Raw genomic sequence first — 56,842 nt, forward strand, 5'->3', positions numbered from 1 at the left:
CCCTACGCCCGCCGCGAAGATGGCGACCGCAAACCCTACGCCCCGCGCGATGGCGAGAAAAAGCCCTACGCCCGCCGCGAAGACGGTGACCGCAAGCCCTACGCCCCGCGCGATGGCGAGAAAAAGCCCTATGCGCGCCGCGAAGATGGCGACCGCAAGCCCTACGCCCCGCGCGATGGCGAGAAGAAACCCTACGCCCGTCGTGACGATGGTGACCGCAAACCCTACGCCCCGCGCGACGGCGAGAAAAAGCCCTACGCCCGCCGCGAAGATGGGGACCGCAAGCCCTACGCCCCGCGCGATGGCGAGAAAAAGCCCTATGCGCGCCGCGAAGACGGCGACCGCAAGCCCTACGCCCCGCGCGATGGCGAGGGGGCCAAATCCTTCGGCCCGCGCGGCGGCAAGCCCGGATTCAAATCCGAAGGCTTCAAGAGCCACGGCGGCAAACCGGGCGGCAAACCGCGCTCGGAAGGGTTCAAGAGCCACGCGGGCGGCGACAAGCGGCCCTTCGGCGGCAAGCCCGGCCCGAAACGCGGCTGATCCCGCGCGGCAAGCCCCTTCAAACCCGGCCCGGTTGCGCCTACCTTGAGCGCAACCGACCACCCGCGGAGGGCCCATGTCGCACAAGACCATGCAAACCATCGCTTTCGGACTGCTTCTGGCGCTGATCTTCTCGGTCGCGCTGAAAGGCACGGTCTGAAATGGCCCGGCGTTTCGGCGGCAAATACTCGCCCCGGCCCGGGGTGCCCGACCAGGGCTTTCCGGGCATAGCCCCCGACCGGCTGCCCGAGACCGCGCCGCGCCACCCGCTGGCAGGCCGCCCGGCTTGGCTGGTCTTCGCCGCTTTCCCTTTTCTTCTCAATGCCTTCGGCGATGGACCCCTGGCGCTGGCGCGCAGTCTCGGCGCCTTTGCCACGATCGGTCTGGCCGCCTTCCTGATGCGCGAAGGGCTGAAGGCCGAAGCCGCCTTTGCGGCGCGCAAGACCGCCCGCCGCCCGGCCCTGCCGCGCAAGGCTCTGGGGTCGATCCTCCTTGGTGCGGGGCTGGCCGCGGGGGCGCAGGCGCCGGAACTTGGCCTGATCGGCGCGGGGGTCGTGGCCGCCGTCGGCGCGGCGCTGGGGCTGATCGCCTTTGGCCTTGATCCGATGCGCGACAAGGGGATGGAGGGGATCGACCCGTTTCAGCAAGACCGCGTCGCCAAGGTGGTGGCCGAGGGCGAAAAGCACCTGACCGCCCTGCGCGCGGCGATCGCGCGGATCGACGACGCCCGCCTGACCGCCCGGACCGAGGCCTTTGCCGCCTCGGCGCGCGGGCTGTTTCGCGCTGTCGAGGACGACCCGGGCGATCTGACCGCGGCGCGGCGCTACATGACCGTCTATCTGCAGGGCGCCCGCGACGCCGGGGTGAAATTCGCCGATCTCTGGACCAGCACGCAGGACGCCCGCGCGCGCGCGGAGTTCGAATCGCTTCTGGACGATCTGGAGGCGAATTTCACCGCCCGCACCCGGACGCTTCTGGACAGCGGCCGCGAGGGGCTGGAGATCGAAATCGAGGTTCTGCGCGACCGGCTGGCCCGCGACGGCGTGATCAGCCCCCCCGACAAGACCTTTTGAGCGGACAGCGTTTCCCGCCCGGAAACACGCCGTTCTTTTCAAACTGCCCATTTTCCCGGCAGTTTCCGCAGCTTGGCCACAAATCGGCCGCACCGGACGGCGAGTCTGACCGCATCGTGTCAAAGGTGTCCCATGGTCCAGACCGCCGTTCCGCTTCCCGTTCTTGCCGCCGCCCTCGGGCTGGGGGCGCTGCAGGCGCAGGCCGCCACCGGCGCCGCGTCGCAGGCGCTTGCCCCCCTGACCGAGACGCCCTGGGGCGGGTTTGGCGGGCTGGCCGCGCTTTGCGTCACGCCGCTTGCCCTTGCGGCGGTGCTGTGTCACCGCAGGCTGATCGGCCATCTGCATGCCGCCACGGTGCAGCTGTCGATCCGCGCCTCGGGGCTGCGCCGGTCGCCCGGGCCGCGGCAGCCTCTGGCGCCCGCGAAGCAGCTGGCCGAAGGCGGCGATCTGGCCGAGGCGGTGAAGCTGCGCATGACCGAGGTGCACCGGCAACTGCGCCGCCTTGCGCCGGAACTGCTGCCGGTTTTCGCCGATTGCCGCGCCGCGCAGCTGCGGCTGTTGCATGATCTGCGCCCCCGCCCCGCCGAGGCCCGGCACGAGGCCGAAACCGCGCTGATCGGCGCGCTTGTGCAGATCGAGGCCGCGACGCGCAAACTTTCGGTTGTCCTTCCCGAGACGACGAAGGAATATGCCCTTGGCAGCTATGCCGACACGCTCGAAAAAGTCACGGGCGAGACGCTGGATTGCCTGATTGCGCTGCGTGCCCGGGCGACGGGCGCTCCGCGTGGGGTGCAGATCGGGGGCGAGGTCGATCCGGCCTGACACCGCCCCAAGGGGGGTGAGCATGACCGAGACCGTCCGCGCCGAAGCCGCGAAGGCGCTTGCAGAAATTGAAACCGTGACCGCGACGGCTTTGGCCGCGCCCGCCCCGCCGCCGGCGCCGCTGGCCGAAGCGCCGCCCGCGGTGGCCGAGGCGATCCGGGCGCGGATGGCGGAAATCGACCTGCGCGACAGCGGCTCGATCACCCAGTTCGGCACCCGGGCGCAGGTCGAATTGCAGGCGATCTCGCAGGAGATGCTGGCCGATGTCCGCGCCAAGGATCTGGGCGCGGCGGGCGACAGCCTCTCGGCGCTGGTGACGACGATCCGCGGTTTCTCCGAGGAGGAACTGGATGTCCGCCGCGAACGCTCGCTCTGGGACCGGCTGACCGGCCGGGCCGCGCCCTTTGCGAAATTCGTCGCCCGCTACGAAGAGGTGCAGGGCCAGATCGACAGCATCACCGATGCGCTTTTGGGCCACGAACAGCGGCTTCTGGTCGATATCAAGGCGCTCGATCAGCTTTACGAAAAGACCCTGAACTTCTACGACGAACTGGCGCTTTACATCGCCGCGGGCGAGGCGAAGATCGCCGAGACCGACCGCGCCGACATCCCCGCCAAGGAAGCCGCGCTGGCCGCCGCCCCCGAGGCCGACAAGATGCTGCGCGCCCAGGAGCTGCGCGATCTGCGCGCCGCGCGCGATGATCTGGAACGGCGCGTGCATGATCTGAAGCTGACGCGACAAGTGACGATGCAGTCGCTGCCCTCGATCCGGCTGGTGCAGGAAAACGACAAGAGCCTGATCACCAAGATCAATTCGACGCTCGTCAACACCGTGCCGCTGTGGGAAACGCAGCTGGCGCAGGCGGTGACGATCCAGCGCTCGGCCGATGCGGCGAAGGCGGTGAAACAGGCGGCCGATCTGACGAACGAGCTGCTGGCGGCGAATGCGAAAACCCTGCGCGAGGCCAATGCGACGGTGCGTACCGAAATGGAGCGCGGCGTCTTCGACATTGCGGCGATCCGCGGCGCCAATGCCGAGCTGATCGCGACGATCGAGGACAGTCTGCGCATCGCCGACGAGGGCAAGCGGCATCGCGCCGAGGCCGAGGCGGAACTGGTCACTTTGGAAGCCACCCTGCGCGAGACCCTGTCTTCGGCCCGGGCCAAGCCGGTGCAGGGCAAGGAATGAAGCAAGGTCAAAGGCTTGCGGGTATTTTAACGCTCTGCACGGCGCTGTCGGGCTGTTTCGATCCGGACCCGGGGGGCGGTCTCGACCGATCCCCGCGCCCTGCGCCCGCGCCGCCCGCGCCGGTCTCGGTCAGCCCGCGCAGCCCCGAAAGTCTGGCCGCCGAAGCCTATTACCGTCAGGTCGCGGCGACGCTGCGCAGCCGCGGGCTGATGCGCGTCGATGTCGCCCCGCGCGATGCGCCCTTTGCCACGCATCAGCTGATCGACAACTTCATTCATGTCGCGCTTTACGACGAATATTCGGCCTTCGGCGGCACCTATATCGCGCAGACCCGCGCCTCGCGGCTGCGCCGCTGGGAGATGCCGGTACGGATTTCGGTCGATTTCGGCGACTCGGTGCCGCTGCCGCAGCGCGCCGAAGACCGGGCGATGATCTCCGCCTATGCCGGGCAACTGGCCGGCGCCACCCGGCACCCGGTTTCGGTGGTGACGGAGGGGGCGAATTTCGACGTGCTGGTGGTGAACGAGGACGAACGCCGCGCGCTGGCGCCGCGGCTGATGCAGCTGGTGCCGGGGATCGACGCCGCCTCGGTCACCGCGATCACCAGCCTTGCGCCCTCGACCTTCTGCGTCGTCTTCGCCTTCTCGGCGGGCGACGCGCCCGCCTACAACCATGCCGTCGCGGTGATCCGCGCCGAACACCCCGACCTGATGCGGCGCTCCTGCGTGCATGAGGAACTGGCGCAAGGTCTTGGACTTGCGAATGATTATCCGCATGCCCGGCCCTCGGTCTTCAACGATGACGAGGAATTCGCGCTGCTGACGCGGCATGACGAGCTGCTGCTGCGGATGCTTTACGACCCGCGCCTGCGCCCCGGCATGACCGAGGCCGAAGCGCGCCCGATCATCACCGACATCGCCACCGAGCTCACCGGCGGCAGCTAGGAGACCCCATGGGCATTCTTGATTTCCTGACGGGCGAATTCATCGACGTGATCCATTGGGTCGATGACACGCGCGATACGATGGTCTGGCGGTTCGAACGCGAGGGGCATGCGATCAAATACGGCGCGAAACTGACCGTGCGCGAGGGGCAGGCGGCGGTTTTCGTGCATGAGGGCCAGCTGGCCGATGTCTTCGGGCCCGGGCTTTATCAGCTTGAAACCAACAACATGCCGATCCTGACGACGCTGCAGCATTGGGACCACGGCTTCCGCTCGCCCTTCAAATCCGAGATCTATTTCCTCAACACCACCCGCTTCACCGATCTGAAATGGGGCACGAAGAATCCGGTGACCTGCCGCGACCCGGAATTCGGCCCGGTGCGGCTGCGCGCCTTTGGCACCTATGCGATGCGCGTGGTCGATCCGGCTGTTTTCATGCGGGAAATCGTCGGCACCGATGGCGAATTCACCGCCGACGAGATCAGCTTCCAGATCCGCAACGTGATCGTGCAGGAATTTTCGCGGGTTGTCGCAGCGGCGAAGATCCCGGTGCTCGACATGGCGGCGAACACGGCCGACCTGGGCAAGCTGGTGGCCGGGGCGATCGATCCGGTGGTCGCGGCCTATGGCCTCTCGATCCCGGAATTCTATATCGAAAACATCAGCTTGCCCGAGGAAGTCGAAAAGGTTCTGGATCAGCGCACCTCGATGGGGATCGTCGGCGATCTGAACCGCTACATGCAGTTCAACGCCGCGCAGGCGGTGGCGCAGCCGGGCAACCCGATGGGCACCGCCATGGGCATGGGGATGGGCGCCGGGATGGGGATGGGGATGGCCGCCGGGCCGTGGGGGGCCGCGCCCGCCGCCGCCGCAGCGCCGCCCCCTCCGCCGCCGCCGCCCGTCGAACCCGTCTGGCATGTGGCGGCGAACGGCCAGACCACCGGCCCCTTTGGCCGCGCGCAGCTGGCGGCGATGATCACCGCGGGCGGCTTCAGCCGCGCCAGCCTCGTCTGGGCGCCGGGTCAGGAGGGCTGGAAAGCCGCCGCCGAGGTGCCGGATCTGGCCGCGCTCTTCGCCACCACCCCGCCGCCGCCGCCGCCCGGGGTGTAAGCCATGGCGCTGCCCAAGGTCTCTCGCGACAAGACCGAACATCACACGCCTTGCGAAGCCTGCGGCGCCGATCTGCGCTTTGCCCCCGGTCGGGAAAAGCTGGTCTGCGATCATTGCGGCCATGAACAGGCGATCCCGCGTGCCCTTGGCCGGGGCCGTTCGGGGCTGGTGGAACTGCCGCTGGCCGCCGGTCTGGCGGCACGTCTGCCCGCCGAGGCGATGCAGGAAAGCCGGACGCTGACATGTTCGAATTGTGCAGCGCTGATCGAGATCACCGGCGCGAATCATGCGGTGCAATGTCCGTTTTGTGCAACTCCGGTGGTGATCGACACAGGCCTTTCACGGCAGATCAAGCCGCAGGGCGTGGTGCCTTTCGCCCTGACCGAAGCGCAGGCGCATGCGGCGCTGAGCACCTGGCTGTCCGGGCTCTGGTTCGCGCCCTCGGGGCTGAGGCAATATGCCCGCAAGGGGCGCAAGATGACCGGCGTCTATGCGCCGTTCTGGACCTTCGACGCCGAGACCCGCTCGCATTACAGCGGCGCGCGGGGCGATGCCTATTACGAGACCGAGCAGGTTCGGGTCGAGGTGAACGGGAAGATGGAAACCCGCAGCCAGCAGGTGCGGCATGTGCGCTGGACCCCGGTCGCGGGCCGCGTCGCGCGCGATTTCGACGATGTGGTGATCTATGCCTCGCGTGCGCTGCCGCCCGCCTACATGGCGGCGCTGCAGCCCTGGGATCTGTCGGCGCTGACGCCCTATCACCCTGATTACCTTTCCGGATTCGAGGCCGAGGGCTATACGGTCGATCTCTCCGACGGGCATGATCAGGCGCGCACCGAAATGGCGCGGGTGATCGACATGGATGTGCGGCGCGACATCGGCGGCGACGAGCAGCGCGTGGCCTCGATCGACACCGATTTTTCGGCCGAGACCTTCAAGCACATCCTGTTGCCGATCTGGACCGCCGCCTACAAGTATCGCGACCGCCCCTATCGCTTCGTCATCAACGCGCAGACCGGGCAGGTGCGCGGGGATCGGCCCTGGTCGGCCTGGAAGATCGCCTTTGCGGTGCTTCTGGCGGCGATTGCGGTGGGGGTTGGGGTCTGGCTCTACAATATTCAACAACGCTGATTTATTGCGCCCCGCGCCGCCAGGCGCTATGTCTCGCCAAACGGGGAGGGAACGATGATCCTGAGTTGCGGCGAAGCGCTGATCGACATGTTGCCGCGGCAAAGCCCGGCGGGCGAGGCGGCTTTTGCCCCCCATGCGGGCGGCTCGGTGTTCAACACGGCGATCGCGCTGGGCCGACTGGGCGCGCGCGCCGGGTTTCTGTCGGGGATCTCGACCGATCTGTTCGGCGCGATGCTGATCGAGACGCTGGCGGCCTCCGGCGTCGATGCCGGGCTCTCGATCCGGTCGGACCGGCCGACGACCCTGGCCTTTGTCAAGCTTGTGGATGGTCACGCAAGCTACGCATTTTACGACGAAAATACCGCTGGACGGATGATCAGCCCGGAGGATCTGCCTGCCCTTCCGGCCGAGGTGACGGCGCTTTTCTTCGGTGGCATCTCGTTGCCGGTCGAGCCCTGTGGCAACACCTATGAAGCGCTGATGACGCGCGCGGCCGCGACCCGGATCACCATGCTCGACCCGAACATCCGCCCGGGCTTCATCCGCGACGCGGCCGCCTATCGCGCCCGGCTGGCCCGGATGATCGCGCTGGCCGATATCGTGAAACTCTCGGACGAAGACCTGCGCTGGCTGGAAGGTCCGGGCGAGATCGCAGCGCTGGCGCGCGGCCTTCTGGCACGCGGACCGAAGCTGATCTTCGTCACCGAGGGAAGCAACGGAGCCCATGCCTTCAACGCCGAACTTTCCCTTTTCGAACCCGCGCACCGGGTGCATGTGGTCGATACCGTGGGCGCGGGCGACACGTTCAACGCCGGTGTTCTGGCGGCGCTCGACCGGGCGGGGAGGCTGACGAAAGCCGGTATCGCCACCGCCGATGCGGCGCTGATGTCTGCCTGTCTCAAGCTTGGCAATGCCGCGGCCGCGATCACCGTCAGCCGTGCGGGCGCCAACCCACCCTGGGCGGAAGAGCTGAAATGAGAGCCCTGATCCAGCGCGTCAGCCGCGCAAAAGTTGAAGTGGATGAGCGGGTTACGGGCGAGATCGGACCGGGCCTCCTGATCCTCGTCTGCGCCATGCAGGGCGATACCGAAACCGAGGCGGAGAAACTCGCCGCCCGGATTGCGAAGCTGCGCATCTTCAAGGACGAGGCGGGCAAGATGAACCGCTCGGTCACCGATATCGGCGGCGCCTGTCTGGTCGTGAGCCAGTTCACCCTGGCCGCCGACACGTCGCGCGGCAACCGCCCGGGCTTTTCAAGCGCCGCCCCGCCGGAAGAGGGCAATCGGCTTTATGTGCAGTTTTCGAACAATCTGCGCGACCTCGGCCTTCCGGTGGCGAATGGCGAGTTCGGGGCGGACATGGCGGTCAGTCTGGTCAATGACGGGCCGGTGACGATCTGGATGGACAGTGCCGATCGCGCCTGATCGATCGGCAGAAATGCGGAAGATTGCGCGGATTGCCTTGACATGCGGGGCCATCGCGCCCATCTGCTAGGCATCCCGCCCTCGCTGCCGCGTGAGCAGCCGCTTTCATTGCGAAAGCACGACCGGGACAATTGGCCTCACATTCACGCGGGGGGCCGGGTGCAACGCCTTGCACCGCCCGCCCGCCGCCGCCCCCGACCGGGGGCATGGACCTTTGCGCGCCTATGCGCCACGAAAGACGAACCCTTTGGAAACCTTTGAAAACCTCGGCCTTGCGCCGATGCTGCTGAAAAACCTGGCCGGGCTTGGCCTGACCAAACCGACGCCGATCCAGGCGAAAGCCATCCCGCAGATCGTGCGCGGCCGTGACATCCTTGGCCTTGCTCAGACCGGGACCGGCAAGACCGCCGCCTTCGGCCTGCCGATGCTGACCCGAATCCTCGCCTATGGCAAACGCCCGGCGCCGAAAACCGTGCGCGCCCTGGTGCTGGCGCCGACGCGGGAACTTGCGACGCAGATCCACGACAACCTTGCCGCCTATGCCGAGGGCGCCCCGGTGCGGATCCAGCGCGTCGTCGGCGGCGCCTCGCTGAACGTGCAGGCGGAAAAACTGTCCAAGGGCTGCGACGTGCTGATCGCCACGCCGGGCCGCCTGATCGACCTGATCGAGCGCCGCGCGCTGGTGCTGAGCGAGACGAAATATCTGGTGCTCGACGAGGCCGACCAGATGCTCGACATCGGCTTCATCCACGCGCTGCGCCGCATCGCCAAGCTGATCCCGGCGGAACGGCAGACGCTGCTGTTCTCGGCGACGATGCCGAAGCTGATGGAGGAACTGGCGGCCAGCTACCTGTCCGACCCGATCCGGGTCGAGGTCGCCACCCCCGGCAAGGCCGCCGAAAAGATCGATCAGGGCGTGCATTTCACCACCCAGGGCGAAAAGGCAGCACTTCTGGCCGAATATATCTCGCGCCATCCGGGCGAGCTGGCGGTGGTCTTCAACCGCACCAAGCATGGCTCGGACAAGCTGACGAAGCTTCTGGAAAAATGGGGCTTTTCGGTCACCGCCATCCATGGCAACAAAAGCCAGGGGCAGCGGGAACGGGCGCTGTCCGCATTCCGCGCCAGCGAGGTGCAGGTGCTGGTGGCGACCGACGTGGCGGCGCGCGGCCTTGATATTCCGCAGGTGGCGCATGTCTACAACTACGACCTGCCGAACGTGCCGGAGAACTACGTGCACCGCATCGGCCGCACCGCGCGGGCCGGGCGCGATGGCCGCGCCGTGGCCTTCTGCGGACCGCTCGAAATGAGCGATCTGCGCGCGATCGAGGCCGCGATGGGGGCGAAGATCCCGGTCATCGGCGGCGAGCCCCATGCCGAAGGCGGCAGTCGTCCCGCCCCCGGGCGCAACAGCCAGCCGAAAAAGCAGCACCGCGGTCAGGGGCCGAAACCCGCCCGCGAGGGCGAGGCGAAACCGGCCCGCAAGCCCGATGCGAAACCGGCGGCGAAACGGGGCGGCCGCGCGGAAGGACATGCCCCGACGGGCGGTCAGGCCGCGCCCAAGCGTCCGGCGCGGGCGCAACGCGGTCACTGAGACCCGGCGCGGGGGCCCTGCCCCCGCCTGCCCTCTTGCGCGGCCGACCCGGCTGACGCAGAAGGCGGCATGGCCAAGCTTTACTTCCATTACTCGACGATGAATGCCGGCAAGAGCACCGCGCTCTTGCAGGCATCCTACAACTACATCGAACGCGGCATGCAGACCTTGCTGGTCACGGCGCGTCTGGATGACCGCGCCGGTCCCGGAAAGATCGGCAGCCGCATCGGCATCTCGGCCGCGGCGACGTGCTTCTCCCCCCAGACCGACATGTTCGATTTGTGCAAGAATCGGCTCGACTCAGGCCCCTGCGCCTGTGTTTTTATCGATGAAGCGCAATTTCTGACCGAGGCGCAGGTCTGGCAGCTGGCCCGGGTCGTGGACGATCTGGGGCTGCCGGTGATGTGTTACGGGCTGCGCGTCGATTTCCGCGGCCAGCTGTTCCCGGGCTCTGCGGCGCTGCTCGCGCTGGCCGATGAAATGCGCGAGGTCCGCACCATCTGCCATTGCGGCAAGAAGGCGACGATGGTGGTGCGGATGGGCCCCGATGGCCTGGCCCTGCACGAAGGCGCGCAGGTGCAGATCGGCGGCAACGAGACCTATGTCTCGCTGTGTCGCCGCCACTGGCGCGACGCGATGGGCGACGGCCCGCAGGCGTGACCCCGCAACCTTGAATCCGCCGTCTTGAAATCGGCCGTCGGCGCCAAATATATTCCACAACGCGCATATGATGGAGATCGAGATGGCGGAAGCGCTGCGACTGACCTGCCTTGCCTGTGGGCAGGCGAACAAGGTGCCCTCGGACCGGCTGGCGGCGGGGCCGAAATGCGGCATCTGCGGCGCGGCGCTGATCACCGGCAAGGTGGCCGAGATCGATCCGGCGACGCTGGCCCAGGCCGAGCGCGACGACCTGCCGCTGCTCGTCGATTTCTGGGCGCCCTGGTGCGGCCCGTGCCGCCAGATGGCGCCGCAATTTCAATCCGCCGCGGCGACGCTGACGGGTCAGGTGCGGCTGGCGAAGATCGACACCGAGGCCCATCCGGCGGCCGCGCAGCGTCACCGCATCCAGGGCATCCCCGCCTTCATCCTGTTTCGCAAGGGCCGCGAGCTGGCGCGGGCCGCCGGTGCCCGGCCCGCAAGCGAGCTGGTGGGCTTCGTCCGCGGCAAGCTGGGGGCGCGCGCCTGAGAAGATGAAAAAATTTGTGCGGGGAGGGGTTTGAGGCGCTTGACATTACCCGCGCCTTGGGCGAAATACCCCCCCACGGCGAGGGGCTGTAGCTCAGTTGGGAGAGCGCATCGTTCGCAATGATGAGGTCAGGGGTTCGATCCCCCTCAGCTCCACCAAGCCGTTCCATTGAAAGTTGACCCGAGGCAAAGTTTCTGCCTCAAGGGAATTCCGGACAGCCGACCCGGTTTCCGGGCGCGGTGTCTTCATTGACCTTGACCCGGCGCCAGATCCGGCGCGACGCCCTCATTTCGGGAGAGAACGGCCATGGCTTCCCGCCTCGACCTGCTTTTGAAACATGTGACCCCGACCGCCTGCGGGATCGAGATTGCCCCCTATTTCAACCCCGCCCTGCCGAAACGCGCGGGCTGCAACGTGCGGATCTTCGACGTCTTCGACACCGAAACCCTGCGGGCCCGGGCGCGCGAGAACAGCTTCATCCCCGACAGCCGCATCGCCGAGATCGAAGCGGTCGATTTCGTCGGCGATGCCTGCCGGATCGGTGCGGTGCTGGACCGGGAGGGCCTGCTGGGCAGTTTCGATCACATCGTCTCGTCGCATAATTTCGAACATCTCGCCAATCCGATCCTGTTCCTGCAGGGCGCGGCGCAGGCGCTGAAACCGGGCGGCGTGCTGAGCATGGCGATTCCCGATGGCCGCGCCTGTTTCGACCATTTCCGCTTCCCGACCCGGCTGGGCGACTGGCTGCTGGCCTTCCATGAGGACCGCAGCAAACCCGATCCGGTCACGCTGTTCGACGCCTACGGCTATCGCGCACTTTACCTGCGCGGCACGGAAACAAGCGAGGCCAGCGGCTTTTTGACCGAGGATCCGGCCCAGTTTCGCCCCGACGAGACCCTGCAGGCGCAATATGACGCCTTCGTGGCCCGGCTTGCCGCGCCCTATGACTATACCGACGCCCATTGCAGCGTGCTCTTTCCCGAGCTGTTCGAACTGCATCTGCGCGAGCTGCACCATCTGGGCCTTGTCGACTTCGAGATCCTCGAAATCGCGCCGACGCAGGGGCATGAATTCTTCGTGCATCTGCGCAAGCCCGTGGCCCCTGCCCCGCGCGACACGGCCGATTTCACCCGCCGCCGCGCCGCGCTGCTGCGCGCCGTGGCGCTGCGGCTGGGCGAAACCCCGTTCCTGAGCACGCCGCGCTGGGAGATCGCCGAACGCGACGCCGGACATCCGCTGCGCGCGCTGCTACTGAACCCGCGGCAGATGCTGGCGCGGCTGCGGATCTGGAACCGGCAGCGCCGCCAGCGGCGGCGGGCCCGGCGCGCGGCGCGCTAAAGCTTGCTGCCCGCGGGCGGCAGCATCGCGAAGGGACGGGCGGGGCCGAATCGGAAGCCCTGCCCTTCCAGACAGCCCAGCCCGCGCAGATAGACCGCGGCCTTTTCGGTCTCCACGCCTTCGGCGACGGTTTCCAGGCCAAGCACCGCCGCCAGATCCAGAATCGCGCGCAAGATCGGGGCGTTGCGGTGATCGGCCGCCAGCCCCATCACGAAGGATTTGTCGAGCTTGATGCGGTCGATCGGCAGATCGCGCAGATGCGACAGCGAGGCGAAGCCGGTGCCGAAATCATCCAGCGCAATCCGCATCCCCTGCGCGCGCAGCCGCGTGAAGCCCTGCGCCAGCACCCCCGCGCGCTGCCCCAGCAGCACGGTTTCGACCACTTCCAGCTCGATCAGGGCGGGCGAAAGCCCGCGCGTCGCGATCAGCGCCAGAATCTGTTCGGCGAAATCCATGCCCCGCAGCGAGGCTTCGGAGAAATTGACCCCCACCCGCATCAGCCGCGCCGCATCGCGCGTCAGATCGGCCAGAACCGCATCGAGCACATTGCCATCAACCAGCCGCGCGCAATCGACATCGTCCAGCGCCGCGCCCCAGAATTCGGGACCGCTGATCGTGCCATCGGCGCCGCGGATCCGCGCCAGCGCCTCGTAGCCGACGATGCGGCGGCTGTCGAGCCGCACCTTGGGCTGATACCAGGCCAGAATCCGGCCCTCGCGCGCGGCCTCCTGCACGAAGGCGATGGCGGCGCGGCGGGCCTCGACCCGGTCGCGCAGCGGCCCGCGCAGGAAAGCGGCCGAGCCCGGCCGGACCGTTTTCACCTCGGCCAGGGCCTGACGGGCGCAGCGCAGCAGCCCCTCGGCATCGGTGGCATCGGCGGGAAAGCTGGCCAGGCCGATGCAGGCCGTCAGCACCGTCGCGGCGACGTCGAAAGGCTGCGCCAGCGCCGCCAGCGCCGCCTGCGCCAGCCGTTCGGCCGCCGCATCGGCATCGGCCGCGGGCAAAAGCAGGGCGAATTCGTCGCCGCCCAGCCGCGCCGCCAGCCCGGCCGCGCCGACAAGCCCCGAAAGCCGCACCGCCACCTCGCGCAACAGCGCATCCGCCGCATCGGCGCCCAGAAGATCGTTCACCCCGTTGAAATCATCGAGATCGAGCAGCACCAGCGCAAAGCCCCCCCCCTCCAGCGCGCCCTGCAGATGGCGGTGGAACAGGCGGCGATTGGCAAGGCCGGTCAGCTCGTCGATATTGGCCGCCTGCCAGAGCCGCTGCTGATCCTCGTGCATCCGGGTGATGTCGTGCAGCACCCCGGCGATGCGCGTCATCTGCCCGCCCAGCCATTCCCCCTCGGCCTGCAGCTGCACACGGCGCAGCGCGCCCGCGGGGGTCGACAGCACCGCCTCGTGCTCGAGCGGCGTCTGGCTGCGCGCAAGCTGCGCCAGATCGTCCCGGATCGCCACGCGCACCTTGTCCGAGACGAACCGCGCCAGCAGCTGCTCCAGCGTCAGCCCCGCCGCCGCGGGCAGGCCCAGCATCTCGAACACCCGGTCCGAGGCCTCGATCTCGCCGGTTTCGGGATCCAGCGCAAAGGCGCCGACCCCGGCCATGCGTTCGATCTGCGCCAGCCAGCGCATGCGCAGCTGCGCCAGCACGCCCGCGCGCGCCTGATCCTGATCGCGCTGATGCGCCCGCGCCGCATCGAACAGCACGAAGCCGATGCGGCCCCCGTCTTGCGACAGCTGCGCGCTGAGCAGGCAGTGGCGCAGCCCGCCGCCCGCATCGGGAAAGGGCAGCGTCACCTCGTCCAGATGGCCCTGCGCGCAGAGCTTCGGCCACAGATCCGTCTTCCAGTAGACCTGCCCCGGCATCGCCAGCAGATGCGCAAAGCCGCGCTGCCCGATCAGCGCCGATGCGGGCTGCCCGAGCCAGCGCAGCAGCGTCGCATTGACGGCGCGGATGCGCCCCTCCGGATCGGTCAGCAACAGCCCGCAGGGCAGCAGGTCGGCCTCCGGTCCGAAACCATCGCAAGCAAGGGGCGGAAAATCCATCACCGCGCCGCCCCCGCGCCGCGGCGGCCGCAAGACCCGGCCCCGCCCGGCCGGGGCCGGGGCAGGTCGCCCGAATCGACAGCAAGCGATTTCAGCATGCGAGAATTCGGCATGCGACAGTCCTCCGCGCGGGGCGCGCGCATCCCGCCCCGTCCTCCCTGAATATACCCGAGTTGCCACCAAAACCTTGATGCAGCCCCAGATTGTGCAGGACAAGGCCGATCTTGCCGGGCCCTGCGCCTGCCCTGCCCCCTGTCTTTCCGCAGTTCGTTAAATAATCCTTGCCGCAACCGGGGTCGGGGCGCAGAATTTTCACCGTTGCACCCGACGCCCCCGGTCCGGCGGGCCCCGCGGTGCGGCAGCGCGGACCGGCGCCGCGCGGGAGGGCGGATGGCGCGAGAAATCGACCTTTCGGCCCTGACATCGGATCAGGGCTTTGTCCTGCACGACAGCGTGACAGGCGCGGGATTCGGCGTCTGCGTCGCCTCGGCGGGCGACCTCAACGGCGACGGGCACGACGATCTGATGATCGGGGCGATCGGCGACAGCCGGGGCGGGGCGGATACCGGCGCGGTCTGGGTGATTTTCGGCAGTGCCGGGGGCCCGACGGGGCCGATCGATCTGGACGCGCTCACCCCGGCGCAGGGGCTGATGATCCGCGGCCCCGAGACGGGCGCAAGGTTCGGCGCCAGCCTGGCCGCGGCGGGCGACGTGAACGGCGACGGCCTCGACGATATCGTGATCGGCGCGCCGCGCAGCGATGCCGGGGCCACGGATGGCGGCGCGGCCTGGGTGGTCTTCGGCGCCCCCGATATCGGCGCCGGGGGGCCCCTTGATCTGACCGACAGCCCGGCCGACCGGGCGCTGCGGATCAGCGGCGGCGCCGAGGCCGATCTGGCGGGCAGCAGCGTCGCGGCGGCGGGGGATCTCGACGGCGACGGTCTGGCCGATCTGCTGATCGGCGTACCGCGCGCCGACGCGGGCGGCACCGATACCGGCGCGGTCTGGCTGATCCGCGGCGGGGCCGACCTGTCGCGGCTGGGGCAGATCGCGCTGACGGCACTGCCCGCGGGGCTGGGTCAGGCGATCACCGGCCCTTCCGACTGGGATCTGCTCGGGCTTTCGGTGTCGCAGGCGGGGGATCTGAACGGCGACGGGCTGATGGATCTGATCCTTGCCGCGCCGGGCCGCGATGTTGCGGGCGCGGGGGCGACGGGCGAGGATGCCGGCACGGCCTGGGTGATCTTCGGCAGCGCCGATCCCGACCGCGGCCCGATCGACCTTGCCGCGCTGACGCCCGGGACCGGCTTTGCCCTGACCGGCCCCGGCGACGGCGCGGCGGCGGGCTGGTCGGTGGCGGCGCTCGGCGACATCAACGGCGACGGCATCGACGACCTCGCGATCGGCGCCCCCTATGCGCAGGGCACCGCCCCCTGGAGCGGCGGCGCCTGGGTGATCTTCGGGCGCGACACCGGCGCCGGGGGCCCGCCCTTCGGCGCGCTCGATCTGGCGACGCTGGACCCGAGCGAGGGCTTTGCGATCACCGGCGCGGGATCGAATGACGCCCTGGGCTGGGCGGTCTCGGCGGCGGGCGACGTGAACGGCGACGGGCTGGGCGATCTGGTTCTGGGCGCCCCCGGGCGCGACGGCGGGACCGGCGCCGCCTGGGTGATCTTCGGGCGCAATGTGGCGGCGGGGGCGACGCCCTTCGGCACGCTCGACCTCGCTGATCTGGACGGGCTTGACGGGCTGGCGCTGATCGGCTGGGCGGGCGCCTCGGCCGGGGTCTCGGTCGCGGCGGCGGGCGATCTGAACGGCGACGGGCTCGGCGATCTGCTGCTCGGCGCCCCGGGCGCGCAGGGCGATCCGACGGCGGCGGGGGCGGCGGTGGTGCTGTATGGCGGCAGTTTCGCCAGTAGGCTCTCGGGCAGCATCGGCAATGACACGCTCTCGGGCAGCACCGGCGACGATGCGGTGCTGGGCTTTGCGGGCAACGACCTGCTTTACGGCGCGGCGGGGCTGGACGCCCTGCTGGGCGCGGCGGGCAATGACACGCTGGACGGCGGCGCGGGGGCGGACACGCTGCGCGGCGGCGCGGGCGATGATACCTATGTCGTCGACAGCGAGACCGACACGGTCTGCGAATTCTGCACCCCCGAGGGCGCCGAGGATGCGGGCGGCGCCGATACGGTTCTGGCCCGGATCTCTTATGATCTTACGCTTTGCGCGGGCGCCTGCTACGTCGAGACGCTGATCCTGATCGGCACCGGGGCGCTTTCGGCCACCGGCAATGCGCTCGGCAACCGTCTGACCGGCAACGACAATGCCAATCTTTTGCGCGGTCTGGACGGAGCCGACACGCTGGACGGCGGCGGCGGCGATGACCGGCTGGAAGGCGGCGACGGCAACGACCGGCTGCAGGGCGGCGCCGGGGCGGATGTGATGCTGGGCGGCGCGGGCAACGATGTCTACACGGTCGACAGCGACGCCGATCAGGTGCTTGAGACCCTCTCCGAGACCGACCTGCGCGATGCGGGCGGCATCGACACGGTGCTGACCTCGGTCAGCTACAGTCTGGCGGCGGCGGGCCGCGGCTTTGTCGAGCGGCTGGTGCTGACCGGCACCGCGGCGCTCAATGCCACCGGCAATGCGCTGGACAACACGCTGACCGGCAACGGCGGGGCGAACCGGCTCAGCGGCGGCGCGGGGGCGGATGTGATGATCGGCGGCGCGGGCAACGACATCTATTTCGTCGAGCGCGCCAGCGACCGCGTCGTCGAGACGATTTCCGAATCCGATCTGCGCGACGCGGGCGGCATCGACACGGTGATGACCTCGGTCAGCTACGCTCTGACGGGGGCAACGCGCGCCTTTGTCGAGCGGCTGGTGCTGACCGGCACCGCGGCGATCAATGCCACCGGCAATGCGCTGGACAACTGGCTGACCGGCAATGGCGGGGCGAACCGGCTTGATGGCGGCGCGGGGAAGGATCTGCTGCTGGGGGGCGCGGGCAACGACACCTACATCGTCGAGAATGCCGCCGACCGCGTCGTCGAGACGATCTCCGAGACCGACCTGCGCGATGCGGGCGGCATCGACACGGTGCTGGCCTCGGTCAGCTACAGCCTGACGGGGGCGGCCCGCAGCTTTGTCGAGCGGCTGGTGCTGACCGGCACCGCGGCGATCAGTGGCACCGGCAATGCGGGGGCGAACCAGATCTCGGGCAATGCGGGGGCGAACCGGCTCTCGGGCGGGCTTGGCCTGGACACGCTCGGCGGCGGCGCCGGGGCGGACAGCTTCGTCTTCGACACCGCGCCCGCGCCGGACAATCTGGATCGCATCCTGGATTTCAACCCGCTGGAGGACACGCTGCGGTTCGAGGACGCGGTCTTCGCGGCGCTGGTCCCGGGGCGGGTGGCGAGCGGCGCCTTCGTGATCAACACGACGGGTCTGGCGCAAGAGGCCGACGACCGGCTGATCTATGAAAGCGACACCGGGCGGCTCTTCTATGATCCGAACGGCACGGCCGCGGGCGGGCGGGTTCTGGTGGCGATCCTGGCCCCGGATCTGGCTCTGACAAGCGCCGATATCCTGATCTATTGATCGGAAAAGGGCGCCCGCGGGCGCCCTTTCCGCTTTGTACCGCTTATTTCAGCGCTTCGTTGGTGATCTCGAGCGTATAGGCCCCCTCGGGCGCCTTGGTGATCACCGGATCCGAACCGCCGCCCATCAGCGTCGCCACGGTGCGCTCGTAATCCGCCACATCCAGCGCCCCGTTCGAACCCGCCGTCAGCTTTGCCACTTCGCTCATCATGCGCTTCTGATGCGTCTCGGTCTGCGCCCCGGTCTCGTCGTTTTCCAGAACGATCATCGCGGCTTCGTCCGGGTTCGCCTCGGCATATTTCCAGCCCTTCATCGCGGCGCGGACGAATTTGACCATCGTCGCCTTGAAGGCGGGATCGGCCAGCTTGTCCTCCATCACGTAAAGACCGTCTTCCAGCGTCGCGACGCCCTCGTCCTCATATTTGAAGGTCACCAGATCCTCGGGCTTGATCCCCGCATCGATCACCTGCCAATATTCGTTGTAGGTCATCGTCGAGATGCAGGCCGCCTGCTTTTGCAACAGCGGATCGACGTTGAACCCCTGTTTCAGCACCTCGACCCCATCCGCCCCGCCGGTGGTCGGAATGCCCAGCTTCGACATCCAGTTCAGGAACGGATATTCATTGCCGAAGAACCAGACGCCCAGCGTCTTGCCCTTGAAATCGGCGGTGGTGGCGACGCCCGATTCCTTCAGACAGGTCAGCATCATGCCCGAATGCTTGAAGGGCTGCGCGATATTGACCAGCTTGAGCCCCTTTTCGCGCGCGGCCAAAGCGGGCGGCATCCAGTCGACGATCACATCGGCGCCCCCGCCCGCGATCACCTGCTCGGGCGCGATATCGGGGCCACCGGGCAGGATCGTGACATCAAGCCCCTCTTCCTCGAAATAGCCCTTTTCGGCGGCGACGTAATAGCCCGCGAATTGCGCCTGCGTCACCCATTTCAGCTGCAGCTTGACCTCTTCGGCCGAGGCGGCGCCCGCCATCAGCGCCAGTGCCGCCGCCCCCAGCATCACCTTTTTCATCATCGTCTCTCCTGTTGCGTCCGGGACTTGCGCCCGGTTGGTTGAACTCATCTTCCCCGTTGCGACGGGTGCCAGAAGGTCGCCGCCTTCTCGATCATCGCGATCAGCCCGAACAGGCCCGATCCCGCCAGCGCCGCCACCGCAATCTCGGCCCAGACCAGCGCCAGATCAAGCTGCCCGACCGAGGTGGAGATGCGAAACCCCATGCCGCGGGTGGGCGAGCCGAAAAACTCGGCAACGATCGCGCCGATCAGCGCCAGCGTGGTGGCGATCTTCAAACCGTTGAACAGAAAGGGCAAGGCCGCGGGCAAGCGCATCTTGATCAGGCTTTGGCCATAGCTTGCCGACCAGGTCGCCATCAGATCGCGGCTTAACGCATCCGTGGCGGCCAGCCCCGCGACCATGTTCACCAGCACCGGAAAGAACACCATCACGACGACGACGGCGGCCTTTGAGTGCCAGTCGAAGCCGAACCACATCACCAGAATCGGCGCGATGCCGACGATGGGCAGGGCGGCGACGAAATTGCCGACCGGCAAAAGCCCGCGCTGCAGGAAGGGCGAGCGGTCAACCGCAATCGCCACCAAAATCGCCGCGCCGCAGCCGATCAGATAGCCCGCCAGCGCCCCCTTGAGGATCGTCTGCACGAAATCCCCCCACAAAAGGGGCAGGTTGGCGGCAATCGCGGCGGCGATGTCGCTCGGCGCGGGCAGGATCACGGGGCTGACATCGAGCCCCCGCACCAGCCCCTGCCACAGCACCAGAAGCGTGACGCCGAACAGCGTCGCCACCAGAGCGCGCACCGGACGCGCATTCGGAAACCGCTCCGCCAGAAGGAAGTTGAGCCCCATCGCGACGCCCCAGAACAGGATCGCTCCCCAGCCGATCGCGCTCATCGCACCATCCCCATGCGTTTGAGAACCCGGCCCTCGATCAGCCCGACGATCAGCACCAGCCCCGCGGCCAGGATCGCGGCCGCAAACAGCGCCGACCAGATCTGGATCGTCTGGCCGTAATAGCTGCCCGACAGAAGCCGCGCGCCCAGGCCCTGCGACGCCCCCGCAGGCAGTTCGGCGACGATCGTGCCCACAAGCGCGGCGGCGACGCCCACTTTCAGCGAGGCGAAAAGATAGGGCATCGAGGACGGCAGCCGCAGCTTCCAGAACGTCTCAGACCCGCTGGCATTATAGGTGCGCAACAGGTCAAGCTGCATCGCATCGGGCGCGCGCAGCCCCTTGACCATGCCCACCAGCACCGGGAAGAAGCTCAGATAAGCCGCGATGATCGCCTTTGGAATCAAGCCCTTGATCCCCAAGGATGCCAAGACGACAATGACCATCGGCGCAATCGCCAGGATCGGGATCGTCTGGCTGGCAATCGCCCAGGGCATCACGCTCATGTCCATGGCGCGCGAATGCACGATGCCCACCGCCAGCAAGATCCCCGCCGCCGTGCCAAGCGCAAAGCCCGCCATCGTCGCCGAAAAGGTGATCCAGGAATGCAGCACCAGACTTTTCTTCGAGGTGATCTTCTGCCCTGCGAACCCGTCCCACAGCCCCTTCGCCACCTGATGCGGCGCGGGCAGGACGGGGCGTTCCTGCATCATCGTATCGGCCAGCATCTGCGCCGTGGTCACCGTCCCCCCGGCGCGCGCGGCCTGATCATAGGTCCATTGCTTGTTCAGCATCACCGCCGCACCATACCACAGCGCGACAATGGCACTCAGAACCGTCAGGATCGGAAGGATCGATCTCATGCCCGGCCCCCCCTTTTATCTTGCCTCAAATATCCTCGGGGGGCGCGGGGGGCAGACAGCCCCCCGTCCGACAGAAGTCCCGATGCGCGGCGCTCAGTCATAGGCATGCCCCGCACGCAGCCCCTCGCGGACGCGATGGGCGATCTTCAGGAATTCCGCGCTGTCGCGAATATCCAGCGGCCGGTCCTTCGGCAGGGTGCTTTCGATCACATCGGTGATCCGGCCCGGACGGGGCGACATCACGACGATCTTCGTCGAGAGATACACCGCCTCGGGAATCGAATGGGTGACAAAACCGATGGTCTTGCCGGTCCGCGCCCAAAGCTTCAGCAACTCCTCGTTCAGCCGGTCGCGCACGATTTCATCGAGCGCGCCGAAGGGCTCGTCCATCAGCAGGATATCCGCATCGAAGGCCAAGGCCCGCGCGATGCTGGCGCGCTGCTGCATCCCCCCCGAAAGCTGCCAGGGGAACTTCTTCGCAAACCCCTGCAGATCGACAAGCGAGAGCACTTTTTCAACACGGGCGTCCTGTTCGGCCTTGGTATAGCCCATGATTTCCAGCGGAAGTTTCACATTTCCCGCAATCGTGCGCCACGGGTAAAGCCCCGCCGCCTGAAACACATAGCCATAGCTGCGGGCTTTGCGCGCCTCCTCGGGCGGGATCGAATTCACCGTCAGCGTGCCGCTGGTCGGGTGTTCCAGCGCCGCGATGCAGCGCAGGAAGGTGGTCTTGCCGCAGCCCGAAGGACCGATGAAGCTGACGAAATCGCCCCGCTCGATCGACAGGTTCACGTCTTTCAGCGCCTGAACCGGCCCGTCATTCGTCTGAAAGACAAGGTTCAGATCCTTGGCAAATATCACGGGGGCTTTCACGTCTTCGGTCATCCTTGCTTACACGCCACTGGCCGGAATGCCCGCCCGAACCACCGGACGCGGCGCGGTCAATTCCTTCCAGGTGCTCAGCGCCTTGCTCACCGACCCGTTCGGGTCACGCGCCACGAACTGCCCGTGGCCCTCGCGGCTTTGCACCTTTCCGTCAGCAACCGCAACCATCCCGCGGCTCAGCGTGTAGCGCGGCAGGCCCTTCACCTCCTTGCCCTCGAAGACGTTGTAATCAATCGCAGATTGCTGGCTGGTCGCGGAAATCGTCTTGCGCGCTTCGGGGTCCCAGACTACCAGATCGGCATCGGCACCAACCAGCACCGCGCCCTTCTTCGGATACATCCCCATGATCTTGGCGATATTGGTCGAGGTCACGGCGACGAATTCGTTCATCGTGATCCGCCCCGTGTTCACCCCCGCCGACCAGAGCATCGGCAACCGGTCCTCAAGGCCCCCGGTCCCGTTCGGGATCCTGGTGAAATTGCCGACCCCGAAGCGCTTCTGCTCGGTGGTGAAGGCGCAATGGTCGGTGGCAACGCAAGAGAGCGTCCCCGCCGCCAGCCCCGCCCAAAGGCTGTCCTGATGGTGCTTCGCCCGGAACGGAGGCGACATCACCCGCCGCGCCGCATGGTCCCAGTCGGGGTGGAAATATTCGCTTTCATCCAGCGTCAGATGCTGAATGAGCGGCTCGCCCCAGACCCGCTTGCCCTGCATCCGCGCCCGCCGGATCGCCTCATGCGCCTCCTCGCACGAGGTATGCACGACATAAAGCGGCACGCCCGCCATGTCGGCGATCATGATGGCGCGGTTCGTCGCCTCGCCCTCGACCTGGCTCGGCCGGGAATAGGCATGCGCCTCGGGGCCCGTATTGCCCTCGGCCAGCAGTTTCGCCGACATTTCCGCAACGATATCGCCGTTTTCCGCATGCACCATCGGGATCGCCCCGATCTCGGCGCAGCGCTTGAAACTGGCGAAGAGCTCGTCGTCATTCACCATCAAGGCGCCCTTGTAAGCCAGGAAATGCTTGAACGAGGTGATGCCGCGCTCGACCACTTTCGGCATCTCGTCAAAGACTTGCTGCCCCCACCAGGTCACCGCCATGTGGAAGGAATAGTCGCAATGCGCGCGCTTGGACTTGTTGTCCCATTGCTGCAGCGCATCCATCAGCCCCTGCCCCGGATTGGGCAGCGCGAAGTCGATCACCATCGTCGTGCCGCCCGCCAGCGCCGCGCGGGTGCCAGAGTCGAAATCATCGCTCGAATAGGTGCCCATGAAAGGCATTTCCAGATGCGTATGCGGGTCGATCCCGCCCGGCATCACATAGCAGCCGGTGGCATCGAGCACGGTCTCGCCCGTCAGCCCCTGCCCGATCGCGATGATCTGCCCGCCCTCGATCGCCACATCGGCCCTGTAGGTCAGATCGGCGGTGACGATGGTTCCGTTCTTGATGACTGTGGTCATGTCCAACTCCTTGAAAGCGCCTGCTTTCACCTTGGCTCAAATATCCTGCGGGGGTCCGGGGGCGCAAAGCCCCCGGCGCGCGGTCAGTCTACGACGACGGCGGTTTCCAGAACCGCATGCAATAGCACATCCGCCCCCGCCGCGGCCCATTCGGGCGAAATCTCCTCGGCCTCGTTATGCGAGAGCCCATCGACACAGGGGCACATCACCATCGTCGTCGGCGCGACTTTCGCGGTCCAGCAGGCGTCATGCCCGGCGCCCGAGATGATGTCGCGATGCGGATAGCCCAGCTTCTCGGCCGCGGCGCGGACGCGCCCCACCAGTTCGGGCGTGAAGGTGACCGGGTCGAAATGGCCCACCGCCTCAACCGCGCAGCCCACTTTCAGATCGTCGCAGATCGCCGCCGCGCGGCGCTCGATCTCGGCCCGCATGCCATCGAGCTTCGCCTGATCGGGGCTGCGGATATCCACTGTGAAAATCACCGTCCCGGGCAGGACGTTGCGCGAATTCGGGCTGAAGTTCACCTGACCGACGCCGCCCACGGCATCGGGCTGGGCGGCCATCGCGACCTCCTGCACCATCTCGATGATCCGCGCCATCGCAAGGCCCGCATTGACCCGCATCCCCATGGGCGTCGATCCCGTATGCGCCTCTTTCCCGGTCAGGGTGAATTCGAGCCACCACAGCCCCTGGCAATGCGTCACCACGCCGATCGTCTTGGCCTCGGCCTCGAGGATCGGGCCCTGTTCGATATGCAGCTCGAAATAGGCCTGCATCTTGCGCGCGCCCACCTCTTCGTCGCCGACCCAGCCGATCCGCGCCAGTTCTTCGCCGAAGCTCTTGCCCTCCGGATCCTTGCGCGCATAGGCATAGTCTAGGCTGTGCACGCCCGCAAAGACGCCCGAGGCCAGCATGGCCGGCGCAAACCGCGCCCCTTCCTCGTTCGTCCAGTTCGTCACCACGATCGGGTGTTTCGTGCGGAGGCCGCGGTCGTTCAGCGTGCGGATGACCTCAAGCCCGCCCAGAACCCCCAGAACGCCATCGTATTTGCCGCCCGTCGGCTGCGTATCCAGATGCGAGCCGATGTAAACGGGCAGCGCCTGCGCATCGGTGCCTTCGCGGCACATGAACATGTTGCCCATCCGGTCAAGGCCCATCGTCAGCCCCGCCGCATCGCACCAGCTCTTGAACAGCGCGCGGCCCTCGGCATCGGCATCGGTCACGGTCTGGCGGTTGTTCCCGCCCGCGATCCCCGGCCCGACCTGCGCCATCTGCATGAGGCTGTCCCACAGGCGCGCGGAATTGATACGGAGGTTTTCTCCGGGTGATGGCATCTGGCTGTCTCCCTGTCGTCTGCGGGGCTTTGCCCTCTTGCGACTCATTTTCTGACCGATTGGTCAGAGGAAAGAGGCCACGCTTCCCCGCCCCGGTCAATGGGGAATGGGGGGCGGATGCGGCGCCGGGCGCGCAAGACACAAGCCATTGCCCGAATTTTGGGCGCGGGCAAGCGGCGGCTTGATCGACGGGCGCGATGCGGCTAGCCTTTGGTCACCCAAGAAGGCGCCAAAGGCCCCGGGGTGCGGCTGACAGGGGAAATCCCGCGGCCACAACGAGAGCAGTCAAGGACGAGGCAGGCATGGAAGAGATGGAGAGCGACCTCTGGCAGGCGCTTGAACGCAGCGCGGCCTTTTTCGAAGGCAGCGCGGCCTTTGAACCGATCCCGCAGGAGCGCATCAACCCGGTCGACTTGCGGCGCAAGATGGGGCTGACCCAGGCGCAGATGGCGCCGATGATGGGCATGAGCCTGTCGGGCTATCGCAAATGGGAACAGGGCCAGCGCGCGATCAGCGGCCCGGCCGCCGTGCTGTTGCGGGTGATCGAAACCGCCCCCGAAGCGGTGAAACAGGCGCTGGCGTCGTAAGAAAATTCCCCGCAAGGGTCGGGCGGAACAGGAAAAGCACCGCTTTTCCCCGCCCGCTGGCGCGCCCGCAGTCACCCGACCGTTTCCCCAAGCGGGACAGAGGGCAGCGCCCGGCCCGGCGGGCGAGAAGCGCCCGCCATGGGCGGGGCGGGCGCTGCCCGAGTGCCTTGGGGCACTCGGGGGTCACGGGGCTGATGTGTCGCCAGACCTCGGCGATGGCCTCGGTCAATCTGGGTGGGCTTCCCGGGCTTCGACCGGAAAGCCCCTTGCCTCACTTCCCGCCGGTGCTCGCCATCGGGTTGTTCGGATGGCCGGTCCAGTTCAGATAGTCGCCGACCGGCTTGGCCGTGCGCTGATCCAGCTCGCCCTCGGCCAACTCGCGCATGGTGATGCAATTCGTCGGGCAGACCTCGACACACAGGTTGCAGGCCACACATTCCTCCTCTTTCACCGTCACCGTGCGATCCGCCGCCATCGCGATCGCCTGATGCGAGGTGTCCTCGCAGACGATGTGGCAGCGGCCGCATTTGATGCAATCCTCCTGCGCGATGCTGGCCTTGGTGGTGTAGTTCAGGTTCAGATACTGCCAATCCGTCACCTTCGGCACGGCGCGGCCGACGATTTCCCGCGTCTCGGTCAGGCCCTTGCGGTCCATGTAGTCGGACAGGCCCGAGATCATCTCCTCGACGATCTTGAAGCCATAGGTCATCACCGCGGTGCAGACCTGCACGTTATGCGCGCCCAAGGCCATGAACTCGGCCGCATCGCGCCAGGTGGTGACGCCGCCGATGCCGGAAATCGGCAGACCATGCGTGGCGGGGTTGCGGGCGATCTCGGCCACCATGTTCAGCGCGATCGGTTTCACCGCCGGGCCGCAATAGCCGCCATGGGTGCCGAACCCGTCAATCGTCGGCTGCGGCGCAAACAGATCCAGATCGACCGAGGTGATCGAATTGATCGTGTTGATCAGCGAGACCGCATCCGCGCCGCCGCGTTTCGCCGCTTCGGCCGGTTTGCGGATGTCCGAGATGTTGGGCGTCAGCTTGACGATGCAGGGCATGCGCGAATGTTGCTTCACCCAGCGCGTCACCATTTCCACATATTCGGGCACCTGCCCCACCGCCGCGCCCATGCCGCGTTCGGCCATGCCATGCGGACAGCCGAAGTTCAGCTCGACCCCGTCGGCCTCGGTCTCCTCGACCCGGGCCAGGATCGCTTTCCAGCTGTCCTCGTCGCAGGGCACCATCAGCGACACGACGAGCGCCCGATCCGGGTAATCGCGCTTGACCGATTTGATCTCGCGCAGGTTCACCTCCAAGGGCCGGTCGGTGATCAGCTCGATGTTGTTGAGCCCCAGAAGCGTGCCATCGGGCCCGTGAATCGCGCCATAGCGCGGCCCGGACACGTTCACCACCGGCGGGCCATCAAGGCCAAGCGTCTTCCAGACGACGCCGCCCCAACCGGCCTCGAAGGCGCGGCGGACGTTCACTTCCTTGTCGGTCGGCGGCGCCGAGGCGAGCCAGAACGGATTGGGCGATTTGATGCCGAGAAAGGTCGAGGAAAGGTTCGCCATCTCAGGCCCCCATCAGAAAAGCGTGGATGTCTTCGGCCGCATCGCGACCCTGCGCGACGGCGGTCACCGTCAGATCTTCGCCGCCACTGGCGCAATCGCCGCCCGCCCAGACATGGGAAAGCCCGGTGCGCCCCCGCGCGTCGATCTCGATCTTGCCGCCCGAAATCGTCAGGCCTTCAGGCACCGGCCCCAAAGTCTGGCCGATCGCGGTGAAGATCTGATCCGCCTTGATGCGAAGCGTGTCCTCAAGCTGCACCAGCTTGCCGTCGCGCGTCTCGGTGCGGGCGAATTCGACCTCATAGCCCTGATCATCCTTGCGGATCGCCACGGGCGCGGCATTCGGCACGATCCGCACGCCGTTCTTTTGCGCATGTTCCTGTTCGTGCGCCGAGGCGGGCATCTCGGCCTGCGACCGGCGATAGACGATACTCGCGGTTTCCGCGCCCAGCAGTTTCGCCTGCACCGCCGCATCGACCGCGGTCATGCCGCCGCCGATCACCACGACGCGGCGACCGACCGGAACCAGTGCCAGATCCTCGGCCTGACGCAGATGCGCGATGAAGTCTGTCGCGGGCGTGGCAAATTCCGCCCCGGGGATCGTCAGCGCATTCACCCCGGCAAGCCCCATGCCCAGAAACACCGCGTCATGGTCCGCCAGCAGATCCGCCACCGACCCGTTGCGGCCCAGTTTCCAGTTCTCCAGCACCGCGATGCCGCCGATCTGCAACAGCCAGGCCACTTCTTTGGCCGCGAACCCGCCCGGCGCCTTGTAGGCGGCGATGCCATATTCGTTCAGCCCGCCCGGTTTCAACCGCGCGTCATAGACGGTGACCTCGTGGCCCAGCATCGCCAGCCGATGCGCGCAGGCCAGACCCGCAGGCCCCGCCCCCACGACGGCCACGTTTTTCCCGGTGCGCGGCGCGCGCGCAAAGGGATGCACGCCCGAAGCCTGCAGCCGGTCGGTGGCGAACCGCTGCAAGGCGCCGATCTCGACCGGCTTGCCCTCGGCCGCCTCGCGCACGCAGGCGCCCTCGCACAGGGTTTCGGTCGGACAGACCCGGGCGCACATGCCGCCCAGGATGTTTTGCGACAGGATCGTCTGCGCTGCGGCCTCGGGCGTGCCGGTCAGGATCTGCCGGATGAACAGCGGCACGTCGATATCGGACGGACAGGCCGTGGTGCAGGGCGCCTCGGCGCAGAAATAGCAGCGCGCGGCCGCCACCTGCGCCTGATGCGCCGTCAAAGGTGGCGCGACATCGGCAAAGGCCGTGCAATATTCCTCGGGCGGAAGACGCCCCGGGTGCACCCCGGGTCGAAACTGGCTTGTGGTCACGGTGACCTCCCTGGCTTTGTTATTGCCTTCGAGGCTGCCATGATCCGAAATTTTATCAATAGGTAAAATACTGGCGGACAGGCATTGGCGCATCGCAGCCGGGCATCTGCCCAAGGAATGGGCTGATGCGGGGAAAATTGCGGTCAGAGATTCGGGAAGACGGCGCAAATCGGCGGCGACGACCACGGATTCGGCATGGAGTCGGCGCAGCTTCGGCCCAGAATCACGCCCGAGCCTGCGACATTCATGTCAATCACGCGACTTGGGAAGCCGTCAGAACGGTTTCAAGCCCTCGCGGCGGAGAAATTCGGCGCGACAATTCGACCTGAAAATTCCGGTTGCCTGCGACAGGCCGTCCGGGCCCGGTCGCCGGGGCAACCGGCCGATCTGCGACAGGCTAACGCAGTTTATTGTACATCCGCGACGACAGGTTGACCCGAAGGCCGGTTTCGCACCCCCCGCAAGGCGCCCGAAAGGCGGCCGCCGCGCGGCGGTCGCGAGGCGCAAACCCCCTTTACAACATGGCTCTTGCGCCCTGTCGCACCCCCCTGCCGCAGGCCCCGCGCGGGCCCGCGGACCGGCCCTGGAATCAGCCAAAGATACCTCTGGAACACCTGTTTTCACTGGGGTTTTGCGTCCCCGGGGGGTGGCCGAATTTGCCGCAGTGTCAGCCCGACTTTACACTTGATCGCCGACACTCGGGCTCCCATAGTGCGTCTCACGAGGTCGGATCACAGACGGTCCGGCAGCGGGGGGGCGCTGAGACGGGGCTCGAACTTAACCGAGAGAGCTTCATCAACGTCCTCAATGATCCCAGTTTTGGAGGATTCGGGACAATGACTGACGATAAAGCTGGGCCGAGCGGCCTGTCGCTGAAAGAAGCTGAAGAAATCCACAGCTACCTGATCGATGGCACCCGTGTGTTCGGGGCGATGGCGCTTGTTGCGCACATCCTCTCGGCCATCGCCACGCCGTGGCTCGGGTAATCGGGTAGAGGAGAAATACAATGAACAACGCCAAAATCTGGACCGTCGTCAAGCCCTCGACCGGTATCCCGCTGATCCTCGGCGCCGTTGCGGTCGCCGCTCTGATCGTGCACGCCGGCCTGCTGACCAACACGACCTGGTTCGCGAACTACTGGAACGGCAACCCGATGGCGACCGTCGTCGCTGTTGCGCCGGCTCAGTAATCTGCTGACCTTTGGGCCCACCGGCACCTGTCGGTGGGCCCATTCCCTCCGGGGCTGAGCCCCTCGCACTTTCTCTCTCCGACGGGCGGCTGGACTATGGGCTACCGTGCTTTTGCTCTGAAGAACCTGGCGCGGCACGCTCCGAAGTACCTGCCATTCGCCGACGTGGCCAGTGAAGAGGTTCCGCTCTCGCGGTTGCTGCGACTGTCGCTCTTTCAGATCACCGTCGGGATGACCTTGACGCTGCTCGCGGGCACCCTCAACCGGGTGATGATCGTCGAGCTGGCGGTTCCGGCCTCGCTCGTCTCCGTGATGCTGGCGATGCCGATGCTGTTCGCGCCCTTCCGCACGCTGATCGGCTTCAAGTCCGACACGCACAAGTCGGCTCTCGGGCTGCGTCGCGCGCCCTGGATCTGGAAGGGAACGATTTATCAATTCGGCGGCTTCGCCATCATGCCCTTCGCGCTTCTGGTGCTGTCGGGGTTCGGTGAATCCGTGGATGCGCCGCGTTGGATCGGCATGAGCGCGGCTGCCCTTGCCTTCCTCCTCGTGGGGGCCGGTGTGCATATCGTCCAGACCGCGGGTCTGGCCCTGGCCACCGACCTCGTCGAGGAGGAAGACCAACCGAAGGTTGTCGGCCTCATGTATGTGATGCTGCTCTTCGGCATGGTGATCAGCGCGCTCGTCTACGGGGCGTTGCTGGCGGATTACACGCCCGGCCGCCTGATCCAGGTGATCCAGGGCACTGCGTTGATGAGTGTCGTGTTGAACATGGCCGCGATGTGGAAGCAGGAGGCCGTCAGCCGGGACCGTGCCCGGCAGATGGAAACCGCCGTGCACCCGACCTTCAAGGAGGCCTTCGGCCTGCTGATGGGCCGTCCGGGGATGCTGGCGCTGCTGACCGTGATTGCGCTGGGGACCTTCGGCTTCGGTATGGCCGATGTGCTTTTGGAACCCTACGGCGGACAGGCGCTGCACCTGACCGTCGGGGAGACGACGAAACTGACCGCGCTCTTTGCGCTGGGGACGCTTGCCGGTTTCGGCACTGCGTCCCGTGTGCTGGGGAACGGGGCAAGGCCGATGCCGCTGGCGGTGCTGGGTGCACTGATCGGGGTTCCCGGGTTTGCTGCCATCATTCTGTCCTCGCTGATCAGCCAAGACGGTATCTGGCTGTTCCTTGTGGGCACCTTCGCTGTCGGGCTCGGCATCGGTCTTTTTGGCCATGCCACGCTGACGGCGACCATGCGGACCGCGCCCGCCGATCGGATCGGGCTGGCGCTGGGCGCGTGGGGGGCGGTGCAGGCGACGGCCGCCGGTCTGGGGGTCGCGCTTGCGGGGGTGGTTCGGGACGGTTTGGTTGCCCTGCCGGGGACTTTCGGGTCCGGTGTGGCCGGGCCTTATAATACGGTGTTCGCCATCGAGGCGCTGATCTTGATCGTGGCCATCGCCTTCGCGGTTCCGCTTGTGCGGCGGGGAGGCCGATGACGCGAGGCCCGGCGGGACACCTGGACGTGACTGAAGAATGCCCTTGAACCCGAGGAGGACGCATGACGACGGTGATCACACGGCTTTATGCCGATGAAGAAACGGCTTGCGACATCGCAAGACAACTGAAAAGCGAAGGTATTCCGAAACGCGCTCTGAAGGTCGTCGTCGCCGACGGCAAGAAGGGCGCTGCCTTGGCCGAAGCCCTCAAGTCCGCCGGCGTGCATCCCAGCGCGGCTGCGGGCTATGCCGAACGTGTCGCCGGCGGCGCTGCCGCGCTCGTGGCGAAAGTCAACTACAAGCCGCTCGGCGCGGCGAAACTCGTGCGCGCCATCACTGCTCGCGCAGCGGTGGTCGCGGTCGAGAACGCAACCGAAGAGTTCACCTGTGAGGACGCATCTGAAATGACTGACAACATCATGAAAGACCACCGGCACATCTTCCTGCCGCAACCCGTCAAGGCCGACGAAAAGCCCGGCGCCTTCTCGGAGCGCTTTGGCTGGAAACTTCTGCTCGACACCCCGCGCAAGAAGAACGTCTACGAAGGCACCAAGTTCATGTCGCAAGACTTCTGGCCGACGCCGCTGGTGAAAACCACCGCGCCGAAGGTCAAGCTGCTGCCGGCTGACGCCCCGCCGCAATCGGCGAAGTTCTGGAAAGCCCCGCTGCTGAAAGACACGCCGCGTCAATCGAACGTGATCCCGGGCGACTTCCTGCCCTTCTCGAACACCTTCGGCCTGGCGACCATTCAGCGTCGCTGATCCCTGACAAGGGGCGGCATTGACCGCCCCTGCACTCCTCGGGTTTGCGCCCGTCTGTCCGCCCTTCCCCGGAAGGTCCGAACAGGCGGGCGCCTTTTATTTGGCCCCCCCTGCCCTGCCCGCGGGTCTTGGCCGCCGGTCTTGGCCCTCCGAACGGCGCGTCGGGCGAAGAGGAAAACGCATCGCGTTTTCCCGCCCGTTGCGGGCCGGTCGGCACAGGACCGCAGTCCCAGGCGTGACAGAGGGCGGCGCCCGTCCCGGCGGGCGAGAAGCGCCCGCCGGGGGCGGGGCGGGCGCTGCCCGAGGGCCTTTGGGCCCTCGGGGGGCATCGGACCAATGATCCGCAAGGCCAAGGCGATGGCCTTGGCCAGACGGAGGTCAAGCCGTGATGAAATCGCGCACGAAACTGCTGGCCGGGCGGGCGCGGATGTCGTTCGGGCGGCCGATCTGCTCGATCCGGCCCATCGACATCACCACCACCATGTCGGCCAGCTCCATCGCCTCTTCCTGATCATGGGTCACGAAGACCGTGGTCAGGCCGGTCGCGTCGTGAATGTCGCGCAGCCCCTGGCGCAGTTCCTTGCGGACCTTGGCATCCAGCGCGCCGAAGGGCTCGTCCAGAAGCAGCATCCGCGGCTCGATCGCCAGAGCCCGGGCGAGCGCCACGCGCTGCCGTTGCCCGCCCGACAGCTGGCTCGGATAGCGCGATCCGATGTCGGGCAGCTGGATCAGCTCCAGAAGCCGCGCCACCCGGCGGGCGATCTCCAGCTTCGGCGGCCGCTCTGCCCGCGGCCGGGCGCGCAGCCCATAGGCGATGTTTTCAAACACCGTCATGTGCCGGAACAAAGCATAGCTTTGGAACACGAAGCCCGCGCGGCGATCCTGCACCCGGATGTCGGTGGCGTCCTGGCCGTCGAACAGCACCCGCCCCGAGGTCGGGAATTCCAGCCCCCCCAGGATCCGCAACAGCGTCGTCTTGCCCGAGCCCGAGGGGCCGAGCAGCGCCACCAGCGCCCCCGAGGGGATCGCCAGCGACACCGGATGCAGCGCCGCCGTGGTGCCGAACAGCTTCGAGATCTCTTGAATGTCGATATCCATCATGTCCCTCAATGGCGGTGGGTGGCGGCGATTTCGTCGGCGTGGCGCAGCTCCAGCACGGTCTTGAGAAGCAGCGTGACCAGCGCGAGCGCGGTGAGCAACCCGGCCAGCGAAAACGCCGCGACCGAGAGATATTCGTTGTAAAGCATCTCGATGGTGATCGGCATCGTCGCGGTCTGGCCGCGGATCTTGCCCGAGACGACGGCGACGGCGCCGAATTCCCCCATCGCGCGGGCGTTGCACAAAAGCACGCCATAAAGCAGCGCCCAGCGGATCTTCGGCAGCGTCACCGTGGTGAAGACCCGCCAGCCCGAGGCGCCCAGCGTCAGCGCCGCCTCTTCCTCCTGGCAGCCCTGCTCGATCATCACCGGAATGAGCTCGCGCGCGACAAAGGGGAAGGTGACGAACATCGTCGCCAGCACGATCCCGGGCAGGGCGAAGACGATCGGGTAGCCCTGCGCGACAAGCCAGCCGCCGACCGCGGAATTCGCCCCGAACATCAAGACGATGCACAGCCCCGCCACGACCGGCGAGACGGAAAACGGCAGGTCGATCAGGGTGATCAGGAAGGCCTTGCCCCGAAACTCGAAGCGGGTGATGAACCAGGCCGCCGCAATCCCGAAGACGGCGTTGAGCGGCACCGACAGGGCGGCGATCGTCAGCGTCAACCGGATCGCCGAAAGCGCATCGGGGTTGCCCAGGCTTTTCAGCGCGGCAAACCAGCCCTTCGCCAGCGCCTCGACAAAGACGGTCAGCAGCGGCGCCGCGACCAGAAGCGCCATCCCGGCCACGGCGGCCAGGATCAGAAGGCCCCGCACCAGCGGCGTCTCATCGGTGGCGGATCGCCAGTTGCGTTCGGCTGCGTCAGACATCGCCAATCCTCCGGCGGCTCCAGATCTGGATGAGGTTGATCGACAGCAGCATCGCGAAGCTGATCGCCAGCATGGCGATGCCGATCGCGGCGGCGCCGTCGTAGTTGAATTCTTCCAGCTGGATCACGATCAAGAGCGGCGCGATCTCGGTTTTCAGCGGGATGTTTCCGGCGATGAAGATCACCGAACCGTATTCGCCCACCGCCCGCGCCAGGGACAGCGCAAAGCCGGTCAGCGCGGCGGGCAGCAGCATCGGCGCGATGATCCGGCGCAAGGTGGTGAAGCGCGTCGCCCCCAGCGTCGCCGAGGCCTCCTCGACCTCGCGGTCGATTTCCTCGATCACCGGCTGCACGGTGCGGGTGACGAAGGGCAGGCCGACGAAGATCAGCGCCAGAAAGATCCCCCATTGCGTATAGGCGATCTTCAGCCCGATATCCTTGGCCAGCGCGCCAAAGACCCCGTTCGGCGCGTAAAGCGTGGTCAGCGCGATACCCGCGACGGCGGTGGGCAGGGCGAAGGGCAGATCGACGGCGGCATCGACCAGACGGCGGCCGGGAAAGTCGTAGCGCACCAGCACCCAGGCCAGAACGACGCCGAAGACCAGATTGAACAGCGCCGCGAAGAACGAGAGCCGGAACGACAGTTCCAGCGCCGCCCAGACCCTTTCGCGGTTCACCGTGGCCCAGATGCCGTCAAGCCCGTAGCTGGCACCCTGCGCCAGAAGCGCGCCGATCGGGCCCAGCACCACCAGCGACAGCATCGTCAGCGTGATCCCCATCGAAAGCCCCAGCCCCGGCATCGGCGAGCGGTTGATCAGCGGGCGCGGCATGGCGGACCCCTTCCTTGCAGTGAGCATCGTCATTTTCAGAAATATCCACTGTGTCAGTCGAGATTGAAAGGGATAAATCTCGCCATTGTTGGTCGTGAATATAGAATTTTATTCTCTGCCCTTCCGCGCGAGTCGGCAGATGAAAAGGCCCCGCCGGGGCGGGGCCTTTGAAACCAGCGGCAAGGCGGATCAGGCCGGGGCGCCGGTGCCGTCGAAGACGCCCTCGAACAGCACCGAGGACAGGTAGCGTTCCCCGGAGTCGGGCAGGACCAGCACGATGGTCTTGCCCGCGTTTTCCGGCCGCGCCGCCAGCCGCAGCGCCACCGCCGTGGCCGCGCCGCAGGAAATCCCCGCCAGAATCCCTTCCTCGCGGGCCAGCCGCAGCGCCACCGCCACCGCCTCTTCGTTCGAGACCTGCTCGATCGCGTCGACCAGGCTCAGGTCCAGCACCTCGGGCACGAAGCCGGCGCCGATGCCCTGGATCTTGTGCGGTCCGGGTTTCACCGCCTCGCCCGCCCGGGTCTGGCTGAGCACCGGGCTCGCCGCGGGCTCGACCGCGACCGAGGTGATCTGCTTGCCAAGCGTCTTCTTGAAATAGCGGCTGACGCCGGTGATCGTGCCGCCGGTGCCGACGCCCGCGACGAAAATGTCGATCTTGCCGCCGGTCGCCGCCTCGATCTCGGGGCCGGTGGTGCGTTCGTGAATCGCCGGGTTGGCCGGGTTCTTGAACTGCTGCAGCAGCACGTATTTCGGGTCCGAGGCGGCGATTTCCTCGGCCTTGGCGATGGCGCCCGCCATGCCCTTCGCGCCTTCGGTCAGCACCAGTTTCGCGCCGTAAGCGAGAAGCAGCTTGCGCCGTTCCAGGCTCATCGTCTCGGGCATGGTGAGCGTGATCGGAATGCCGCGCGCCGCGGCGACGAAGGCCAGCGCGATGCCGGTATTGCCCGAGGTCGGCTCGACGATTTCCTTGCCCGGCGTCAGGAGGCCGCGTTCTTCCGCGTCCCAGATCAGCGCCGCGCCGATCCGGCATTTGACCGAGCCCGCCGGATTGCGCGCCTCGATCTTCGCCAGAACGGTGGCGCCCAGCCCCTGCCCCAGCCGCCCCAGTTTCACCAGCGGCGTGCCGCCGATCGACAGCGAATTGTCCTCGAAAACCGTCGTCATCTGCCTCTCCCCGATTGGTTCTGCCCCTTTCGAGCATGCCCGGCCGCGCTTGAAAAGGGGCTAAAACCCGCCTTCCGGAAAGCGGCCGAACTTTGGGAGAATGGTGTTTTCGGCATGGCCCGAAAAAGCACAAAATTCTGTTCCGTGCCCGACCGGCGCGGGAAATCCGGGCCGAACACCGGCACGCCCCCCCGGTTCAGAGAATAAAATCCGCAAACTTGCCCCGGGCGAAAGCCCGGGATTCGCCCCGCCCGGGGCGCGCCGCGCGCCGGGATCAGGCCCCGGCGCGCGCCTGCCTCACAGATCGGTGCCGAAGCCGTAAGTCTGGGTGACGTAATCGATGTCCTTGTCGCCCCGGCCCGACAGGTTGATCAGGATCGACTTGCCGGGATGGGCCGCCGCCTCGCGCATCGCGAAGGCCACGGCATGCGCGCTTTCAAGCGCGGGAATGATCCCCTCGTGCCGCGACAGCGCGAAAAAGGCCTTCAGCGCCTCCTTGTCATCGGCGGTGGTGTAATGCACCCGGCCGATCTTGTGCAGATGCGCGTGCTCCGGGCCGACGCCGGGATAATCCAGCCCCGAGGCGACGGTGTGCACCGGCGCGGGCTCGCCGTTCGCATCCTTGAGCACAAGGGTGCGGAAGCCGTGAATGTCGCCATCCTCGCCAAAGGAAATCGTCGCCGCGTGATCGCCCAGATTCGAGGAGGTGCCGAGCGGCTCGACGCCGTAAAGACCGACCGAGGCATCGTCGATGAAGCCCGAGAAAATCCCCATCGCATTCGAGCCGCCACCGACGCAGGCCGCCACCATGTCGGGCAATTCCCCGGTCATTTCAAGGAACTGGTCCCGCGCTTCCACGCCGATGACATGCTGGAAGTCACGCACCATCCGCGGGAACGGATGCGGCCCGACGACCGAGCCGATGGCGAACAGCGCGGTGTCGGCCTGGGCGATGTAGCTCTGGAAGCAGCTGTCCACCGCCTCTTTCAGCGAGCGCCCGCCAAACGAGACCGGCACCACCGTCGCGCCGAGCAACTTCATCCGGGTGACGTTCGGCGCTTCCTTGGCGATGTCGATCTCGCCCATGTGGATTTCGCACTCCATCCCGAAATAGGCCGCCGCCGTGGCCAGCGCGACCCCGTGCTGCCCCGCCCCGGTTTCCGCCATGAGCTTGGTCTTGCCCATGAATTTCGCCAGCAAGCCCTCGGCCATGCAATGGTTGAGCTTATGCGCGCCGGTATGGTTGAGATCCTCGCGCTTGGCATAGATCTGTGCGCCGCCGCACAGCGCCGAGAGGTTCTTCAGATAGGAAACGGGCGTGGGCCGGCCCTGGAAATGCTTGCGGATCTGGCGCAGCTCGGCAATGAAATCGGCCGATTTCGAGATCTTCGCATAAGCCTCGCGGATCTCCTTGAAATGCGGCTCGAGCGGCGGCGGCAGCATCGCCCCGCCGTAAGTGCCAAACCACCCGTCCTTGTCCGGTGTCGTCTTGAGATAGGATGTCATCCTCGGTCCTTCCACGGTCGTTCCGGCCGGGATTTGACGCCGAACGACGCGGCACGGCAAGGCGCGAAAGCGCCACAGTCCCGACCGGGGCCGGTTTTTTCGCGCGTCGCCGCGCGGCGGCCGGGGTCAGCCGCTGCGGCGGGCGTTCCAGACCAGGAACCGGGCGAAGTCGGCCGCATCCATCGGGCTCGACCACAGGAAGCCCTGCCCGACATCGATGCCCAGATCGACCAGCACCGCCCGTTGCGCCTCGTCCTCCACCCCCTCGGCGACCGATCGGATGCCCATGCCGCGGGCGATTTCGGCGATCGCGGCGACGATGGCGCGATCCTCGCGGCGAAAGCACAGACCGGCGATGAAACTGCGGTCGATCTTCAATTCCGCCACCGGCACCTTTTTCAGATCGCCCAGCGACGCATGGCCGGTGCCGAAATCGTCCAGCGACAGCTCGTAGCCGCGGTCGGCCAGCGAATCGAGCAGGCTGATCGCCATGTCGGTGCCGCGCCCGACAAAGCAGCCCTCGGTGATTTCGAGCAGCAGATCGCGGCCATCGATCCCGGCCCTCTCGAACATGGTGATGGTATCCAGCAGCAATTCGGGCGATTTGATGTCGTCGGGATGGATGTTCAGCGCGATCTTGCCCGGAAGCAACCCGGCGTCGCGCCAGCCCAGCAGGTTCGCGGCCACGGTCTCGGCGATCCGGCGCGACAGGTTCGGCAGCAGACCGCGTTCGGCCGCGATGGTCAGGAAACTGTCGGGGGCGACGGCAGAGCCGTCGGGCCTGCGCCAGCGCACCAGCGCCTCGGCCCCCAGCAGGCGGCCATCGGTCAGCGCGATCTTCGGCTGATACTGCACATAAAGCTGCTCTCCCTCCAGCGCCTCGCGCAGCCCGGCCTCGATCCGGTCGCTTTCGATCACCCGCCGGCGCAGCTGTTCGTCGAATTGCAGGCACTGGCCGCGGCCGCTTTCCTTGGCGCGGTTCAGCGCCAGATCGGCCTTGAGCAGCAGTTCGACCGGATCGGCGCCATCGTCGGGGCAGATCACCGCGCCGATCGAGGCGCCCGGATGCACCCGCCGTCCGGCCAGATGCGCGGGCGGTTCGAAGGCCGCCAGCAGGCGCTCGGCGATCGGGCGGATCTGCGCCGCCGCGCTCACCTCGGCCAGGATCACGGCGAATTCATCCCCGCCGAGCCGGGCGATCACATCGCCCTCGGGCAGGTTGGCGCGCAGGCGGCGGGCGATCTCGGTCAGCAATTCATCGCCGACGCCATGGCCGAACAGGTCGTTGACGTTCTTGAACCGGTCAAGATCCATCAGCAGCAGCGCAAAGCCCCGGCCGCTGCGGCGCTGCCGCGCCACCGCCTCGGCCAGGCGGGCGTTGAAGGCCTTGCGGTTCAGAAGCCCGGTGGTGTCGTCGATATTGGCCAGAAGATAGTTTTCGTCGCGGGCCTGGCGCAGGCTGTCGACGGCCCGCGACAGCGCCGCGACGGAATCGTCGCGCTGACGGGCCGTTTCGCCGGTGCGATAGGAAAAATAGGCCAGAAACGCGCCGTAAAGCAGCGCATAAAGCGTCACCGACCAGGCCTGCGCCCAGCCGCCCAGGTGAAACGACAAGATCACTGCAGCCAGGATCGTCGACTGGAAGGTCAGGGCGGCGACGAAGGCGCGGTGCAGCATGAAGACACCGCCCGCCAGCATGCCGGTGCTGACGAGCAGCACCACCAGAGGTTCGCCGGTCTGATGCAGGCCGATCACATGCAAAGGCAGCACCGCCCAGGGCGCGGCAAACAGCACCGAGGTCAGGATCAGCCGCCGCGCCGCCCGCGCGGAGACCCGCTCGACCCGGCGCCCGGCGGCACGGCGCGACATCCGGCTGAGCGCACCGCCCAGCGCAAGGATCGAGCCGAGCCAGAAGACGACGAAGCTGCGGTCATCATGGCGCAGCGATTCCAGCACGTAGATCATCGCGTTCAGCGCGGTCACCGAAACCCCGACCGACGTCCCCTGCACGACGCTGGCAACGTCTTCCGGGCTGGGATGCTTCGTCAGCACCGCCCGGATCCGGGTCAACAGGAGAGGCACCAGGGGCAAATGTCAGTCTTTCATCGGAGACGCGCGCCTTGATCATGGCGGCAAATGGTAACCAGCGCCTGAAGGCGCAGCGAAAAAATCCCGTCCAGGGCGAAATGCCCCCCTCAGCCGAGCGCGACACTGCCCGCCCGCAGCGCGTCGGGCTGCAGAAATTCGTATAGAAAATCCATGGCGGGCAGGGGTTTGGCGAAATGATAGCCCTGCCCCAGATCGCAGCCATGCTGGCGCAGCCAGACCACCTGCGCGGGTGTGTCGATGCCTTCGGCGACGGTGCGCAGCCCCAGCGCCGCCGCCATCGCCAGGGTCGCGCGCACGATCGCATCGGAGGCCCCGTCATCCAGCGCGATGCGCGAGACGAAACTGCGGTCGATCTTCAATTCCTTCAGCTGCAGCTTCTGCAGATAGCTGAGCGAGGAATAGCCGGTGCCGAAATCATCGGCCGACAGCTCGAACCCGGCCGCCAGAAGCGCCTCGATGCTGTCGCGCGCCTCCGAATTCAGATCGACCACCGCGCCCTCGGTGATCTCGAAAAGCACATCCTCGGGGCCAAGCCCCGCCGCCTGCAGATGCGCCAGCACCGCCTGCCCGAACCGGACCCGGCGCAGGCTTTCGGGCGAGAGGTTGATCGAGATGCACAGCTGCTGGCCGCGCGCGCGCAGCGTCGCGACGAAGGCGCCGACCAGATCGATCATCAAAAGGTCGATGTCGCGCACGAGGCCGGTCTTTTCCGCGATCGGCATGAAGATGTCGGGGCCGATCCCCGCCAGCGCCGGATCGGTGCAGCGCACCAGCGCCTCGGCCCCGGCCAGGCTGCCGTGATCGAGCAGATTGATCTTCGGCTGCAGATAAAGCGCAAAGGCGCCGTCGCGGATCGCGCGTTGCAGCGATTGGCCGATCGTCGCCTCGCGCGCGAGCCGGTCGCGCAGCTTTGGCGTGAAGCGCACGGCGCGGTTGCCGCCCAGCGCCTTGGCCTCGTACATCGCCAGATCGGCGTTCAGCCACATTTCCTCGGGGCTGTGCGCGTCCATCGGAAACAGGCTCATCCCCATCGAGGCGGACAGATAAAGCGGCTGGCCGTCAATCTCGAAAGGTTCGGCAAAAGCCTGCGCCAGTGCCGCGGTCGCCGCCTCGGGTTCCTCGGCAAGGCGGCCGCGGCTGAGGAAGGTGAACTCCTCGGCCCCGGCCCGGGCCAGCAGCTGATCGGGTTCGCGCAGCGCCTCCAGCCGTTCGGCGACCTTGCAGATCACCCGGTCGCCCAGCTGCGGGCCGAAACGGTCCTTGATCTGCTGAAACTGGTCGATCGACAGGAAGACCTGCTGCAACAGCTCGCCCGTGCCGCGCGCCCGCGCCTGCGCGGGGCCGACCTGCGCGCGAAAGGATTCGCGGTTCGGCAGCCCGGTCAGCGCATCATGCGTCGCGGCATGGCTGGCCTCTTCGGCGGCCTGCGCCAGACGCCGCTCGTCCATCAGCCTTTGCGTGATGTCGGAGACCGAGCAGACCACCTGCACCGGCCCGCCGCGCGCTTCCATCGGCGCCGCATTGACCGAGATCACCCGGTCCGTTCCGTCCGATCGCGGCAGGGTCAGGCGCAGATCGTTCAGCGTCTCGCCCCCCTGCGCGACGCGGTCGAAGGGAAAGCCCCGCCCCGCCCCGGAGCCGTCGCGGTGGCCGTAAAGCCAGCCCAGCGCCGCATGGCCGCGCCCGACCAGCCCCGCCCCGGTGGTGTCAAGGATCTGTTCCGCCTCCATGTTGGCAAAGACGATCACCCCCGAGGGATCGAAAGCCAGGATGCCCGAGACCGAGGTTTCGGTCAGCCGTTGCAGGAAGTCGTTCTTCGCGATCAGCTCGGCTTCCAGCTGCTTGCGGCGCGAAATGTCGACATGCACCCCCGAGAGCACCAGCGCCTCGCCGGTGGCGGACATCTCGACGGCGCGGCCGCGCGACAGGATCCAGACCCAGTGCCCCTCGGCGTGGCGCATGCGGAATTCTTCGGTGAAGAAATAGTCCCGGCTGCGGAATTTCGGCGCCTGGGCGGTGTTCAGCCGCACCATGTCCTCGGGATGGACCAGCGCGCGCCAGTCGTCGATCATCAGCGGCGCGGGCAGGTCTTCGGGGCTGTGGCCGATGATCTCGGCCCAGCGGTCGTTGATGACCAGCCGGTTCGTGCGCAGATCGTGCCGCCAGGTGCCCACCTGCCCCCCGGCGATGACATCGGCAAGGCCGCGGATCGCCTCCTGCTGGTCGTGCACGTCCAGGGCGAAGCCGAACAGCCTGCCGCAGGGATCGCGCAGGGCGCTGTCGACATCGGTCACCACCTTGATCCAGCGGTAGTCGCCGTCAAGGTCGCGGATCCGGTGCACATGCGGCGGGATCGGCACCCGCTTGCCGGCGAAAATCTCGCGGTGCAGCGCCATATGGGCGCTGAAGCTGTCCATGTCGTCGGGATGGACCAGCGCGCGCAGCGCCGTCGTCGGCCGCGCCTCCCCGTCAGTCCAGCCGATCCTGCCGGCCAGCACGCCCGCGGCGCGCAGCCACAAGACCCCCTGCCGGTCGACGAAACTTTCCCAGTCGCAGCCCCCCGCCGCATCCAGCGCCCCGCGCAGCCGGTCCTCGGCCTGCGAGACCGCCGCGAGAGAGTTTTGAAGTCGCGCCAGCGCGCCGCGCAGGACCGCCCAGAGCGCCAGCGAGGTCACGGCGATGAAAGCCCAGCCCTTGAAGGTCTGATAGGATTGATAATGCTGATAATCCCCGGAAATCACCGTCAGCATCCGGTCACTGGTCAGGATGTAGAGCACGCCGACCAGCGCATAGGCCGCAGCAACCCGGAACGCAGTGAAATGGTGAACCAGTCTGGCAGGCATGGCGGGCTTTTCGCGTGTGTTCCGGGGTCAGAGCAAGTCGGACACGAACGCGGACGATGTGTCAATCGTCGTGAAGGGCCCGCCTGAAATACTCCGGCAGCCTGCACCGAAAGCGGTGAAGCAATTCTTGCGATTTTACGATTCGGCTTCGAATTTCGAAGACATTTTAACGAATGACGGCGCGCCCTCGGCGCCGCAAAGGCCGACGGTCCGGGACCGTCGGCCTTGATCTTGCCGCCTTGCCCGATCAGGCGCGGGCGCTGTCCTCGGCCGGGATCGGCTTTTTCAGCGCGATCAGCAGGCCCGTCGTCACCAGCGTGCCGACAACGATCGAGAGCGCATAAAGCCCGAGGTTGGTCACCGCATGCGGGATCGCCAGCACGAAGATCCCGCCATGCGGCGCGACCAGCAGGCAGCCCAGCGCCATCGACAGCGCCCCGGTGATCGCCGAACCGACGATGATCGAGGGGATCACCCGGGCCGGGTCTTTCGCGGCAAAGGGGATCGCGCCTTCGGTGATGAAGGACAGGCCCAGCACCGCGGCGGCGCCCCCGGCCTCACGCTCTTCGGCGGTGAAGCGGTTCTTCGCCACAAGCGTCGCCAAGGCCAGACCCAGCGGCGGCGTCATCCCCGCGGCCATCACGGCCGCCATCGGCGCATAGGTGCTCGAGGTCAAGAGGCCGACGGCGAAGGTATAGGCGGCCTTGTTGATCGGCCCCCCCATGTCGACGGCCATCATGCCGCCCAGGATCAGGCCAAGAACGACGGCGTTGGTGGTGCCCAGCCCCTGCAGGAAGGCGGTCATCGCGGCCAGAAGCGCCGCGACCGGCGTGCCGACGACATAGACCATGATCAGCCCGGTGATCGCGGTCGAGAGCAGCGGCAGGATCAGCACGGGCTTGAGCCCCTCAAGCGTGCGCGGCAGCTTGATCGCATCGCGCAGCCAGCGCGCCACATAGCCCGCCAGGAACCCCGCGACGATGCCGCCCAGGAAGCCTGCGTTCAGGTTCACCGCCAGCATGCCGCCGATCAGACCGGGGGTCAGGCCGGGACGGTCGGCAATCGAATAGGCGATGAAGCCCGCCAGAACCGGCACCATCAGCTTGAAGGCCGCGCCGCCACCGATCGCCATCAGCGCCGCGGGCAGCGTGCCCTCGACCTCGAAGGCCTTGATGCCGAAAACGAACGAAAGCGCGATCAGCAGACCGCCCGCCACCACCAGCGGCAGCATGTAGGACACGCCCGTCAGCAGATGCATGTAGGGGCCCGAGCGGGTCGCGGCGCGCTGCGCCTTGAGCGCATCGACCGTGTCGGCCAGATTGGTGCCCAGCACCACGCCCTCGGCCAGGGCCGCATCCAGCACCTTCGCCGCGCCCTTCACCGCCGCGCCGACCGAGGTCTTGTAGACCTTTTTCCCGGCAAAGCGGCTGTCATCGACATGGGTGTCGGCCGCGATCACCACCAGATCGGCGGCCTGGATCTGCGCCGCGCTCAGCGCGTTTTGCGAGCCCACCGAGCCCTGGGTCTCGACCGCGATCTCCCAGCCGCGGGCGGCGGCGGTCTTCTTCAGCGCATCGGCCGCCATGAACGTATGGGCAATGCCGGTCGGACAGGAGGTGATCGCCACCACCCTGAGCGGCCTTTGGCCTGTATCTGTCGTCATTTGCGGGGTCTCCTCTCCGGTCAGGGCAAGGGCCTCGGCCAGCACCGCCGCCGTCTGGGTGACGGCGCGGGCAGTCGAGGTCCGGTAAACGGGTTTCGTGACGAAGCGGACATCCTCGACACGGATGTCGGCGGCGATCAGCACCACATCGGCGGCGGCGATCTCGGCCACCTGCAGCGGGGCTTCGACGCCCTCGGCGGATTGGCGTTCGACACGGATGTCATGGCCCATCTGCACGGCGGTCGCCGTCAGCGCCTCGGCGGCCATGTGGGTATGCGCGATGCCCGTGGAACAGGCGGTCACGGCAACGATCTTCGACATGGGTTCCTCCCCTTCGGCTCAGACGGGGCCAAGCGGTTTGACGGTGACGGTGCGGGCCAGCTGGGTGATGCGGTCCATCGGCGGCAGATGCGGGCCGATTTCCCCCAGCGCGCCCAGCGAAAAGGCGGTGGCCAGACGGGCGGTGTCGGGCAGGCACAGGCCAAGGGTGGCGGCATGGATCAGCCCCGCCACCATCGCGTCGCCCGCCCCGACGGTCGAGGCGATCCGGGTCGCGGGCGGGATCGCCAGCACCGCCTCGGCGCCGCGCACCAGCACCGCGCCCGCTGCCCCCATCGAGACGGCGACCAGCCCGACGCCCGAGGCCGCCAGATCGCGCGCGGCCTCGCAGACGGTCTCAGGCCCGGTCAGGCGGCGGCCCAGATGCGCGCCCAGTTCCGCGACATTGGGTTTGACGATGTCGGGCCGCGCCGCCAGCGCCAGCCCCAGCGCGGGCCCCGAAGTGTCCAGCGCCACCCGCGCCCCGCCCTTGCGGGCAAGGACGGCCAGATCGGCATAGGCCTCGGCGCCGATCCCGGCGGGCAGGCTGCCGCAAAGCGCCACCCAATCCAGACCCTGCGCCAGAAGCTCGGTCAGGGTCGCGGCCACGGCCTCGACATCGGCAGGCCCCGCCGCGATGCCCGGAAAGTTCAGATCGGTGACCTGATCTTGCAACGGATCGACGATCTTCACATTCGTCCGCGTCGCGCCGGGCAGGCGCTGGCAGGCATCGACCAGCCCCGTCGCCGCGAAATGGCGCGCGAACAGCGCCGCATTCTCGGCGCCAAGCAGCCCGGTGACCGCGACCCCGTGCCCCGCATGGGCCAGGAACGAGGCCACATTGACCCCCTTGCCGCCCGCATCGATGCGCGAGGCGGCGACCCGGTTCACCGCATCGGCGGTGAAGCCCGGCACGGTCACCGTCTGATCGACGGCGGAATTGAGCGAAACCGTGGCGATGCGCAGCGTCATTTCAGCCCCCGCACGTCGGCCGCGGTCGTGCAGGCCAGCGCCCGCGCCGCCAGATCCCGGTTTTCCGCCATCGCAGAGCGGCGCAGCTGCGCCTTGATCCCCGCCACCGCCGGGATCGACACGGACAATTCCCGCACCCCCAGCCCGGACAGCACCGCGGCCCCGATCGGATCGCCCGCAATGCCGCCACAGGCGCCGACCCAGATCCCCGCGGCCTCGGCCGCGCGCACGGTGCTGTCGATCAGCCGCAGCACCGCCGGATGCAGCCCGTCGGCCTGTTTCGCCAGCACCGGATGCATCCGGTCCATCGCCAGCGCATATTGCGTCAGGTCATTCGTCCCGATCGAGAAGAAATCGACCCGTTTGGCCAGTTCCGGCGCCATCATCACGGCCGAGGGGATCTCGATCATGATGCCGATCTCGACCGGCGCGGCGCCGACCTCCAGCCGGACCTCCTCGGCGATGCGGCGGGCGGTTTCCAGCTCCTCGATCATCGCGATCATCGGGAACATGATGCGGACCTGACCCTTGGCCGCGGCCCGGTAGATCGCCCGCAGCTGGGTGCGGAAAAGATCCTCGTGGGACAGGCAAAAGCGGATGCCGCGCTCGCCCAGAAACGGGTTTTGTTCAACGGGCATGCGCAGATAGGGGATTTCCTTGTCGCCGCCGACATCCAGCGTGCGGATGATGATCGGCAGACCGTTCAGCGCCTCGAGCATGGCGGCATAGATCGCCAGCTGTTCGTCCTCGCCGGGCGGCGCCTCGCGGTTGACGAACAGGAATTCGGTGCGCAAAAGCCCCACGCCCTCGGCCCCCGCCTCGACCGAGGCGATGGCCTCGGCCACGTCCGAGATATTGGCGACCACCTCGATGCGCGCGCCATCAAGCGTCAGCGCGGGCATGTAGCGTTCGCGCGCCTCGGCCTCGCGTTGCGCCGTCAGCGCCGCCATCGCGGCCTCGGCCCGGGCCTTGTCGGCCGCGGTCGGGGCAACGACGATCACCCCCGCGCCGCCATCCAGCAGAACCGGCGTGCCGCTGGCCAGATCAAGGAGCCGCGGCCCGACCCCCGCCACCGCCGGAATATCCAGCGCGCGCGCAATGATCGAGGTATGCGAGGTCGGCCCGCCCTGCGCCGTGGCAAGGCCCCGCACCAGCGCAGGATCAAGCCGCGCGGTATCGGAGGGCGTCAGGTCATCGGCCAGCAGGATGCAGGGCGCGGTGGGCAGATGCGTCTCGCCCGTCCGCACCCGGCCCAGATGCTGCAGCACGCGCTGCCCCGCATCGCGCAGATCGATGGCGCGGCCCGACAGCACCGCATCCTTCATCGCGCCCAGCAGGTCGGCGCGGTCGCTGAACACCCGATGCCAGGCGAACCCGGCCGAGCGGCCCTGCCCGATCAGCGCCTTCGCCTCGGCGACCATTTCGGGGTCGTGCAGGAATTCTTGATGCGCGCGGAAGATCGCGGCGCGGGCGGGGCCGGATTTTTTCCAGACCTCGTCGTGAAGTTCCTCCAGCTCGTGCCAGGCGGTCTGCAGGGCGGTGTCGAGCCGGTCGGTTTCAACGGCCGCATCCGCGGCGTCGGTGTCAAAAACCACCTCGTCGCGGGCAAAGCGGAAGACGGGGGCAAGCGCGTAACCCGGCGAGGAGGAGATGCCATGAAGGGTGCGCCCCTCGTAGCAGGCCATCGACGCCCCCGCCCCCGTCAGACCGGGCGTCGCGGCTTCGGGGGCCGCCGCACCGGTATCTTCTTCGTCCTCAAGCCCGGCCGCAAAGGCCGCGGCAATGGCTGCCAAAGCAGCGGTCGCATCCGCCCCCTCGGCGCTGATGCGCAGCGCAGCCCCCTGCGCCGCCCCCAGATTGAGCAGCGAAATCAGGCTTTTGCCATTCGCCACCTTGGCGCCGTTGCGCACACGGATTTCCGCGGCAAAGCCCTTGGCCAGATCGACAAGCCGGGTCGCGGGCCGGGCATGCAGCCCATGCGCGCCGCTGACGACAACATCGACCCCCTGCGCGAAATCGGCGGGCGCCTCGGCCGGGGCCGCCACGGGCGCCGCGGCGCCGGTCAGCCGCGCCACGATCACCGCCGCATCCGTCGTCGTCGCCAAGCGTTCGGCCTCGGCCTCGTCGGCCAGAACATCGGTCAGATTGCTCAGAACCTGCAGGTGCTCATCCGATTTCGCGGCGATCGCGACGACCAGACGCGCGGTGTCGCCCGGCGCCCATGCGACCCCCGCGGGCAGCTGCACCACCGCAATCGCCGTGTCGTGGATCAGGTCGCGGTCCTGCGGCAGACCATGCGGAATCGCGATGCCATTGCCCAGAAAGGTGTTCGCGACGGCCTCGCGCCCCATCATGCTTTGGCCGTAACGCGGGTCGATCTTGCCCGCCGCGGTCAAAAGATCCACGGCCTGCGCGATCGCATCGGCCTTGTCGGTGGCCGTCTTGCCGATGGCCACAAGTTCGCTGGTCAGGGGTATCACGGTTCCTCCTCGGCATCGGATGTGCGATGCTCTTGAGGGGACGAAGCGCCCCGCAGATGAATGGAGTATGTCGCCCGTGACGGCCCGGCTTGTAACAATTGTCATCTTGGCGCTGAGCCTTGGCCGGGCCGAGGCGCTCGAGGTGCTGACCCGCGACGGCGGCCCGATCGCGGGGCCGGCCATCGCGCATGGGGCGGAGTTTGCACGCGAAACCGGCGTCGCGGTGCAGGTGACGCCCCGCCCCTTCGATGCGCTTTACGGCGCGGTGATGATGGGGTTCGTCACCGGCCGTGCGCCCGCCGATGTGCTGATCCTGCCCGCCGACTGGCTGCCCGATGTCGCGCCTTACCTCATGCCGGTGCCGCGCGGCCTGGTGGAAAGCCCGCTGGTGCAGGGCATCCACCCCGCCTATCGCGACCGGCAGATGCGCTGGCGGGGCCAGTGGCTGGCGGTGACGCTGGATGGCGATCTGCACATGGGCGCGTATCGGCGCGATCTGTTCGAGGATCCGGCAACGCGGGCGGCCTATCAGGCGCAGACCGGCCAGGCGCTGGAGCCGCCGCGCAGCTGGGACGACTACGCCCGCATCGCCGCCTTTTTCCACGCCCGCGGCATTTCGGGCACGCTCGAAGCCTCGGCCGAGAACGGCCAGCGGCTCTGGTCGCTGTTCTCGCATGCCGCCGCCTATACCGCCCATCCCGACCATCCGGGGCATTTCTTCTTCGACCCCGAGACGATGGCGCCCGAGATCGACAACCCGGCCTGGATCCGGGCGCTGCACGATTATCTGGCGGCGCTGGCCACCGCGCCCGGGGCGCCGCTGCCCAGTCACGCGGTGCGGACGGAATTTGCCGCGGGCCGGGCGGCGATGGCGCTGGACTGGTCCGACATCGGCACGGTGGCGACCGATCCGGTGAGTTCGAAAATCCGCGACCGGGTCGGGTTCTTTGCTCTGCCCGGCGCCGATCAGGTCTGGAACCCGGTCGCGAAGCGCTGGGACCGGCTGGCGGCGCCGCGCCCGGTGCCGTTCCTCGCCTTTGGCGGCTGGATCGCCGTCGTGCCGCGCGGCGCCGCCGATCCGAACGCCGCCTGGGATTACATCGCTTTCCTCGCCGATCCGGCGCGGGCGGCGCAGGATGTCATGTCGGGCGCTTCGGGGTTCAACCCCTACCGGCTCGCGCAGCTGGACGACACCGCGGGCTGGGCGCGGCTGATGGGGCCGCAGGCGGCCCGGGATTATCTGTCGGTGCTGCGCGAAAGCCTTGCGGCGCCGCAGACCGCGCCGGATTTGCGCCTGCCGGGATATCCCGCCTACATGGCCGCGCTGGATGCCAAGCTGGGCCGGGTGCTTTCGGGCGAGATCACCCCCGAAGCGGCGCTTGCGGCGGCGGCCACCGACTGGGACCGGATCACCGACCGGCTTGGCCGCGCCAGCCAGCGCCGCCACTACCGCGAGGCGATGGGGCTGGAGGCCGCGCCATGAGCCTGTGGCGCGGCATTCAGGGACGGCTTTTGCTGATCGTCGCGCTGTCGACGCTGGCGATGGCGCTGGCGGGGGTTGCCGCGATCCGGGCGCTGGATCAGATCGGCGAGGCGGCGGAAACGGTGACCGGCCGCGATGTCCCCGCGATGGCGGCGGCTTTGCGGCTGGCGCGGATCGGCGACCGGCTGCAAAGCCGCGGCGCCAGCCTGATGGCCGCCAGCACCGCCGAAGCGCTGAGCGAGGCGCAGCGCGCCATCGATGCCGATCTGGCCGCCTTTGCCGAACAGGCCCGGGTGCTGCGGGCGGCGGCGCCCCTGCCGGGCTCGGATCAGATCGCCACGCTTTCGGCCGATCTGGCGGCACGGCTGCGCGCGCTCTCCGCCGATCTGGACCGGCTGCGCGGCCTTGCGACCCTGCGCGCGGCGGAGCGGGCGAAGATGCTGGCCGAACAGGATTTTCTGCGCCAGCTGCTGGGGCCCTCGATCCTTGCGGTCGAGGCGATCACCGCGGGCGCCACCCTGCCCGACCCGGACATCTACCGCACCGCCGTGCGGTCGCAGGCGCCGCTTCTGGCGGCGGAACGGCTGACTGACCGGGCGATGTCGGATCTGCTGCTGGCGGGCGACGCCCGTGACGCGCCGACGCTGGAGGCTGGCCGCGCCGCCTATCGACGCACGCTGGCGCAGCTTGACGCCACCGGGGCGGCGCTGCCCGCGGGCTTGCGCGCCGATTTCGCCCGCGCGCTCTCGGCCTTTCGCGCGCAGGCCGACCCGGGCGGGATCTTCGATCTGCAGGCAAGGGACATGTCCGCCCGCGCCCAGGCCGAGGCCGATCTGCGCGGTGCGGCGGCGCGGGCCGCGGATCTGAAGGCCGCGGTCGATGGCCGGGTGCTGGCCGCAAGCACCACCACCGCCGAGGTGACCGAAAGCCTGCGCCGCACGATCCTTGAACGCACGGCGCAATTCGCGGCGATCGGCCTTGCGGTGATCCTGATCGCCGGGGGGCTGTCCTATGGTCTGGTGATCGGGCCGCTGTCGCGCAATCTGCGCGAGGTGACGGCGGCGATGGTGCGCCTTGCCGCGGGCGCGCGCGACGCCACCGTGCCCGGCGCCAACCGCGCCGACGAGATCGGCGATCTCGCCCGTGCCTTCACCGTCTTTCGCGAAAACTCGGCGCAGGTGGAAAAGCTTGACCGCGAACTGGCGGAACGCTCAAGCCTGCTTCTGGCCACCTTCGAGACGATGAAGGACGGGTTTTCGGTTGTCGACAGCGACCGGCGGCTGGTGGCCTGCAACCCGCAATATCTGGCGCTGCATGATTTCACCGCAAAGGAGGTCGCCACCGCCCCCTCGATCACCGAGATCAACCGGATGCTGACGGCGCGCGGGGTGCAGGCCAGCCTGCCCGACGGCACGCCGGTCGATCTGGACGATCTGGTGCCGCGGCGGCTGGCCGGGCCGACGCGGATCGAGATGCGCTTTCCCTCGGGGCGGGTGCTGGAGCTGCGCTCGAACCCGATCCCGATGGGCGGCTTTGCGACGATCCACATGGATGTGACCGAAAGCCGGGCGACGCAAAGCCAGCTGCTTCATGCGCAAAAGCTGGAGACGGTGGGCCAGCTGACGGGGGGGATCGCGCATGATTTCAACAACATCCTGGCGGTGATCATCGGCAATCTGAACATCCTGGCGCGGGAACTGACCGCCAGCCCGGCGCTGAAGGCGCGGGCCGAGCGTGGGCTTTCCGCCGCCAACCGCGCCGCCGGGCTGATCAACCGGCTGCTGACCTTTTCGCGCCGCCAGCGCCTTGCGCCCGAAAATGTCGATCTGAACGGCCTCGTGCACGGCATGCTCGATCTCTTGCAGTCAAGCCTTGGGTCGGGGGTGCGGATCCGCCCGGATCTCGCCGCGGATCTGCCGCGGGTGCGGGTCGATCCGGGACAGCTGGAAAACGCGCTGATGAACCTGGCGGTGAATGCCCGCGACGCGATGGAGGGGGCCGGAGAGATCACCGTCACCACCCGCCGCGCCGCGGATGGCTTTGTCGAGCTGGCCGTTTCCGACACCGGCACGGGCATCCCGCCCGACCTTCTGGATCAGGTCTTCGAGCCCTTCTTCACCACGAAACCCGTCGGCAAGGGCAGCGGGTTGGGGCTGTCCATGGTCTATGGTTTCGTGCGCCAATCGGGCGGCACGGTGGCGATCGACAGCGCCCCGGGGGCGGGCACCCGCGTCAGCCTGCGCCTGCCCGAGAGCACCGCGCCCGAGGCCCCCGCGCGCCCCGAAGGGCTGGACACGGCCGAGGCCTGCATTCTGGCCGTCGATGACGATGCCGACCTGCTCGAGATCACCGCCGATCAGCTGCGCCGTCTGGGCCATGCCGTCGTCACCGCGCCCGACGGGCTGACCGCCTTGGAAATGCTGCAGGAAATCCCCGAAATCGACCTGCTTTACACCGATCTGGCGATGCCCGGGCTGGACGGGCGGACGCTGGCCGACAAGGCGCAGGCGCTGCGCCCGGGTCTGCCGGTGCTCTTCACCTCGGGCGCGCCGGGCAAGGCGGGGGCGGATCTGCCGAACCTGCTGCGCAAACCCGTCCCCGAGGAGGTTCTGGCCGCCGCGATCCGCCTGACGCTGGAAGATCAGAGCCGCCGCACCTCGGCATCGAGCACATAGCCCGCGCCGCGTTCGGTGCGGATCAGCTGCGGCGCGCGCGGGTTGGGCTCGATCTTGCGCCGCAGCCGCAAGATCAGCACGTCGATGGTGCGGTCAAACACCTCGCCGCCATCGGCGCGGGTGCGTTCGAGGAGCTGATCGCGGCTGAGCACGCAGCGCGGCGCGCGGACAAAGGCCTCGAGCAACAGGAATTCCGCATTGGTCAGCGCGACCGCCTGCCCCGCGGGGGTTTCCAGCACCCGCGCCGTCAGGTCGATCACCCAGCCCGCGAAGCTGCGCCGGTCATGTTCAGTCAGCTCGACCGGCACCGCGGCGGCGCCCGACCGGCGCAGCACCGCCTTGATCCGCGCCACCAATTCGCGCGGATTGAAGGGTTTCACCACGTAATCATCGGCGCCCATTTCAAGGCCGACGATCCGGTCGACATCGCCGCCAAGCCCGGTCAGCATGATGATCGGAACGGCAGACCCGGCCCGCAACCGGGCGGCCAGCGTCAGCCCGTCCTGATCGGGCAGGCGCAGGTCGAGCAAGATCAGATCGGGCGCCGCCGCCGCCAGCGCGGGCGCCACCTCGGCGGCGGTGGCCGCTTCGGTCACCTCCCAGTCGCGCGATTCCAGCTCGTAGCGCACAAGCTCGCGCACATCCGGGTCGTCATCGACGATCAGAATCCTCACCATGCCGCAGGCCTCCCCGGCCTCACCATAAAAGGGGATCGCCCCGCCCGCCAGCCTGCAGGCGGTCAGGAACGCGGGCGGTCAGGGTTGGGGCGGTCAGGAGTGCGGGCCGACGGGGTCTTCGGCCGGGCTTTCGTCTTCCTCGGCAAGATCGCCCGGAATGACGTAGCTGCCATTCAGCCAGCGCGCCAGATCAAGATCGGCGCAGCGCTTCGAGCAGAAGGGGCGGTATTTCGCCGCCGTCTCCTTGCCGCAGATCGGGCAGCTCATGTCCGCCCCGCAAGCAGGACTGCCAGCGCCGCCCGGTCGCGCTTGCGCACCAGTTCGTAAAGCCCAAGCGGCGTCCAGCCCGCCAGGCTGGTTTCCGCCGCCTCGGTCTTGAAAGCCGCGCGCAGCTGCTGTTCCAGCACCAGACGGTCTTTCTTCGGCATCGGCGCGAAATCGACCACGACCTGACCGCCCAGACCCCGCAGCCGCAGCTGCCGCGGCAGATCGCGGGCGGCGGCGATATTGGCTTTCAACGCCGCGGCGGGCGAGGTGTCGGCGCCGGTGTTCACGTCAACGGCGACCAGCGCGCGCGTCGGCTCGATCATCATGTGACCGCCGCCCGGCAGCGCCACGCGGGGGCTCAGCACCGCGTCGATCGCTTCCAGAACGCCGTGATCTTCAAAACCCTCCACCACCTCGTCGGGGGCGGGATCGGCCCATTCGCGCCAGGCTTCATCGTGCGGGGCGGGGGCATCGACCAGCAATTCCGGCGCGCCCTCGACATCGGCCAGAACCGCCTCGGCCAGCTCGCGCAGACCGGCCAGATCCTCGACGATCTCGCCCTCCTCGGCGCCCTCGCAGGCCGAGCGCAGGATCAGGCCCATCTCGGAGCCCTCCATCACCACGGCCGCAAGCGCCTGCAGACCTTCGCGCGTGTCTTCCTCGCGGATGCGGCGCGAAACATTCAGCCCCGGCGCGCCGGGCGTGACGATGCCGTAACGGCCCTTGAACAAGAGCCGCAGCGTCACCGGCAAGGCCTTGCCGGGTTCCGCCCCGCCCGAGACCTGCACCAGAACCGATTGCCCCGGCGAAAGCCCCTTGGCGTCTTTCAAAAAGCCCTTTTCGGCCCCCGGAAGCGCCACGAACAGACCGCCCTGCCCTTTCATCGGGCGTTCGATCTTCGCGCGGCAGATCGCGCCGGGTGCCAGCGCCATCGCGTCCGAGACATCGACAAGCAGGTCTTCGAGCTGCCCATCGACCATCAGCGCGGCGGCTTCAAGCCCGCCGACCGCGCCCAGAACCACGATCCGACCCTTCATGCGCCCTCTCCCATGGCAAGGCCCGCCGCGCGCAACAGCACGGCGGTCTCGGCCAGCGGCAGGCCGACGACGCCGGTGAACGACCCCTGAATCCAGGGAATGAAGGCCCCGGCCAGGCCTTGAATCGCGTAGCCGCCCGCCTTGCCCTGCCATTCACCGCTGGCAAGATAGCCGTTCACTTCGGTGTTCGAGAGCGGGCGGAATTTCACCACCGTATCCACCAGCCGTTCGCGCAGCCCGGCACTTGTCCGCACGGCAACGGCGGTCAGCACATGGTGGCGACGGCCCGAGAGCAGCCACAGAAACTCGGCCGCTTCCTTTTCATCGGCGGGCTTGCCCAGGATCCGGCGCCCGCAGGTGACGGTGGTGTCCGCGGTCAGGATCACCTCATCGCCCGCACACTCGAGCACCGCCGCCTTTTCGCGGGCCATGCGCGCGACATAGGCGCGGGCGTCCTCGCCGCGCTCCGGGGTTTCGTCGATGTCGGGGATACGCACCTCGGCCGGGGTCAGACCCAGCTGACCCAGAAGCTCGCGTCGCCGCGGGCTGGCCGATCCGAGGATGAGCTTCACTTGAAGCGGTAGTTGATGCGACCCTTGGTCAGGTCATAGGTGTTCATTTCCACCTGCACCCGGTCGCCTGCCAGAACACGGATGCGGTTCTTCCGCATCTTGCCTGCCATATGCGCGATGATCTCATGGCCGTTTTCCAGCTCGACCTTGAACGTCGCGTTCGGCAGGAGTTCCTTCACGACGCCGGGGAATTCGAGCATTTCTTCCTTGGCCATGGTCACTCCATTGGGGGATACCCGCACGGATGCGGCGGGCGCGCTTTCTTTGCGCCCGCTAAAGGCAGAATTCAAGGGCAATGTCAAGATTTGCGAGGGGATTCGGCCACGGTGCGGATCTGCACCGCCTGCAAGGGCTGCTCCGACCAGTGCTGAAAGAGCAGCACCGAGCCGTCGCGGCGACTGTGTGTCACACGGTCCAGATCGACCGTGGCGACGACCCAGCCGGGTTCGTCATAGCCCCCGATCGCCAGCACGCCATCGTCCGGCCAGCCCGCGTCGGGCGGCCCGTAGATCCCTGCGGCGCCGTGATTTTCATCGACCGCGGGGCACCAGGGCGCAAGGCCCACGACCGGTGCCTGCACGGTCACGCACTGGTTTTCAAGCGCCCGCGCCTGCGCCCCGATCCGCACCCGGTTGTAGCCCGCGGCGGCATCGGTGCAGCTGGGCGCCAGCAGGATCTCTGCCCCCGCCTCGCACAAGGCCCGCGACAAAAGCGGAAATTCGCTGTCATAGCAGATCACGATGCCGATCTTGCCGATGCCTGTATCAAAGAGGGTGAGTCCCCGGCCCGGGCCGATGGTCCAGTCCTCGCGCTCGAAGCGGGTCATGATCGCCTTGTCCTGATGGCCGATCCGCCCCGACGGCCCGAACAGCACGGCGCGGTTGCGCAGATCGTAGCCGTCCTGCGCCGGGCCCGAGGGGGCAAGGATGTAAAGCCCGAATTCGATCGCGAGACCCTCGAAATGACGCTCCATCGCGGCGCGGTGGTGCAGCACCTCGGCCACGGCGCGGCTCAGATCGGCGGCAACCTCGGCGCCGCCAAGGCTGGCCAGCTCCATCGCCGCATATTCGGGAAAGACCAGCAGATCGGCCTTTTTCAACGCCGCCATCTGCACCCAGGCGCGGGTCTTCGCCGCATAGGCGGCCCAGTCCCCGGCCCAGTCGAGCGGATAGGCCGCCGCGGCGATGGTGACATGTCTCACAGCGGCTTCCCCCAGAATTGCAGCGGTTTCACAGTCTCGCCCGCGGCGCCAAGATCCGTCCAGCGGAAATGCGCGATCACGCCGGGCAGGGGCGCATAGCCGCGCTTTTGCCAAAACCCGTCAAGCGGGCGGTAAGTGTCTGGTTTCAGGGGATGATCCTTGGGACGGATCACCGCGCAAAAGGCGCTGAAGCGGCGGCCCAGCGCCCTTGCATGGGTCTCGCGCGCGTCGAAGAAGGCGTGGCCAAGGCCCTGCCCGCGATAGTCGGGCAAAAGCACCGACTCGGCGCAGTAAAAGACCGTCTCGAGCGGCAGGCCGGTCGCGGCGAAGGGGGCGGCGAAATCTTCCGCATGGTCTTCGAGCGGCGTGCCGGTGGCGGCGCCGACCAGCCGCGGCCCGTCAAAGGCGCCGACGACGACGGCGCCCGAAGAGCTGCGGTAGCTCTCCAGATAGCGGCGTTCGTAATCGAGCGCGCCGTCATACAGATAGGGCCAGTCGCGAAAGACCGCGATGCGCAGCGCCGCGACATCGTCGAGCGCGGCATCCAGCGCGGCGCCGGTCAGAACCCGGGTCTGCATCAGCGGACCTGACGGATCCAGTCGGCGAGGTTGTAATAGGTGGTGACGCGCTGGATCCGGTCGCCGCGCAGGGTGAAGAAGCTGCCCGCGGGCAGGATGTAGCTTTGGCCGCGCGCTTCGGGCAGGCCCGTGTCGGTGGCGACATAGGTGCCGTGGACGACAAATTCCGCCGCCGCGCGGCTGCCCGCGTCAGTCGCCATCACCACGATGTCGGTCAGCTTTTCGCGATAGCAGCGGGACATGTGGGCATTGAAATCGCGGAACTTTTCGACGCCGCGGCGGATCTGGCCCTCGTTGACGTGATGTTCGAAATCGTCAGTCAGAAGCGCCTCCATCGCCGAGGTATCGCCCCGGTTGAAGGCGTCGTAATAGGCGGAAATCACGGCAAGGGCGGCGGCGCGGGGCATCGGATCCTCCTTCTGAGGCCCCATCTGTGGCATGGGCCGGGGCATTGGTCAAACCTTGGAACCGGCAGGGCATGGGGCAAAAGCGGCATGGGGTTCGGGCGGAACAGGAAACGCGACCCGCGTTTCCCCGCCCGCAGCGCCCGGTTGCGGCATGACCGTTTCAACCCGCAAGACAGAGGGCAGCGCCCGGCCCGGCGGGCGAGAAGCGCCCGCCATGGGCGGGGCGGGCGCTGCCCGAGGGCCTCTGGGCCCTCGGGGGTCACGGGGCTTCTGTCGCGCAGGGCCAAGGCGATGGCCTTGGCCAAGGCCGCTCACGCCAGCGCCGCGCGCACGGTTTCCGCCACCGGCACCGTCGGCCGCCCGATCAGCCGCGAGAGCGTGTGGCTGTCGTCGTAAAGCGCCCCGGCCGTGCCCGTCACCGCATCGGATTCGGCCAGCGTCGCCGCAAAGGCGGCAGGCAGGCCGAAGCCCTCCAGCGCCTTGGCATAGTCCGCCTGCGTCATGTTCACATAGGCCACCGGCTTGCCCACCTGCGCCGAAACCTCGGCCGCCAGTTCCGCCATGGTGAAGGCCGTGTCGCCCGCCAGCTCGTAGACCTGCCCCTCATGGCCCGGCTCCAGCGCCACCACCGCCGCCGCTTCGGCGTAATCGGCCCGCGGCGCGGTCGAGAACTTGCCCTCGCCCGCCGCCCCGATCAGCGCCCCATGC

Annotated in this window: 48 protein-coding genes, 1 tRNA gene and 1 pseudogene (1 of these 50 cut by a window edge); 22 read left to right on the forward strand and 28 right to left on the reverse strand. The window is 67.7% G+C overall.

Features of this window, described 5'->3' with window-relative positions; all coding sequences use genetic code 11:
- The 14 genes and pseudogenes from FBT96_RS20980 to FBT96_RS03565 form a co-directional block, all read left to right on the forward strand.
- Nucleotides 1-540, forward strand: a pseudogene (locus FBT96_RS20980) (DEAD/DEAH box helicase); the annotation flags it as partial.
- A 161-nt stretch (nt 541-701) separates the two neighbouring features.
- The gene (locus FBT96_RS03505) at nt 702-1,613 is read left to right on the forward strand and encodes a 5-bromo-4-chloroindolyl phosphate hydrolysis family protein (protein WP_136904972.1); all 912 of its coding nucleotides are present in this window, start codon (nt 702-704) and stop codon (nt 1,611-1,613) included.
- A 132-nt stretch (nt 1,614-1,745) separates the two neighbouring features.
- Nucleotides 1,746-2,435, forward strand: coding sequence for a hypothetical protein (locus FBT96_RS03510; RefSeq protein ID WP_136904973.1), 690 nt, complete (start codon nt 1,746-1,748; stop codon nt 2,433-2,435).
- A gap of 22 nt (nt 2,436-2,457) precedes the next feature.
- Nucleotides 2,458-3,624 carry a toxic anion resistance protein gene (locus FBT96_RS03515; RefSeq protein ID WP_136904974.1) on the forward strand — a complete coding sequence of 389 codons (1,167 nt, stop codon included), beginning with the start codon at nt 2,458-2,460 and terminating at the stop codon, nt 3,622-3,624.
- Nucleotides 3,621-4,568 (forward strand): DUF2927 domain-containing protein, encoded by a 948-nt coding sequence (locus tag FBT96_RS03520; protein ID WP_136904975.1) that lies wholly within the window; start codon nt 3,621-3,623, stop codon nt 4,566-4,568. Before FBT96_RS03515 ends, FBT96_RS03520 begins: the two co-directional genes overlap by 4 nt.
- A gap of 8 nt (nt 4,569-4,576) precedes the next feature.
- Nucleotides 4,577-5,677, forward strand: coding sequence for an SPFH domain-containing protein (locus FBT96_RS03525; RefSeq protein WP_136904976.1), 1,101 nt, complete (start codon nt 4,577-4,579; stop codon nt 5,675-5,677).
- Between the two features lie 3 nt (nt 5,678-5,680).
- On the forward strand, nt 5,681-6,808 hold the full coding sequence (locus FBT96_RS03530) for a primosomal protein N' (replication factor Y) - superfamily II helicase (protein ID WP_136904977.1): 1,128 nt from the start codon (nt 5,681-5,683) through the stop codon (nt 6,806-6,808).
- 54 nt (nt 6,809-6,862) lie between these two features.
- The gene (locus FBT96_RS03535) at nt 6,863-7,786 is read left to right on the forward strand and encodes a carbohydrate kinase family protein (protein WP_136904978.1); all 924 of its coding nucleotides are present in this window, start codon (nt 6,863-6,865) and stop codon (nt 7,784-7,786) included.
- On the forward strand, nt 7,783-8,232 hold the full coding sequence (dtd, locus tag FBT96_RS03540) for a D-aminoacyl-tRNA deacylase (protein ID WP_136904979.1): 450 nt from the start codon (nt 7,783-7,785) through the stop codon (nt 8,230-8,232). Before FBT96_RS03535 ends, dtd begins: the two co-directional genes overlap by 4 nt.
- A 280-nt stretch (nt 8,233-8,512) precedes the next feature.
- On the forward strand, nt 8,513-9,826 hold the full coding sequence (locus FBT96_RS03545; RefSeq protein ID WP_169583187.1) for a DEAD/DEAH box helicase: 1,314 nt from the start codon (nt 8,513-8,515) through the stop codon (nt 9,824-9,826).
- 69 nt (nt 9,827-9,895) lie between these two features.
- Nucleotides 9,896-10,486 carry a thymidine kinase gene (locus FBT96_RS03550; RefSeq protein ID WP_136904980.1) on the forward strand — a complete coding sequence of 197 codons (591 nt, stop codon included), beginning with the start codon at nt 9,896-9,898 and terminating at the stop codon, nt 10,484-10,486.
- A gap of 67 nt (nt 10,487-10,553) precedes the next feature.
- Entirely contained in the window at nt 10,554-11,012 is a 459-nt protein-coding gene (trxC, locus tag FBT96_RS03555) for a thioredoxin TrxC (protein ID WP_136904981.1), read from the forward strand.
- An 82-nt stretch (nt 11,013-11,094) separates the two neighbouring features.
- Nucleotides 11,095-11,170: transfer RNA gene (locus tag FBT96_RS03560), tRNA-Ala, on the forward strand.
- A 148-nt stretch (nt 11,171-11,318) separates the two neighbouring features.
- A complete protein-coding gene (locus FBT96_RS03565) occupies nt 11,319-12,350 on the forward strand; it encodes a methyltransferase domain-containing protein (protein ID WP_136904982.1) in 1,032 nt (343 codons plus the stop codon).
- Here FBT96_RS03565 and FBT96_RS03570 read toward each other — a convergent pair.
- Complete coding sequence (locus FBT96_RS03570) at nt 12,347-14,395, reverse strand: putative bifunctional diguanylate cyclase/phosphodiesterase (RefSeq protein ID WP_136904983.1); 2,049 nt, start codon at nt 14,393-14,395, stop codon at nt 12,347-12,349. The two genes, FBT96_RS03565 and FBT96_RS03570, sit on opposite strands and share 4 nt — an antisense overlap.
- Before the next feature lie 390 nt (nt 14,396-14,785).
- On the opposite strand from FBT96_RS03570, the gene FBT96_RS03575 reads away from it, so the two are divergent.
- Nucleotides 14,786-17,998, forward strand: coding sequence for an FG-GAP repeat protein (locus tag FBT96_RS03575; protein ID WP_136904984.1), 3,213 nt, complete (start codon nt 14,786-14,788; stop codon nt 17,996-17,998).
- Nucleotides 17,999-18,041: 43 nt separating this feature from the next.
- Here the strand turns inward: FBT96_RS03575 and FBT96_RS03580 are convergent, their stop codons facing one another.
- The 6 genes from FBT96_RS03580 to FBT96_RS03605 all read right to left on the reverse strand — a co-directional run bounded on the left by FBT96_RS03580 (nt 18,042) and on the right by FBT96_RS03605 (nt 24,455).
- A complete protein-coding gene (locus FBT96_RS03580) occupies nt 18,042-19,022 on the reverse strand; it encodes an ABC transporter substrate-binding protein (protein ID WP_136905057.1) in 981 nt (326 codons plus the stop codon).
- A 47-nt stretch (nt 19,023-19,069) separates the two neighbouring features.
- Nucleotides 19,070-19,918 (reverse strand): ABC transporter permease, encoded by an 849-nt coding sequence (locus FBT96_RS03585; protein WP_136904985.1) that lies wholly within the window; start codon nt 19,916-19,918, stop codon nt 19,070-19,072.
- A complete protein-coding gene (locus tag FBT96_RS03590; RefSeq protein ID WP_136904986.1) occupies nt 19,915-20,778 on the reverse strand; it encodes an ABC transporter permease in 864 nt (287 codons plus the stop codon). The genes FBT96_RS03585 and FBT96_RS03590 overlap by 4 nt, the downstream gene beginning before the upstream one ends.
- Nucleotides 20,779-20,871: 93 nt before the next feature.
- The gene (locus FBT96_RS03595; protein ID WP_013068233.1) at nt 20,872-21,663 is read right to left on the reverse strand and encodes an ABC transporter ATP-binding protein; all 792 of its coding nucleotides are present in this window, start codon (nt 21,661-21,663) and stop codon (nt 20,872-20,874) included.
- A gap of 6 nt (nt 21,664-21,669) precedes the next feature.
- Nucleotides 21,670-23,121: a dihydropyrimidinase gene (hydA, locus tag FBT96_RS03600; RefSeq protein WP_136904987.1), complete on the reverse strand. Its 1,452-nt coding sequence runs from the start codon at nt 23,119-23,121 to the stop codon at nt 21,670-21,672.
- Nucleotides 23,122-23,204: 83 nt separating this feature from the next.
- Entirely contained in the window at nt 23,205-24,455 is a 1,251-nt protein-coding gene (locus tag FBT96_RS03605; protein ID WP_136904988.1) for a Zn-dependent hydrolase, read from the reverse strand.
- A 302-nt stretch (nt 24,456-24,757) separates the two neighbouring features.
- On the opposite strand from FBT96_RS03605, the gene FBT96_RS03610 reads away from it, so the two are divergent.
- Nucleotides 24,758-25,042 carry a helix-turn-helix domain-containing protein gene (locus FBT96_RS03610; RefSeq protein WP_136904989.1) on the forward strand — a complete coding sequence of 95 codons (285 nt, stop codon included), beginning with the start codon at nt 24,758-24,760 and terminating at the stop codon, nt 25,040-25,042.
- Between the two features lie 271 nt (nt 25,043-25,313).
- Here the strand turns inward: FBT96_RS03610 and preA are convergent, their stop codons facing one another.
- Together preA and FBT96_RS03620 are read right to left on the reverse strand one after the other, a co-directional pair.
- The gene (gene preA / locus FBT96_RS03615; RefSeq protein ID WP_136904990.1) at nt 25,314-26,615 is read right to left on the reverse strand and encodes an NAD-dependent dihydropyrimidine dehydrogenase subunit PreA; all 1,302 of its coding nucleotides are present in this window, start codon (nt 26,613-26,615) and stop codon (nt 25,314-25,316) included.
- A 1-nt stretch (nt 26,616) separates the two neighbouring features.
- Entirely contained in the window at nt 26,617-27,948 is a 1,332-nt protein-coding gene (locus FBT96_RS03620) for an NAD(P)-dependent oxidoreductase (protein ID WP_136904991.1), read from the reverse strand.
- Nucleotides 27,949-28,784: 836 nt separating this feature from the next.
- On the opposite strand from FBT96_RS03620, the gene FBT96_RS03625 reads away from it, so the two are divergent.
- From FBT96_RS03625 to FBT96_RS03640, 4 genes are all read left to right on the forward strand, one after another.
- Entirely contained in the window at nt 28,785-28,934 is a 150-nt protein-coding gene (locus FBT96_RS03625; RefSeq protein WP_013068239.1) for a light-harvesting protein, read from the forward strand.
- A gap of 20 nt (nt 28,935-28,954) precedes the next feature.
- Nucleotides 28,955-29,137 carry a light-harvesting protein gene (locus tag FBT96_RS03630; protein WP_013068240.1) on the forward strand — a complete coding sequence of 61 codons (183 nt, stop codon included), beginning with the start codon at nt 28,955-28,957 and terminating at the stop codon, nt 29,135-29,137.
- A gap of 96 nt (nt 29,138-29,233) precedes the next feature.
- Nucleotides 29,234-30,622, forward strand: coding sequence for a light-harvesting complex assembly protein PucC (gene pucC, locus FBT96_RS03635; RefSeq protein WP_136904992.1), 1,389 nt, complete (start codon nt 29,234-29,236; stop codon nt 30,620-30,622).
- A gap of 62 nt (nt 30,623-30,684) precedes the next feature.
- Nucleotides 30,685-31,383: a hypothetical protein gene (locus tag FBT96_RS03640; protein ID WP_136904993.1), complete on the forward strand. Its 699-nt coding sequence runs from the start codon at nt 30,685-30,687 to the stop codon at nt 31,381-31,383.
- A gap of 378 nt (nt 31,384-31,761) precedes the next feature.
- On the opposite strand, the gene FBT96_RS03645 is transcribed toward FBT96_RS03640, so the two are convergent.
- The 10 genes from FBT96_RS03645 to ptsP all read right to left on the reverse strand — a co-directional run bounded on the left by FBT96_RS03645 (nt 31,762) and on the right by ptsP (nt 47,237).
- On the reverse strand, nt 31,762-32,481 hold the full coding sequence (locus FBT96_RS03645) for a sulfate/molybdate ABC transporter ATP-binding protein (RefSeq protein WP_136904994.1): 720 nt from the start codon (nt 32,479-32,481) through the stop codon (nt 31,762-31,764).
- Nucleotides 32,482-32,489: 8 nt separating this feature from the next.
- A complete protein-coding gene (cysW, locus tag FBT96_RS03650; RefSeq protein WP_136904995.1) occupies nt 32,490-33,353 on the reverse strand; it encodes a sulfate ABC transporter permease subunit CysW in 864 nt (287 codons plus the stop codon).
- Nucleotides 33,346-34,182 carry a sulfate ABC transporter permease subunit CysT gene (gene cysT / locus FBT96_RS03655; RefSeq protein WP_136904996.1) on the reverse strand — a complete coding sequence of 279 codons (837 nt, stop codon included), beginning with the start codon at nt 34,180-34,182 and terminating at the stop codon, nt 33,346-33,348. Before cysT ends, cysW begins: the two co-directional genes overlap by 8 nt.
- A 189-nt stretch (nt 34,183-34,371) precedes the next feature.
- Nucleotides 34,372-35,346 carry a cysteine synthase A gene (cysK, locus tag FBT96_RS03660; protein WP_136904997.1) on the reverse strand — a complete coding sequence of 325 codons (975 nt, stop codon included), beginning with the start codon at nt 35,344-35,346 and terminating at the stop codon, nt 34,372-34,374.
- Nucleotides 35,347-35,643: 297 nt separating this feature from the next.
- Nucleotides 35,644-36,852, reverse strand: coding sequence for a tryptophan synthase subunit beta (gene trpB / locus FBT96_RS03665; protein WP_136904998.1), 1,209 nt, complete (start codon nt 36,850-36,852; stop codon nt 35,644-35,646).
- A 126-nt stretch (nt 36,853-36,978) separates the two neighbouring features.
- Nucleotides 36,979-38,934 (reverse strand): putative bifunctional diguanylate cyclase/phosphodiesterase, encoded by a 1,956-nt coding sequence (locus tag FBT96_RS03670; RefSeq protein ID WP_249306276.1) that lies wholly within the window; start codon nt 38,932-38,934, stop codon nt 36,979-36,981.
- Nucleotides 38,935-39,047: 113 nt separating this feature from the next.
- The gene (locus tag FBT96_RS03675; protein WP_136904999.1) at nt 39,048-41,804 is read right to left on the reverse strand and encodes a putative bifunctional diguanylate cyclase/phosphodiesterase; all 2,757 of its coding nucleotides are present in this window, start codon (nt 41,802-41,804) and stop codon (nt 39,048-39,050) included.
- Nucleotides 41,805-42,051: 247 nt separating this feature from the next.
- Nucleotides 42,052-43,788, reverse strand: a complete 1,737-nt coding sequence (locus FBT96_RS03680; protein ID WP_136905000.1) for a PTS fructose-like transporter subunit IIB — start codon at nt 43,786-43,788, stop codon at nt 42,052-42,054.
- Between the two features lie 18 nt (nt 43,789-43,806).
- Nucleotides 43,807-44,757 carry a 1-phosphofructokinase gene (gene pfkB, locus FBT96_RS03685; protein WP_136905001.1) on the reverse strand — a complete coding sequence of 317 codons (951 nt, stop codon included), beginning with the start codon at nt 44,755-44,757 and terminating at the stop codon, nt 43,807-43,809.
- Nucleotides 44,754-47,237: a phosphoenolpyruvate--protein phosphotransferase gene (gene ptsP, locus FBT96_RS03690; protein ID WP_136905002.1), complete on the reverse strand. Its 2,484-nt coding sequence runs from the start codon at nt 47,235-47,237 to the stop codon at nt 44,754-44,756. Before ptsP ends, pfkB begins: the two co-directional genes overlap by 4 nt.
- A 67-nt stretch (nt 47,238-47,304) precedes the next feature.
- Here ptsP and FBT96_RS03695 point away from each other — a divergent pair, with 67 nt between their 5' ends.
- Together FBT96_RS03695 and FBT96_RS03700 are read left to right on the forward strand one after the other, a co-directional pair.
- Nucleotides 47,305-48,720 (forward strand): ABC transporter substrate-binding protein, encoded by a 1,416-nt coding sequence (locus FBT96_RS03695; RefSeq protein ID WP_136905003.1) that lies wholly within the window; start codon nt 47,305-47,307, stop codon nt 48,718-48,720.
- Nucleotides 48,717-51,395, forward strand: a complete 2,679-nt coding sequence (locus FBT96_RS03700) for an ATP-binding protein (protein WP_136905004.1) — start codon at nt 48,717-48,719, stop codon at nt 51,393-51,395. Before FBT96_RS03695 ends, FBT96_RS03700 begins: the two co-directional genes overlap by 4 nt.
- Here FBT96_RS03700 and FBT96_RS03705 read toward each other — a convergent pair.
- From FBT96_RS03705 to FBT96_RS03745, 9 genes are all read right to left on the reverse strand, one after another.
- Complete coding sequence (locus tag FBT96_RS03705) at nt 51,362-52,072, reverse strand: response regulator (protein ID WP_136905005.1); 711 nt, start codon at nt 52,070-52,072, stop codon at nt 51,362-51,364. The genes FBT96_RS03700 and FBT96_RS03705 overlap by 34 nt on opposite strands.
- Before the next feature lie 93 nt (nt 52,073-52,165).
- A complete protein-coding gene (locus tag FBT96_RS03710; RefSeq protein ID WP_136905006.1) occupies nt 52,166-52,339 on the reverse strand; it encodes a DNA gyrase inhibitor YacG in 174 nt (57 codons plus the stop codon).
- Nucleotides 52,336-53,376 (reverse strand): ribonuclease E/G, encoded by a 1,041-nt coding sequence (locus FBT96_RS03715; RefSeq protein WP_136905007.1) that lies wholly within the window; start codon nt 53,374-53,376, stop codon nt 52,336-52,338. Before FBT96_RS03715 ends, FBT96_RS03710 begins: the two co-directional genes overlap by 4 nt.
- Nucleotides 53,373-53,948, reverse strand: a complete 576-nt coding sequence (locus tag FBT96_RS03720; protein WP_136905008.1) for a Maf family protein — start codon at nt 53,946-53,948, stop codon at nt 53,373-53,375. The genes FBT96_RS03715 and FBT96_RS03720 overlap by 4 nt, the downstream gene beginning before the upstream one ends.
- Complete coding sequence (gene infA / locus FBT96_RS03725; protein ID WP_055212580.1) at nt 53,945-54,163, reverse strand: translation initiation factor IF-1; 219 nt, start codon at nt 54,161-54,163, stop codon at nt 53,945-53,947. Before infA ends, FBT96_RS03720 begins: the two co-directional genes overlap by 4 nt.
- Nucleotides 54,164-54,246: 83 nt before the next feature.
- Nucleotides 54,247-55,149 (reverse strand): carbon-nitrogen hydrolase family protein, encoded by a 903-nt coding sequence (locus FBT96_RS03730; protein WP_136905009.1) that lies wholly within the window; start codon nt 55,147-55,149, stop codon nt 54,247-54,249.
- The gene (locus FBT96_RS03735; RefSeq protein ID WP_136905010.1) at nt 55,146-55,727 is read right to left on the reverse strand and encodes a GNAT family N-acetyltransferase; all 582 of its coding nucleotides are present in this window, start codon (nt 55,725-55,727) and stop codon (nt 55,146-55,148) included. Before FBT96_RS03735 ends, FBT96_RS03730 begins: the two co-directional genes overlap by 4 nt.
- The gene (locus FBT96_RS03740) at nt 55,727-56,134 is read right to left on the reverse strand and encodes a ketosteroid isomerase-related protein (protein ID WP_169583163.1); all 408 of its coding nucleotides are present in this window, start codon (nt 56,132-56,134) and stop codon (nt 55,727-55,729) included. Before FBT96_RS03740 ends, FBT96_RS03735 begins: the two co-directional genes overlap by 1 nt.
- 311 nt (nt 56,135-56,445) lie before the next feature.
- Nucleotides 56,446-56,842, reverse strand: partial view of an NAD(P)H-binding protein gene (locus FBT96_RS03745; RefSeq protein WP_136905012.1) — the final stretch only. The gene runs 437 nt beyond the window's last position; the window shows 397 of its 834 coding nt (coding positions 438-834); its start codon lies off the right edge, out of view; its stop codon occupies nt 56,446-56,448.

Origin of the sequence: Rhodobacter capsulatus (assembly GCF_005144475.1) — a bacterium.
GTDB lineage: Bacteria > Pseudomonadota > Alphaproteobacteria > Rhodobacterales > Rhodobacteraceae > Rhodobacter > Rhodobacter capsulatus_C.

What these genes read in the sequence shown, in the direction of transcription:
- FBT96_RS03505 (WP_136904972.1), top strand. Translation starts at nt 702, where the DNA reads ATGGCCCGGCGTTTCGGCGGCAAATACTCGCCCCGGCCCGGGGTGCCC.
- FBT96_RS03510 (WP_136904973.1), top strand. Translation starts at nt 1,746, where the DNA reads ATGGTCCAGACCGCCGTTCCGCTTCCCGTTCTTGCCGCCGCCCTCGGG.
- FBT96_RS03515 (WP_136904974.1), top strand. Translation starts at nt 2,458, where the DNA reads ATGACCGAGACCGTCCGCGCCGAAGCCGCGAAGGCGCTTGCAGAAATT.
- FBT96_RS03520 (WP_136904975.1), top strand. Translation starts at nt 3,621, where the DNA reads ATGAAGCAAGGTCAAAGGCTTGCGGGTATTTTAACGCTCTGCACGGCG.
- FBT96_RS03525 (WP_136904976.1), top strand. Translation starts at nt 4,577, where the DNA reads ATGGGCATTCTTGATTTCCTGACGGGCGAATTCATCGACGTGATCCAT.
- FBT96_RS03530 (WP_136904977.1), top strand. Translation starts at nt 5,681, where the DNA reads ATGGCGCTGCCCAAGGTCTCTCGCGACAAGACCGAACATCACACGCCT.
- FBT96_RS03535 (WP_136904978.1), top strand. Translation starts at nt 6,863, where the DNA reads ATGATCCTGAGTTGCGGCGAAGCGCTGATCGACATGTTGCCGCGGCAA.
- dtd (WP_136904979.1), top strand. Translation starts at nt 7,783, where the DNA reads ATGAGAGCCCTGATCCAGCGCGTCAGCCGCGCAAAAGTTGAAGTGGAT.
- FBT96_RS03545 (WP_169583187.1), top strand. Translation starts at nt 8,513, where the DNA reads ATGCTGCTGAAAAACCTGGCCGGGCTTGGCCTGACCAAACCGACGCCG.
- FBT96_RS03550 (WP_136904980.1), top strand. Translation starts at nt 9,896, where the DNA reads ATGGCCAAGCTTTACTTCCATTACTCGACGATGAATGCCGGCAAGAGC.
- trxC (WP_136904981.1), top strand. Translation starts at nt 10,554, where the DNA reads ATGATGGAGATCGAGATGGCGGAAGCGCTGCGACTGACCTGCCTTGCC.
- FBT96_RS03565 (WP_136904982.1), top strand. Translation starts at nt 11,319, where the DNA reads ATGGCTTCCCGCCTCGACCTGCTTTTGAAACATGTGACCCCGACCGCC.
- FBT96_RS03570 (WP_136904983.1), bottom strand. Translation starts at nt 14,395, where the DNA reads ATGGATTTTCCGCCCCTTGCTTGCGATGGTTTCGGACCGGAGGCCGAC.
- FBT96_RS03575 (WP_136904984.1), top strand. Translation starts at nt 14,786, where the DNA reads ATGGCGCGAGAAATCGACCTTTCGGCCCTGACATCGGATCAGGGCTTT.
- FBT96_RS03580 (WP_136905057.1), bottom strand. Translation starts at nt 19,022, where the DNA reads ATGAAAAAGGTGATGCTGGGGGCGGCGGCACTGGCGCTGATGGCGGGC.
- FBT96_RS03585 (WP_136904985.1), bottom strand. Translation starts at nt 19,918, where the DNA reads ATGAGCGCGATCGGCTGGGGAGCGATCCTGTTCTGGGGCGTCGCGATG.
- FBT96_RS03590 (WP_136904986.1), bottom strand. Translation starts at nt 20,778, where the DNA reads ATGAGATCGATCCTTCCGATCCTGACGGTTCTGAGTGCCATTGTCGCG.
- FBT96_RS03595 (WP_013068233.1), bottom strand. Translation starts at nt 21,663, where the DNA reads ATGACCGAAGACGTGAAAGCCCCCGTGATATTTGCCAAGGATCTGAAC.
- hydA (WP_136904987.1), bottom strand. Translation starts at nt 23,121, where the DNA reads ATGACCACAGTCATCAAGAACGGAACCATCGTCACCGCCGATCTGACC.
- FBT96_RS03605 (WP_136904988.1), bottom strand. Translation starts at nt 24,455, where the DNA reads ATGCCATCACCCGGAGAAAACCTCCGTATCAATTCCGCGCGCCTGTGG.
- FBT96_RS03610 (WP_136904989.1), top strand. Translation starts at nt 24,758, where the DNA reads ATGGAAGAGATGGAGAGCGACCTCTGGCAGGCGCTTGAACGCAGCGCG.
- preA (WP_136904990.1), bottom strand. Translation starts at nt 26,615, where the DNA reads ATGGCGAACCTTTCCTCGACCTTTCTCGGCATCAAATCGCCCAATCCG.
- FBT96_RS03625 (WP_013068239.1), top strand. Translation starts at nt 28,785, where the DNA reads ATGACTGACGATAAAGCTGGGCCGAGCGGCCTGTCGCTGAAAGAAGCT.
- FBT96_RS03630 (WP_013068240.1), top strand. Translation starts at nt 28,955, where the DNA reads ATGAACAACGCCAAAATCTGGACCGTCGTCAAGCCCTCGACCGGTATC.
- pucC (WP_136904992.1), top strand. Translation starts at nt 29,234, where the DNA reads ATGGGCTACCGTGCTTTTGCTCTGAAGAACCTGGCGCGGCACGCTCCG.
- FBT96_RS03640 (WP_136904993.1), top strand. Translation starts at nt 30,685, where the DNA reads ATGACGACGGTGATCACACGGCTTTATGCCGATGAAGAAACGGCTTGC.
- FBT96_RS03645 (WP_136904994.1), bottom strand. Translation starts at nt 32,481, where the DNA reads ATGGATATCGACATTCAAGAGATCTCGAAGCTGTTCGGCACCACGGCG.
- cysW (WP_136904995.1), bottom strand. Translation starts at nt 33,353, where the DNA reads ATGTCTGACGCAGCCGAACGCAACTGGCGATCCGCCACCGATGAGACG.
- cysT (WP_136904996.1), bottom strand. Translation starts at nt 34,182, where the DNA reads ATGCCGCGCCCGCTGATCAACCGCTCGCCGATGCCGGGGCTGGGGCTT.
- cysK (WP_136904997.1), bottom strand. Translation starts at nt 35,346, where the DNA reads ATGACGACGGTTTTCGAGGACAATTCGCTGTCGATCGGCGGCACGCCG.
- trpB (WP_136904998.1), bottom strand. Translation starts at nt 36,852, where the DNA reads ATGACATCCTATCTCAAGACGACACCGGACAAGGACGGGTGGTTTGGC.
- FBT96_RS03675 (WP_136904999.1), bottom strand. Translation starts at nt 41,804, where the DNA reads ATGCCTGCCAGACTGGTTCACCATTTCACTGCGTTCCGGGTTGCTGCG.
- FBT96_RS03680 (WP_136905000.1), bottom strand. Translation starts at nt 43,788, where the DNA reads ATGTCGAAGATCGTTGCCGTGACCGCCTGTTCCACGGGCATCGCGCAT.
- pfkB (WP_136905001.1), bottom strand. Translation starts at nt 44,757, where the DNA reads ATGACGCTGCGCATCGCCACGGTTTCGCTCAATTCCGCCGTCGATCAG.
- FBT96_RS03695 (WP_136905003.1), top strand. Translation starts at nt 47,305, where the DNA reads ATGTCGCCCGTGACGGCCCGGCTTGTAACAATTGTCATCTTGGCGCTG.
- FBT96_RS03700 (WP_136905004.1), top strand. Translation starts at nt 48,717, where the DNA reads ATGAGCCTGTGGCGCGGCATTCAGGGACGGCTTTTGCTGATCGTCGCG.
- FBT96_RS03705 (WP_136905005.1), bottom strand. Translation starts at nt 52,072, where the DNA reads ATGGTGAGGATTCTGATCGTCGATGACGACCCGGATGTGCGCGAGCTT.
- FBT96_RS03710 (WP_136905006.1), bottom strand. Translation starts at nt 52,339, where the DNA reads ATGAGCTGCCCGATCTGCGGCAAGGAGACGGCGGCGAAATACCGCCCC.
- FBT96_RS03715 (WP_136905007.1), bottom strand. Translation starts at nt 53,376, where the DNA reads ATGAAGGGTCGGATCGTGGTTCTGGGCGCGGTCGGCGGGCTTGAAGCC.
- infA (WP_055212580.1), bottom strand. Translation starts at nt 54,163, where the DNA reads ATGGCCAAGGAAGAAATGCTCGAATTCCCCGGCGTCGTGAAGGAACTC.
- FBT96_RS03735 (WP_136905010.1), bottom strand. Translation starts at nt 55,727, where the DNA reads ATGCAGACCCGGGTTCTGACCGGCGCCGCGCTGGATGCCGCGCTCGAC.
- FBT96_RS03740 (WP_169583163.1), bottom strand. Translation starts at nt 56,134, where the DNA reads ATGCCCCGCGCCGCCGCCCTTGCCGTGATTTCCGCCTATTACGACGCC.